The organism is Halomonas meridiana, from assembly GCF_009846525.1.
In the GTDB taxonomy this organism is placed as follows: Bacteria; Pseudomonadota; Gammaproteobacteria; order Pseudomonadales; family Halomonadaceae; genus Vreelandella.
In genome coordinates, this window is the sequence record NZ_CP024621.1 from 225665 (window position 1) to 282616 (window position 56952).

Here is a 56952-nt window from a genome sequence, read left to right on the forward strand (position 1 = left end):
CGCCCCTTGCGCGTTCAAAAACGCCGGATGCCGGTGGGCTGACGAATTCTCAGGCGGGGCGGGAACGTAGCTGGCAGGGCTGAGGGCGGCCGCAGCGGCGAACAGCTCCGGCCGTTCGAGGGCGAAGTTGACGGCTCCATACCCTCCGGCCGAGAGTCCGGCGACGCCGCGCTGCTGGCGTGTCGTGCCGACATGATAGGTTGCCTCGATATGCGGCATCAGGTCGTTGAAAAAGGCGCTGCGGGCGGCTTCGTTATATCCGTCGACCCACCAGCTGCGGCTGCCGGGCATCACGAATACGGCCGGGGGCACATGTCCCGCGTCGATCAACCGGTCGGCGGTTTTGGGAAGGTTCCCCTTGGTGGCCCAGTCGAGCTCGTTACCAAACGAGCCATGCAGTAGATACACCACCGGATAGGGCATCGAGGCGTGTGGATCATAATCGTCCGGTAAATAGACCGTGTACGGATAGTCGTACCCTAGGGTGGGCGAGAAGAACTGTTCACGGTACACGTCGCCAGCCAGGGTCGCGCCGCTGAGCATCAGCCCGCTCATCACGCCGATCGTCGTGCTCATCCAGCGGATAAAGCGAGCGAGGGAAAAGTGTCTGCGCACGAAGCCTCCAGGAATTTACCGTCGGTTAAAGGGTCGGACAGCGGTGTAACCCGGCCTGTTCATTGCCGTAAGCCCATACATCAGCTTAGCAGCGGTGGTTTGGTGGAGGTTCGATGCAAAAAATCGAGGAGATCTATTGGCTGCGCGCTTACGGCTGTGTCGCCGTCTTTCTATTCCATTGGCTTGATCATATCAACCAGCGTGTGGATAACGTCGCCACGGACCTGATGCGCATACCGCTGGTGCTGGGCACACCGGTCTTCCTGTTCATTTCGGTCTTCGTCTTTGCCGTTCGATACGATCAACAGGTGCCGCCAGGCTTTCTGCTGCAGCGGGTGAAGTACGTCATGTTGCCCTATGTGGTGTACGGAAGTATCTACTCCACGGCCCTGTGGTGGCAGCTGGCGGGAAGCGAGAACGCCGTGGGGTTTTGGGAAAATGCCAAAGTCTATTTTCTTTACGCCGAGTGGCATGGCTACTTTTTGATTATCGCCATGCAGTTCTATGCGGCGTACTGGGCGTACACGCGCTGGCGGCTATGGCGCTATCACCCGGTACCGTGGCTGGTGGCTGCCTGCTGGGTGAGCATGGCGTATTGGGGCTTGGCCTATGCCTTCGAGATCGAGCCGCCGGGCTACTTGCTCTGGGTGGCACCGCTGGGCTGGGTGTATCTGTTTTTTTTGGCCCTGGTTCTGGTGCGTTACTACCCGTTAACGCCCTCGGCTACGCTGGTCGAGCGGCCCGTATGGCTGCAACTCCTTTCCCAACCGCGTTGGCTTTTCCTGTTCGTCGGCGTAATCGTGCTGGCCACGTTCGAGCATTGGCTGGCGTTCTCGTCGAAGGAAGTCTGGGTCATTCCCTTCTTCGTGCTGTTCACCCTGGCGCTGATGCGTGGCTTGAAAGGACGCAGAGCGCCTGGCTGGGTGCGCTATATCAATGCTTACTCGTTTGGTATTTATCTGGCGCATCCGATGTTTTTCACGCTCACCGATACGTTCGTGGGCGTGACGACACTGCCGCTGGTGGTTTACGCGGTGCTGCTCATCGTCGTAGGCAGCGTTGGCTCTATTTTGCTCAACAAAGCGGCCAATACCACGACGATGGGGGCCATGCTGTTGGGTAAGCGGTTGAAGGTATGAGTGCAGGGTAGGGTAGGTGACAGGGCGGGCATCGATGCGCGGAACCAGAAAAGGCTAGGGCGAGGTGGATGACTGGCTGTTTGGTGAGCCACGGGCCAACCCCAACGATTCGCCGCTCAAGGTTTTAAGCCGGGTCGGGCAAGCGTAAAGGCGCTGTAAAAAATCGAGCAGGGCTGGCTCATCCAGCTCGGGATCGAAGCCACCAATGCGCTCCAACCAGGCGCGCCGAATGGCAATGTAGGGCGGTACGGACACGGCCGTACTGAGAAAGTGCAGCAGCAATCGCTCCGAAAACCGGGGCGTAGCCGCGTTGATGAGCAGTGCATCCATCGCCGTGTTGAGCTGCGGATAGAGCAGGTACCAAAGCTGTGCCGCCATGGGTTCTTTATGCAGCGCAATCAGCAGCCACTCTGCTTGACTGATATAAGCCGCTTGATTGAGGCGCGCGCCGAGCATTTGCGAGGGGGTTACCAGACAGTGGGCATGATAACGCTGTTCGAGGGCGGTGAGCCGCTCGTCCGCCTGCGCGCAGGTGACGATGATCGGCATCACATGGTCGGCCAGGCCGGACTGGCGAATGGAGCGCAAGTGGCGCGGTAGCAAAGCTCCTGTCACTGAAGCGTCTACGATAAAGCAAACCGTACCCATGCACGCGGCTTCCTTTTGTTATGAAGCGTCTCCGATTGTAATTTATTGTAGATGTGGGTTTCTTTGCGTAGCAAGAGAAACTTTTTTAACAACAGGGAGGTGCAAGTGCCTCTCCTCTAACCAATTTGGTGCGTTCTGTGGCTTGAATGCACTATTTTTGTGCATATGAGACACGAGATGCCCTTTCCGTACGAAGCGTGACGATGTGTTGCCACATTAAGACGCAGACGTTTAGTGATTTTTCGTATTTAAAAACAATGGCTTGTTATTTTTTATGGCCATTATGGTGCAGGGTTGGCATGCTCTGTGCTTATGAATCATAGATAGTTTCATCAGCGGCTATTGAAGCGTAGGCAGACGCCTCCAGGCGTGCTACAACGATAGCCGGTCTGAAATGATCGCTGGGCGGTTTGTTATCCATCGTCAGACAAACGTTAAGCGAACAAAAAAGACAAACGCGCCACATGCAATTGCGTGTTGAACGATTTGTTGAATAACACTTTTATCGATAGCTTACAGTTACACGCTTTAAGCCACGCTCATACCGGAGGACACTATGTCAGCCAAGACTCTCGCGCTAATCGAAGAACATGATGTTAAGTGGGTAGATCTGCGTTTCACCGACACGCGCGGTAAAGAGCAGCACGTCACCGTACCGGCACGTGACGTGAACGAAGAGTTTTTTGAAAATGGCCAGATGTTCGATGGCTCTTCCATCAACGGTTGGAAGGGCATCAACGAGTCTGACATGATCCTGCGTCCGGAAGACGGCACCGGTTTCTTGGACCCCTTCACCGAAGACGCTACCCTGATTCTGCGTTGCGACATCATCGAGCCGGCGACCATGCAGGGCTACGATCGCGACCCGCGCTCCATCGCTAAGCGTGCCGAAGCGTACCTGCAGTCTACCGGTCTGGGCGACACGGCCTTCTTCGGTCCGGAGCCGGAATTCTTCATCTTCGACGAAGTACACTGGAAAGCCGACATCCAAGGTGCCATGTACAAAATCACCTCTGATGAAGGTGCATGGGCGACCAGTAACCAAGTCGAAGGTGGCAATCTGGGCCACCGTCCCCGCGTGAAAGGCGGCTACTTCCCGGTTCCCCCGGTCGATAGCTTCCACGATATCCGTGGCGCGATGTGTAATACCCTGGAAGCGATCGGTCAGACCGTCGAAGTTCACCACCACGAAGTAGCTAACGCGGGTCAGAACGAAATCGGCGTTAAATTCAACACGCTGGTGAAGAAAGCTGACGAAGTTCAGGAAATGAAGTACGTGATCCACAACGTGGCACACGCTTACGGCAAAACCGCTACCTTCATGCCGAAGCCGCTGGTAGGCGACAACGGTTCAGGTATGCACGTACACCAGTCGTTCTGGAAAGATGGCCAAAACCAGTTCGCGGGTGACGAGTACGCGGGCCTGTCTGAAATGGCGCTGTACTACATCGGTGGTATCATCAAGCACGCTCGTGCCCTGAACGCCTTCACCAACGCTTCTACCAACTCGTACAAGCGTCTGGTGCCGGGCTTCGAAGCACCGGTCATGCTGGCCTACAGTGCCCGTAACCGTTCTGCTTCTATCCGTATTCCGTACACCGCTAGCCCGAAAGGCAAGCGTGTAGAGACTCGCTTCCCTGATCCGACTGCCAACCCCTACTTGGCGTTTGCAGCGATGCTGATGGCGGGTATCGACGGTATCAAGAACAAGATCCATCCTGGCGATGCCATGGATAAGAACCTGTACGACCTGCCGCCGGAAGAAGGCAAGTCCGTACCGACCGTTGCTAACAGCCTGGATCAAGCGCTGGAAGCACTCGATGCTGACCGTGCGTTCCTGACCGAAGGTGGCGTGTTCACCGACGACATGATCGATGCCTATATCGAACTGAAGATGGAAGACGTCGAGCGTATCCGCATGACGACTCACCCGATCGAGTTCGACATGTACTACTCTTGTTAAGAACGGTCTTTAATGACGGTGCTAAAATCACCCTTGCGGTGTGATTAGCCAGAAAACCCCGCCTCGGCGGGGTTTTTTTATGGAAGCGAATACGCAGGGGCTAGTAATGATGAGCAGACGACGTTTGCAACACAAAATAGGCTTATCCACAGCGGCAGTGCTTCTACTGTGCCTATGGGTAAGCGTGGCCCAGTCGCAAACGGTGTATCGCGTGGTGGATGAGCAGGGCAACGTGACGTTTACCGATAACCCTGAGCGGGGTGGGGATGCCATTACGCTGGCACCGCTGCCCAGCATGCCATCGGCGTCGCGCCCTTCTACAGCGGCACCGCGAAGCCTGGGTAGGCCGGGTCAGCCGTTTATGCCTTATGACCGTTTTACGATTGCTAATCCCGCTAGCGGTGCTTCCGTGCGAGGCGGTATGACGCCAGTGGAAGTGCAGGTGGTGCCACCGCTGCGAGACGACCATCAGATTCAACTGCTGGTGAATGGCGAACTCAGCCAGTCGGCCCTGCATAGTGACGCTTTCTGGTTGGCAGGCTTGCCTGCAGGGGCGCACCAAGTGTACGCCGAGCTGCTGGATAGCCAGGGCCGTGTGCAGCACCGCACCGATCCGGTGACTATTTTTATCGCTGAATAGTCTTGTGCACTATAATGGTGCATTAGGGCGGCGAGGGCGACAGCGCATTGCGCTATAAAGGCTCGCCATGCGCCCGTCATCTGCCCACAAGCCGTGCAAGCCGCGGTTTGCGCTGAATTGGCGCGCTTTTTGCAGCTCCTCCCCTAACACCCCTCTTTAATGGATCAGTGCCCATGAGTATTGGTCGGAGCGACGCTTCAGGACACGCCATGTATCAGCGTTTACTCGAACACCTCACCACCGCAGTTCTGCTGCTCGACGGTGAACTCCGCGTGCGCTGGATGAACCCGGCCGCGGAAGCGCTGCTGGCGGTGAGCTTCAGCCGCGTGCAGGGCATCAGTTTGGATACGTTGCTCGGCGGTGATGAAAGCATCGATGAAGTGCTGGCCAAAGCGCGCGATGCGTTCCATCCCTACACACAGCGCGAGGCGCGTATTACGCCGCTCAATAGCGACCCGCTGACCGTCGATTATACGGTCACGCCGCTCTCTGCCGATGAACTGCTGTTGGAGGTCGAGCCGCGGGATCGCTTGATGCAGATCTCCCGGGAAGAGGCGCTCACCACTCGCCAAGAGACCATCAAGGTGCTGGCGCGGGGCTTGGCTCACGAGGTGAAGAACCCATTAGGCGGCATTCGCGGTGCGGCGCAACTGCTGGAGCGTGATTTAGACGACCCGGCGCTGCGGGAATTTACCCATATCATCGTCGAAGAAGTAGACCGCTTACGAGATTTGGTTGATTCCATGCTGGGCCCGAACCGCATCATTAAACATGAGCCGGTCAATATCCATAAAGTGCTGGAGCGAGTGCGAGCGCTGCTGATTGCCGAGCATCCCCATGTCACCGTCAACCGCGATTACGACCCCAGCCTGCCGGATCTTTCCGGTGACGAATCGCAAATGATCCAAGCGGTGCTCAACGTAGCGCGCAACGCCGTTCAGGCCATGAGCGATGCGGGCACGTCCGCTCCCGAACTGACGCTTCGGACCCGTGCGCGCCGTCAGTTTACCCTGGGGGCCGAACGGCACCGCTTGGTGAGTGAAGTGGGCGTGATCGATAACGGCCCTGGTATTCCCGAGGCGCTGCGCGACACGCTTTTTTACCCGATGGTCTCTGGCCGCGCGGAAGGCAGCGGCCTAGGGCTATCGATTGCCCAGTCAATATTGCACCAACATCAAGGATTGATCGAATGCGACTCACGACCCGGACATACCGAATTTCGTTTACTGATTCCATTGGTTATTAATTGCACCGGAGAAGCGTCATGACTGAGGCGACACGTACCGATGTTGCACGAGTGGTTATTGTCGATGATGACCGCGCTATCCGCTGGGTGTTGGAGCGCGCGCTGGCGCAACCCGACTTGGAGGTCGAGTGTATCGAGCGAGCGGATACGGCGCTTGCGCGACTGTTGGACAATCCGCCGGATGTGCTGGTCACCGATATCCGTATGCCGGGCATCGACGGGCTGGATTTGATGTCGCGGGTGCGTGACGCCCATCCGGACCTGCCGGTCATCGTCATGACCGCACACTCCGACCTGGACAGCGCCGTGGCCTCTTATCAGGGTGGGGCGTTCGAGTACTTGCCCAAGCCGTTCGATGTGGACGAAGCGCTCGCGCTGGTGCGCCGTGCGGTCGCCCACGCCCGTGAACGCCAGCGGCCGGTGAGCGTGCCAGAGGGGTTGAGCGCCGAGATCATCGGTGAAGCGCCCGCCATGCAGGAAGTCTTTCGCGCCATTGGTCGGCTCTCCCATTCGCATATTACGGTACTGATCAACGGCGAGTCGGGCACGGGTAAAGAGCGAGTGGCTCAGGCGCTGCACCAGCACAGCCCCCGGTCTGGCAAGCCGTTTATTGCACTGAATATGGCGGCGATTCCGCGCGACTTGATCGAATCCGAGCTGTTTGGGCACGAAAAAGGGGCCTTTACCGGTGCGGCCCAGCAGCGCCAAGGCCGCTTCGAGCAGGCCAACGGCGGCACGCTGTTTCTGGATGAGATTGGCGATATGCCGGCTGAAACGCAAACGCGTCTGCTGCGCGTGCTGGCCGACGGCGAGTTTTACCGGGTGGGCGGTCATACGCCGGTGAAAGTCGATGTGCGGATCATCGCGGCAACGCATCAAAATCTCGAATCGCTCGTCGACGATGGGCGCTTCCGGGAGGATCTGTTCCACCGCCTGAACGTGATTCGCGTTCATCTTCCGCGTTTAGCCGAACGGCGCGAAGACATTCCTCGGCTCACCCGCCACTTCCTGGCCGAAGCCGCCAAAGAGTTGTCTACCGACATCAAAGTGTTGACCCCCGAAGCAGAAGCGCATTTAACGCGTCTGCCCTGGCCAGGGAACGTCCGTCAATTGGAAAATATCTGCCGCTGGCTGACGGTGATGGCTTCCGGTCGGGAAATCCTGGTCGAAGACCTGCCGCCCGAACTACGGACGGTAGGAGCCTCCGAGAGCAGCGTACACGGCGATTGGCGTACGGCATTTCGAGACTGGGCCGATCATGCGTTGGCCGAAGGGCATACGCATCTGCTGGAAGAAGCGGTGCCCGATTTCGAGCGTATTCTGATCGAAACGGCGCTCAAGCATACCGGTGGACGTAAGGGCGAAGCCGCCGAGCTGCTGGGCTGGGGGCGCAACACCTTGACCCGTAAGCTTAAAACGCTGCTGCCTGCGCTGGCGGATGACGCCTAATTCGTGGGCCCGCGGGTAAGGGATGGGGGGAGAACAAAGACGGCATCGGCAAGCGCTGGGTCTGTGACACGGCACTCCGCCTGTTCCCAGGGCAGCAGGCTGAGGGTGTGCTGGATCCCCATCCCTTCGAGCTGATGCTCTACGCCGTGGCCGTAGATGACGTGGCCAAGGCCCATTAAGCCAACGGCTAACGCGCCCTCTTTGACGGCTTCTGCCAGGCCGTGCGCCATGGCGGTGTCCCAGGCGAGCTGCGCTTGGGTGAAGCGGGACAACATCGCAGGGTTCTCTTGCCCCATGCCATGCTGCTCGAATACCTGGGTCAAACGCTGCTGATAGGCTGCATGGGCGGGTAGCGGGGCAGGAATTCCGTAGCGCTGGTCAGCGGGTACCTGATCAAAGCCCTCTTGGACGAGCCGTTGGCGCAGTTCTGGCGTGATGTTGAGGGCGACGAGCGGAATCGCTTGTAGTCGCGCGAAGTGAAAAATGGGCATGTAAAGCGCAGCATCGAACCCCCACGCCTCTTCCCAGCGGGTTTCGGCCAGCAGCGCTGTCTCGGTCAGCTCGCCCGCTACCCAGCGGTCCAACACTGGCTGAGCGCTTCTAGGCAGCATCTCCAAGCCAATCACCATGTCGGCACGGTGCGCGTAGAGTCCCGCTAAGGTGTGTAGCTGCCAGCGGTGGTGGTCTTCGGCGTCGTGCTGTTCACCCAGCAGTACGACTTGCTGCTTAGCGGCCTGGGCAAGCAGCGTTGGTGCGTCCACGGCACCGCCTGCCTGCCACCACTGTCCGGTTGACGGGCAGTCGCCATAGGCGTGACCCGTGGCAAGCGCTAGCGTCAGCAGAATCCACGGCCACCTTGGGCGCATCGTGTTAGCCCTTCTGCGCTTTGAGCCGGTTGATCTCGGCCAGAAGCTCTTCTGCTTCTTCGGTCAGCGTGGCATTGGCCCGCATATCGCCGTTACGGGAAGCCTCCATCGCTGCCTGGAGTTTGCGTTCATAGGCCTGCTGGAGCTTCTTTTGGGGATCGCGATTGAATAGTCCAAACATGAGCACTCTCCTTTTTCGTGTATATCCTTTGTATAGATATGAGGTGGCAATGTCGACTATTTGTCGTATTTTTTTATGTCGCCCCTCGCTGACCGTCAGAGCACTGCGCTAGAAAGCGTCTGAAATCCGCTAGAATCGTGTCCAGGCTGCTGTGCAAACGGTGGTCGTCATCGATCATTCGTAGCGAGAGTCGCTGTACACGGGCGCGTTCGATCACGGGCCCTGGGGGAACGACATTGTCCTGCCAGCCATGAATGATATGCGTGTACTGCGCTTGGATCGTGGGGGACGTTTCAGGATACTCGGGCAACCCCAGCGCAGGGGCGAGTAGAAAACAGCCCAATACGGGCGTTTGGGCACTGACCGCCGCACTCAACCAGCCTCCCAGGCTAGAGCCTGCCAAAACGCAGCGGGCGGGATCGTCGCCGCGCGACTGTAGCGTTCTGGTGAGGTGTGCCAGCCGGTCGGTTGGCTCGTCCATGCCGCGGTAATCCATGATGACCGGCTCACAGTCATCCAACTGTTCGGCGACCCCTTTGAGTGCCTGCATTTTCAGGGCGCCGGGGCCGCTTTCCAGCCCGTGTGAAAGGTAGACGGTCATCATCATGGTCAGTCCGCCGAGCGCTGAATGGCTTCGCCGCCCTGTTCGATATCTTGCCCCATACCGCGAACGGTATTGCAGCCACTCATTACCAATAGCGTTGCCAACAGTAGGATGCCTAGTGCGATGGTACGTTTCATCGGTCTTTCCTCATGCCTCAGTATGCCCATGCGAGCGTCTTGGTGTGATGAGTAACATAAGCGTTGTGGCATTCGGCCGCCACTCGGAAACGCGGGTTTTGGTCACGTTGTGCCAACGACGGGGGCAAGGAGGCGACGTGCCGTGCGGTTTTGTCGCATGTGCCAGTTTGCTACATGAAAATTAGCCATCGGTGGCATGGCGCGACCGCCTCGTGAGCTTGAGTTATTTTTTAAGTTTATGTTTTTAATAAATTTATTTTTTATTTTTCACGATTGGCCCAAAGCCTGCAGTACTCTAGATAGATATGAAGACCTGCAGTCGCCACGACGTCAGTATGACAGGAACGTTTAACAGCGTGAGCAGGCTGACAAGCAACTCAGGAAGGCAGGATGCCTAGTATGTAACAGGGAGGTGAAGGACGCTCAGCCTGCTCACTCTCATCGACATAGGACGTGTTGATCATCGATGCCAAGGAGTGGCCGCGATGCAAAACAGCCATCTCGCTTTTGTGAGGTGGTTTTTTTGCGTCGATATGTATACGTAAGTCCCTGATACAGATGGTTGTCATGTGCTCATGGCGTGACTTGCACAGCATTTGTACAGATGAAGGTTCGGTTTTGGTCTATCCTTTCGTTTACACCAAAATTGAGCGGTTAGAAGACGTCAACGTCGCAGCCGTGTACTTTCAGGGACAAACGCTATGGCGATGGTATTGATGTTGGGCATGTTCGTCCTGTTTTTGGGGTTTTCAGGGATCGGTGTGTACATGATGTTCAAGACATCATTGATGACTTTCGCCGATGATCGAGACGATAGGCCGCCCGATATGTAGTGCTGGCACGTGTCTGTCCGTGAAAAAAGCTACGCGCTTCATCGACAAATGGAGCGCGTAGCTTTTTACGTTCAAGAGCGCTGTGGTAGGAGAACAGCGGTTTAGAGGATGTGGGGCTTAGCTACCCCATCCAGTACAGGCTCAGTAACGCGAAGCCGTAACCCATCACACCGCCGACCAGTACATCGCTGACATAGTGCAGCCCAAGCCCCACACGAGAGATGGCAATCAGCAGGCTCAGTGGCAGAACGATGGGTAGCAGCCAGGGGGTATGTGCGGCTACCAGGACGCTAAACATGACGGCGTGCATGGTGTGTCCGCTGGGGAAGCTGTAACGGTCTCGTGCAGGTTCGCCACAGTGCACGCCGCCCAGATAGGTAATGAAGGGGCGCTCGCGACATAGCTTGGTTTTGACCAGTTTGTAAACCGTGACGGCCACGAGGGCAATCAGCGAGTATTGCAGCATGCGCCATACGCCGTCCGGTTGTAGCCAGGGCTGCGCCGCAATCAACAGCACCCACACCGGCCAATCACCCAGTTTGCTGGCGGTTTGTAAGGCCAAGCGCCAGGGGCGATAAAGCGAGAGATGCGTCACTCGCTGGCAAAACCGCCACTCCCAGAGATCAAGACGATCGAATACGACAAGCGGACGAGCTCGCATGATTAGCCTCCTGGGCGTAGTTGAGGTAGCGCAGAAATTGCTCCGCGATGCCCGACCAGCTCTGTTCCAGGGCGCGTAAACGGGCAATTCTTCCTATTCGTGCGTATTCGGCGGGATGTTGGCAAAGCGCAACGGCGGCTTGCTGAAACGCCATGGCGTCGTTGGGTTCGACCGTAATCCCGTTATGACCGCTCTGGATCAGTTCGGCGCTAGCAGCGTGGCGATACGCCACCACCGCGAGTCCGCTCGCCATGGCCTCGGTGACCACATTACCCCAGGTTTCCGACAGCGAGGGAAACACAAACATATCGGCGCTGGCGTAGTGTCGAGCCAGCGCCTGTTTATCGACGAATCCCGTAAAATGTGCGTCAGGGAGCGCTTTCTCTAATTGTGCTCGCCCGGGGCCGTCGCCGACGACCACGAGGGCCATGTCGGGACGTACGTCACGCATGGCCTGGAGGGTTTCTTGCAGCAACGCGAGATTCTTCTCTGGCGCTAGCCGACCCACGTAAAGCGCGACTGGCTGATGTTCGCTGACGCCCCACGCTTTTCTCAGCGCATCATCGCGGTGGGCGGGCGAAAATTTATCGCCGTCGATCCCCCGCGACAAAACTTGTACGTCGTGGATACCCTGCTGGCGCAGCAGCGCGGCCTGTTGCTGGGTAGGCACCAGAGTGAGCGCGCAACCGTTGTGGAAGTAGCGCAAGTAGCGGCGTGTGGCAGATGATAGCCAGGAGACACCGTAATCATGGCAATAGTGATCGAAATTGGTATGCCAACCCGCTACCAGTGGAAGTTCGAGCTGTGTGGCCGCCTGCCGAGCCGCCCAACCAAGCGGCCCTTGGGTCGCTAGATAAACCACGTCGGGCCGATGCTGCTGCCAAAAACGACGCAGCGTGGCGGGGCGAGCAAAGCCCACCTGTACATCACGGTAGCCTGGGATCGAGCAGCGATTGACCTGTAGTTCTTGCTCGACACCCTGGGCGGTGCCAGCCACTCTTGGCGTTGGACGAATCACATCCACTGTGACTCCCAGACGCTGTAACTCACGGCACACCCGGTTAAGCGTGTGGGCGACGCCGTTGATTTCTGGTGACCATGTTTCGCTAACGATACAAAGTCGCATGAGCGATGCATCCCTTTATCACGTTTTCGAACATGATGCGCAGTCACAATGACACTGCCGAGTCAGGTAAGTGAACAAGCGATGACAGCAGAGGTGCGCGCATGCGATCAGGACAGATCCTTCAATTCTTGGCTTTAATAGTTGCCCAATCGCAATGAGTACAATGACATATTGTTCTCAATTAAGTATTGATGAAACGCAAAATGCAGCGTTAACAAAAATGAAATGTGATACGTCTATAGTGAATGACGAAGAGGTTTGTAGTGCCTCTATCGTGCCTTCGCAACGCTCAATTGTAGTGGCTTACAGCTTTATTCTAGCGTTAGAAGTGCTGCTCCAGGCAACGGCTGATTAAAGACGCCGACTATGTTTAAAGATTGACTTTTAAGACTCGAAAGTCATTTATCGCCGATGTGTCAATGACACATCGGCTTTTTTCGTTATGCTGTTTTATTATTTAATCGCGTGTTTAAGGAGAGAGGATGTCGTCCACCGTTGTAATTACAGGCGCAAATCGTGGCGTAGGATTAGCCCTTGCTGAGCATTATCAACAGGAGGGATGGAAAGTCATCGGCGTGTGTCGCCAAACGTCTGATGAATTAGCACGTGTCGCCGACAACGTGATAGAAGGCATTGATGTGACCCAGGACGACGATATCGCGCGCCTTTCTGCGGCGCTAGCCGGGCACACCATTGACCTGTTGATCAACAATGCGGGCCTGCTGCGCGATGATGTGTTGGGAGATATCGAGATCGACAGCCTACGCCAGCAGATGGAAATCAATGCCTATGCGCCGCTGCGAGTCTCCGAAGCGCTGCTGCCGCTGATGGAAAAGGGCAGTAAAATCGCCAATATTACCAGCCGGATGGGCTCCATTGCCGATAACGATTCGGGCGGTCGCTACGGCTATCGTGCGTCAAAAGCGGCGCTGAACGCCTTTGGTAAATCGTTAGCCATCGATCTCAAGCCTCGCGGCATCGCCGTGGCGCAGCTGCATCCGGGCTATGTGAAAACCCGCATGGTTAACTTTGGTGGCCACATCAGCCCGCAGGAATCCGCGACGGGCATTGCCGCCTGCATCAAAGCGCTCAACTTAGAGAATAGCGGCGGCTTCTGGCACTCCAATGGCGAACAGTTGCCTTGGTAGTAATCGGCCAGCTTGGCTGCCTACACCTCTCCAGTACGTTTACCAGTGGTGCTATTAAACGGGTGAAGTGCATCGCTGGTGACGTACACCTGCAGCGTTTCACCTTCGCTGACCGGCGGCTGGCCTGCGGTACGCACCACCGTGGGTTGGTCGCTGCCTGCCAAGTTCAGGTAGAGATGGCTCTCTGCCCCGGCGGCTTCAAACAACATCAAGGTAGCGTTCAGCGTTATATAAGACGCGGCTGGCGGGGCGAGCTGCATATCGTCCGGGCGGATGCCGACGGTATCAGTCTCTTTCGGCAACTGACTCAGCACGCCCTGGGTATCCTGCTGCGCAAGGTAATCCAGCGGCAGCATGTTCATGGCCGGGGAGCCAATAAACTCTGCTACAAACATGGTGGCTGGGCGGGCGTAGATCTCCATCGGGGTGCCCACCTGCTCAATCTGACCGGCGTTTAGTACTACCAAGCGATCGCCAAGTGTCATGGCTTCCAACTGGTCGTGGGTCACGTAGAGGCTGGTGGTTTTTAACCGCCGCTGAAGCTGCTTGATCTCGACGCGCATCTGCACGCGCAGCTTGGCATCTAGGTTAGAGAGCGGTTCGTCAAACAGAAACGCGGCGGGCTCGCGCACTAACGCACGGCCCATCGCCACCCGCTGGCGCTGGCCGCCGGAGAGCTTGCGCGGTTTGCGCTCCAAAAAGTCCTCAATCTCCAGCATCTTGGCCGCTGTGCGCACCCGCTGGTCGATGTCGTCTTTTTTGAAGCCGCGATTCTTCAGGCCATACGCCAGGTTGTTGTACACCGTCATATGCGGGTAGAGGGCGTAGTTTTGGAACACCATGGCGATATCCCGCTCGGCGGGCTCTAGCTGGTTCACTACACGCTCGCCGATTTTCAGGGTGCCCTCGGTGATGGTCTCCAGACCTGCCACCATGCGCAGCAGGGTGGATTTACCGCAGCCGGAAGGCCCGACTAGCACCACAAACTCGCCGTCCTGAATGTGTAAATCGACCCCTTTGACCGCCGCCACGTTGCCCGCGTAGGTTTTTTTCAGCCCTTCCAAGGTAATGCTGGCCATGGTTATTTCTCCGTCTCGGTCAGGCCTTTCACAAACAGGCGTTGCATAAACAGAATCACTAATACCGGTGGCAGAGCCGCCATCACCACGGCGGCCATAATGAGGTGCCACTGGGGGTTCTCTTCAGAGGTCATGCGCTGAATGCCCATCACAATGGTGTAGTAGTCCGGGTCGGTGGTGATCAACAGCGGCCACAGATACTGGTTCCAGCCGTAAATAAACATGATCACGAACAGCGCGGCGATATTGGTGATTGAGAGCGGCATCAAAATGTCTTTGAAGAATTTCAGCGGGCCTGCGCCATCCACCCGGGCCGCTTCCAGCATCTCTTCGGGGATGGTCATAAAAAACTGCCTAAACAGAAACGTCGCGGTGGCGGAAGCAATGAGCGGTATCGATAGCCCGGCAAAGCTATTGAGCATATTGAGATCCGCGACCACCTGGAAGGTAGGAATAATGCGTACCTCCACCGGCAGCATCAGGGTAAGAAAGATGAGCCAGAAGAAGAACATCCGAAAGCGGAAGCGGAAGTACACAATCGCAAAGGCGGAGAGCAGCGAGATCGACAGCTTACCCACGGTAATCGCCATGGCCATGATAAAGCTGTTCCATAGCATGGTGCCGGCAGGCGGTGCGCCTGCGTTAGACACGCCGGATTGCCACATGCGGGTAAAGTTTTCGATGCCGTGGGCACCGGGCAGCATCGGCAGCGTGCCGCGCAGCAGGTCGCCCGGCGCTTGGGTCGAGGCCACCAGCGCCACGTAGACGGGAAACACCACCACCGCGACGCCTACCATCAGCGTTAAGTGGGCAAAAAAGTTCGCCCAGGGACGATTTTCAACCATGTCAAGACTCCAACAGTCAGCCTGCGGCTAGTAGTTCACCCGGCGCTCGATAAAGCGGAATTGCACCACCGTGAGTGCGACCACAATCACCATCAAAATCACCGACTGCGCGGCGGATGACCCCAGGTTCAGGCCGACAAAGCCATCGGCGTACACTTTGTACACTAGCGTGTTGGTGGCCTGGGCAGGGCCGCCCTGGGTAGTGGCGTGAATAATGCCGAAGGTATCGAACATCGCGTACACCACGTTCACCACCATCAGGAAGAAGGTGGTGGGAGACAGTAGGGGGAACACAATGGTCCAGAAGCGCTTCATGGGGCTGGCGCCATCAATGGCGGCGGCCTCGATGAGCGATTGGGGAATCGACTGCAGCCCGGCCAGGAAGAACAGAAAGTTATAGGAGATCTGTTTCCAGGCGGCGGCAAAAATCACCAGCAGCATGGCGTCCGCCCCTGAGGTGCGGTGGTTCCACTGATAGCCCACCATATCCAGCATGTAAGGCACGATGCCGATGGAGGGGTTGAAGATAAACCACCACAGCACCCCGGCGATGGCGGGGGCAATGGCATAGGGCCACACCAGCAGTGTGGTGTAGGTGCTGCGCGAGCGAATCATGCGATTCACCGTGCAGGCCAGCAGCAGCGCCACTGCCATGGAGAGCAGCGTCGTGCCAATGGCGAAAACTGCCGTCACCGAGAGCGAGTTGAGATAGTTGCCGTCACGGAACAGGCGGGCAAAGTTATCCAACCCGACAAAGGTGGTGCGTAGGCCAAACGCGTCTTCACGGAGCAGCGATTGGTAGAGCGCTTGACCGGCAGGCCAGATAAAGAAAATCAGCGTGATAATGACCTGAGGGGCGATTAGCGCATAGGGCAGAAAGCGCCCTGGAAAGGTCATGCGTTTGGTTTGCATAAGCGACGAAACCTGCGATTAACAGACGGCACTAATAACGACATCGCCGCCTGCCTAAAAGGCAGACGGCGATGCCGGTGCTTACTTACTGGTTCGCGGATTCAAAATCGCGCAGTAGTTGGTTGCCGCGCTCTACCGCCGCATCGGCCGCTTCCTGGCCTGATTTGCCTCCGGTCATCACTGCTTCCATCTCCTCAGAGATGATGTCGCGGATTTGTACGAAGTTACCAAAGCGCAGGCCTTTGGAGTTCTCGGTGGGCTCGTTCAGCGTCATCTGCTTCAGCGAGGTATCCGCACCGGGGTTCTCATCGTAGTAGCCCTGCTCTTGGCTCAAGTCCCAAGCGGCTTGAGTAATCGGCAGGTAGCCGGTTTGCTGGTGCCATTCGGCCTGTACTTCCGGCTGAGAGAGGTACTCGAAAAACGCTGCGACGGCGGCGTATTCGTCATCAGTGTGGCCCTGCAAGGCCCAAAGTGTTGCCCCCCCAATGATGGAGTTCTGCGGCGCGCCTTCTACGTCAGCGTAGTAGGGCTGCATGCCAAAACCCACTTCAAAGTCGGCGTTGGCAGCCACATCGGCACGGGAGGCGGACGAACCGAAGAAGATCGCGCACTCTTGGGAGTAGAACAGCGGTTCTGCATCTGGGCCAGGGCCGGGGCCGCCCCATTTGAAGGCGCCGGCATCTTGCCAGGTTTTCAGGTTATCCCAGTGGCGGGCGACCAGCTCGTTGTTGAAGTTCAGCTCGGTCTCCAACCCACCAAAGCCGTTTTCCAGCGTGCCCAGCGGGGAGTTATGCATAGCGGAGAAGTTCTCCAGCATCACCCAGCTCGGCCACGAGGTGGTAAAGCCGCAGTTAGCAGCACCCGATTCGGTAATTTGGGTAGCGTATTCAGCCACCTCTTCCCAGGTTTGCGGCGGCTGTTCTGGGTCTAGGCCGGCTTCCTCAAACGCATCACGGTTGTAGTACATGATGGGGGTGGAGGAGTTAAACGGGAACGACAGCATGTTGCCGTTGGTATCGGTGTAGTAGCCGACCACCGCGGGCAGGAAGGCTTCGCGATCAAACGCGCGGCCATGGGCTTCCATCAGCTCATACACCGGATAAATCGCCCCTTCGGCGTTCATCATGGTGCCGGTGCCGACTTCAAACACCTGCAAGATGTGCGGCTGCTCGCCTGCGCGGAACGCTGCAATGGCGCCGGTCATGGTTTCGGTATAGTTGCCGCGGTAGCTGGGAGTAACGCGGTACTCATCTTGAGAAGCGTTGAACTCCTCGGTCATGCCTTCCAGGATTTCGCCCAGTTGGCCGCCCATCGCGTGCCACCAGGTGACTTCGGTAGCAGCAGTGGCGGAGACACTGAACGAGGCGGTGGCAACACCGAGGGCAAGCGCGTGCAACGTGAAACGAGACATAACGGCTCCTTGTAGGTCTTGCGCAGTACGTTTATTGAGTTGTTGGGTGCACTGAACAGTAGGAAGTGTAGATGACGCTTTCGTGAATGCACGGTGAACTTGCCGTGACGGCCAACGTTTAGTGAGACGCTTGCAGTGCCCAGTAGGCAAAGGACAGGCGGGGTGCTAGGGTGGCTGAAAAGCCTAACGAACGAGATCAACATGACCGATGCAACTGCGCTGCTGGCCCAATTGGTGGCGTTCGACACGACCTCCAGCGAATCGAATTTGGCACTTATCGAATTCGTCGAGGGCTATCTAGCCGATTACGGTGTGACCGCCGAACGGGTGATGAGCCCCTGCGGCACCAAAGCCAACCTGATTGCCCGCATTGGCCCGGATGCCCCCGGCGGCGTGATGCTGTCAGGCCATACCGATGTAGTGCCCGTGGCTGGCCAGCCCTGGAGCAGCGACCCGTTCACCCTGCGCGATGGCGGCGATGGCCGTTTATATGGGCGCGGCACTTGCGATATGAAAGGCTTTATTGCCTGTGCGCTCGCCATGGTGCCCACCTGGGCGAGCGCACCGCTGAAGCAGCCGATTTACTTCGGCTTCTCTTATGACGAAGAGATCGGCTGCGTGGGCGCCCCCAGCTTGATAAAGCGCTTTTGTGAGCACTACTCCACCACGGCTCATGTGATTGTCGGCGAGCCCACCAGCATGCAGCCGGTGGTGGCGCAAAAGGGCGCGACCAACCTGCGCACCACCGTGATTGGCCGTGAAGCGCACAGTAGCCAAGTGAATCAAGGCACCTCCGCGATCCACGTGGCCGCAAGGCTGGTGACGTTCATCGAGGACACCATGGCCGCACTGGTGGAAGAGGGACGCGTGGATGAGGCTTTTAACGTGCCGCATACCAGTTTGCATGTGGGTAAAATCAAAGGCGGCACGGCCATCAATATCATGGCGCGGGAGTGCCAGTTCGAGTGGGAGATTCGCCACCTACCCACAGAAACCTTTGAAGAGGTGTACGGGCGCTTTAGCGACTACTGCGCAACGCTCAGTGAGGCGTTAAGTGCTCAGGGCAAAACCGTGGAAATCATCACTGAGCCGTTGAATGTCACGGTGCCAGGGCTGGCCGACCGTGACAATCAGCAAGTATTGCGGCTGGCGCAAGATCACCTTCCTAACGGCTGCTGCCAGCATGCGGTTGCCTATGCGACCGAAGCGGGGCAGTTTCAGGGGCAAGGTCTCCAGGCGATTATTTTAGGGCCGGGCAGTATTGCCCAGGCGCATCAGCCGGATGAGTATATTGAAACGGCGCAGCTCGATGAGTGCAGTGCGTTTATGCAGCGCTTAGGCAGCGCTCTGGAAACGCCATATTCAGGCTAACGCGTTTATTTGCACCCAATAAAAAACACCCGCCAGTGTGATCGGGCGGGTGTTTTCTTGAGACGCTTACGGTCTGGCTGTTAGTGCTGATGCTGCTCTTCGTAAAGCTCGGCTTTCGCATGGCGCATCACATCTTCGCACGCCTGCTGCTGGGCCAGCTGGGTGAGAAGCCGTTGTGTGACCTCAAACCCTTTCCCCAAGCAGGTATCCACTTCGTCACGGCTCACCTGGGGCGAGACGCTGCAGTCGATTTTGATCGTGCGGCCGCCGCCTTCCAGCCGGTCGGCGAGTTCTCTAAGCCGCCACGCGATTCGCTCTTTCCAGTTTGCTGATTCTTCCGCGCCTTCGTTTACGCTAAACGTGCACTGCCATTCCGGTTTGTAAACCTTCATAGGAGAACCTCCACTGCGTTTGGAAAGAATGATCGATCGTGTTGTCGTACTCCGTCTGTCTAAGGATCTTGCTCTGTTACTATACCCAACTCGGGGCCAATACCGAAACAAAACATCTACAGCGCCCGCAAAATGCATAAGCCAGAGCCACAGCTATGACTCACTCACAGCCTGAAAGTTGCCCCTGCGGTAGCGGTCTTCCGTTTAATGGCTGCTGCCAGCCCTACCACCAAGGGGCACTGCCACCCACGCCAGAAGCGCTGATGCGTTCACGTTACGCGGCGTTCGCGTTGAATCAGCGTGACTATCTGCTGGCAACGTGGCACGCCACGACGCGTCCTCATCAGCTACCGCCCGACCCCGATACACAGTGGCTGTCGCTGGTGATTGTCGAGGCGCCTAGCGCACAAGATGACCAGGGAACGGTGCACTTTCGCGCCACGTTTCGCGAGCCCAGTGGCTGGCATGTGTTAGAGGAGGTCTCGCGGTTCGTGAAGGAAGCGGGGCGCTGGTGGTACGTCGACGGTACGCCCAGCGTGGCGCGTTTAAAGCCGGGTCGCAATGCGCCTTGCCCCTGTGGTAGCGGGCGTAAATTAAAGGTATGTTGCAAAGCATAAGCACATCACTGCTAAGTCGTGTGAGGCATGAAACGCCATGATCGTTGGGTCGACTAACGCACTGAAAACCGTACGGCGGCACATGGGCGTTCATCGCCACACGGTCACGTCGCTATTCCTCATGGGGACACTGCTGCTGGCCGCCCTTGTTGGAGTGCCTCAAGCCACCGCCGAGGAGGCGCCCCGCACGAACGCTTTCTCAACATCGGACATCAACTTGGTGGTGCCCTTTGGGCAGGGCGGCGCGACCGATATTCTATTTCGGGTCATTGCCGAGCAAGCGCAGACCTATTTGGGGACGTCGATCATCACGATGAATATGCCGGGCAACGGTGCCACGCTCGGCTCGCAGTTCGTGAAGCAAGCCGCCCCGAATGGCCTCACGCTGTTGGGCAGCCATCAAACCATCGACTTGGCCTATATCGCCGGACTGTCCGACTACTCCCACGATGCGTTTGCCCCCATTGCCCTGCTGACTCGCACCGTGAACATTCCCGCCACCGTGTCCGGCCATACGCTCACCACGGCCAGCGAGATCGCAGCGTTCGTCGAGCAGCATCCCGGTGAGCTGTTGGTGGGCATCATTCCCAACTCGACCGATCACTTCTTTTGGTTGCACTTTTTCGAGCAGACGGACATCTCGCCGGGCGACATCCAGTTCGTGCGCTACCCCGATACGGGGGCTCAGGTCGTGGCGCTACTGGGCGGCGAATTGGACGTGGCCATGCTGAACCTGCCCTCCGCCGGGGGGCTGTTCGCGAGTGGTGCGCTGGTGCCGCTGGGCGTGGCCAGTGACACGCGGCTCGCGGCGCTGCCGGAGGTGCCGACATTGATCGAGCAGGGTATCGCGCTGGTCAATACGACGGATCGCGGCCTTTTTGCGCCGCTGAATACGCCGCCGGAGCGTCTGGAGCGTTTGGCCCAGGCCTTCGAGGAAGCCCTTCAACAGCCTGCGCTGGTGGAATCGCTGCAGCATACCCACGGCTCCCACGTCGATTTCATGCCCCGCGACGCGTATGGCCGCTATCTCGATGCCCAGTACGACCAGCTGCAGCGATTGGCCGATACCATGGCGTTTGAGCGCTAGCCTTGAGGCCATAGAACGCAGAGGAGAGGCCGCGTGCCGCTAAATACTCGTGATCTTGCAGCCGAAACGCTGCTCTTAATCGTCTCGGCCACGCTGCTGCTGATGGGAAGTGCTGGCCTGCTAGTCGGGCTGGTGCTGCCTGAAACACTGCTCGGCCCCCTGCTGGTCCCCGATGCGTCGCTGGCCACGTTTCTGATAGGGGTGAGTTTGCTGGCAACGCTCTGTCAGTTGGCTTGGCTGCGACAACTGAGCGCCGCCGTGCTGGCTGTGCTGCTGCTCTATACGCTGCTACATAACGTGGTGGATGGTGGCGTCGCAACGTCACTGGTGAGTCAGGACGAGCGCATGACCACCCTAGCGGTGCTGATGCTCGGCTGGATGACTGCGTGTCTGTGGGTCGGCGTGGGCAGCCACTGGCGCCGAGTCTGCTGGCGAGCGTCTGGGGTCGGGCTACTGCTGTTCGGCGTTTGGGTGGTGGCGCGGCTATGGATGAGCGATGCAGAAGATCGGCCGCTGTTCAGCTCATCGCCCATTGCGGTGCTGGTCTTCATCGTGCTGCTGGGAGCCGCGCTGCTGGTCGCGGGCTGGCGACATCGCGCCGAGCGGCTGAGCCCTGGTAAGCTCACGGTCATGGTGGGGTTGGCGGGCGTGTTGGTGAGTAGTCTCGCGTGGTTACTGCTGAGCATGAACCAGCGTTCGACCATCGAGTTGCAAGCCAGTTATCTGCTGGATAACGTGCAGCTCAACGCGGAGCAGGCCATGTCAGAGCGTCTGCAGCTCATGCACCGTATGGCAGAGCGCCTGGGGAGTTTGCCTGACGAGCAGCGCACGACACTGCTCCAACAAGATGCCCAGAGCTATTTCCGCGATACCCTGAGTTTGAATGCCATCGCCCTGATCGATGCTCAAGGGGGGCTGATTTGGCGCCAGGGGCGTCAGCAGGGGCGCGATGGTTGGTTGGTAGGACAATTAGCCAAACCCAGCGTACAGGCGTGGCTGGCGGTGCCCTTTGATCGTCCGCGGCTGCTGATGCCCGATAGCGAGCAGCGCAGCATGATGCTGATGGCGCTTCCTGTGCCCAACCGAGCGCAGCAGCTGCTGGCGGCCATCGATTTGAGCGCGCTGCTCAACCATGAGTTAAGCCTGGCGCTGGGGCCGTTTCAGGTAGGCGTGAGCCGAGGCGAACAGCTGCTGATGATGTTGCACCCCTCGGGCTTCGCCGTGGAAGGCGTAGAATCCCCCGTGAACGCCTTGGCCAACCGGCTCACTGGCTTGCCTGGCGGCGTGAACTTAATGCTGACCGCGTATCCTGGGCAGCATCATAATTGGTACCTCTTGGGGGTGATGCCCATCAGTGTGGCCATGGGCGGCTTGGTGATGAGCTGGCTGCTGGCCTTTAGCGTGGGCGTCGTAGGGGCTACCATTGCCCGTACTCGGGAGCTGGCGGCGGCGCGTCACTCGTTGGAAGAGAACGAGCAGCGCTACCGCTCGCTGTTTGTGCACCACCCCGACGCCGTCTTTTCGCTGGATCAGCGCGGCTATTTCCAAACCGCCAATACCACCTGTGCCGATGTGACCGGCTACCCGTTGGACGAGGTCGTGGGGCGGCACTTCACCGATTTCATTGCTCCCCACGAGCGAGAGCGCATCAAAGCGCACTTCACGTATGTGCTTCAGGGAGGCATTAGCCGCTACGAAGTCACCATGACCGACCGGGAGGCCCAGCAACGCATTCTGGATCTGATCAGCCTGCCCGTCACGGTCAACGGGCACATCGAGGGGGTCTACTGTATCGCCCAGGACGTGACCGACAAGCGGCGTCAGCAGACGCGGCTTCGCACCCTGGAGCGCAGCGTGGAAGCGAGCGTCAACGGCGTACTGATCGCGGATGCCCGACAGCCTGACCTGCCCATCATCTACGCTAACCAAGCGTTTAGCACCATGACGGGGTACGCCCAGAGTGACGTGATTGGCCAAAACTGCCGTTTCTTGCAAGGGCCAGAGAGCGATCCCGCCATGGTCACCAAGCTACGGCGCGGGATTCAAGCGCAGCGCGAAACCCATGTCACGCTGTGCAATTACCGTAAGGATGGCACGCCATTCTGGAACGATCTTTATATTGCGCCCGTGCGAGACAGCGAAGGTCAGGTCACGCATTTCGTGGGCGTTCAGCACGATATTTCGCAGCACAAAGCCTATGAAGCGCGGCTGGCTTACCATGCCACCCATGACGACCTGACCCGTCTGCCCAACCGCATGATGTTCGAAGAGACCCTGCATAAGCAGTTTGCCGCCGCCCAAGGCAGCGGTGAGCGGATCAGCGTGCTGTTCGTCGATCTGGACGACTTCAAGCCCATCAATGATACCTTAGGGCATGCGGTAGGCGACCAAGTACTGATCGAAGTAGCCAAGCGGCTGCGGGCCGGGCTACGCCAGGAAGACACGGTCGCCCGCCTGGGGGGCGATGAATTCGTGCTGCTGATTACCAATACGGGCGACGAGCAGCAGGTCATCGAGGTGGTCGAGCGCTTGCTGCCCGCGCTCGCCAAACCCTACTGCCTGGAGGGCCATGAACTGTACCTGACCGCCAGCGTGGGGATTGCCATGAGCCAGCCCGACACGCCGCAGCCGCAAACGCTGATCCAGCAGGCGGACATGGCGATGTACAAGGCCAAGCAGCAGGGACGCAACGCGTACGCCTGGTTCAGTCACGACATCAATGCGCTGGCCAGCGAGCGAGTGAGCCTGCGCAATGACCTGCAAGAAGCGATCGACCACCAAGGCTTCGAGCTTCACTATCAGCCGCTGATGGATCGGCAAGGCAATATTGCCAGCGTGGAGGCGCTGCTGCGCTGGCCGCATCCCAGCAAAGGCTATGTCTCGCCGGCACGCTTCATTCCACTAGCGGAAGCCACCGGGCAGATCATGCCGATCAGCGAGTGGGTGCTGCAACGCGCTTGTCACGACATGCTGGCACTACAGCGCAGCGGCTTGGGCGCACTGCGCGTTGCGGTCAACCTGTCACCGCTACAGTTCCATCGTGACAGCTTCCTGGCCACGCTACGCCAAACCCTGGCCGATACCGGGCTGCCTGCCGAACAGCTCTCCCTGGAACTGACCGAAGGTATTTTGATGGATAACACCGCCTCCGCCATCGAGATTCTACATGCCCTTCGCGGTATGCAGGTCAGCGTCTCCATCGATGACTTTGGCACCGGCTACTCGAGCCTGAGTTATCTGAAGCATCTGCCCATCAGTACGGTGAAAATCGACCGCAGTTTCATTCACGAGCTGACCAACAGCAGCGATGATGCCGCCATCGTTCAAGGCATCATCTCCATGGCTCACCATTTGGGGCTGAGCGTTGTGGCCGAAGGGGTCGAGACCAGCGAGCAGCACCAGCGGCTGTTAAGCTATCACTGCGACGGCTTCCAAGGCTTCGGGTTGGCCAAGCCCATGCCCTTGGCGGAGCTCGAGCGCCTGCTGGCCGCTCAGCGAACGGCCACCACGCCCGTCAACCAATGAGTCATCATGGACAAGAGTTCGCCGCCCCAATGGTATCTCTACCTGCTAGAGTGTCAGCGGGGTACCTATGTGGGTATTACCAACAACCTCGCCAAGCGCTACCGCGCCCATGCGGCGGGTAAAGGCGCGCGTTATACCCGAGCGAATCCGCCGTTAGCCCTGCTCGGCGCGCAGCCGTTTGCCGACCGCGCTGAGGCCAGCCGAGCAGAGTATCGGCTAAAGCAGCAGTCACCCGATCAAAAACGCCGCTGGGCCGCCAAGTGGCCATATACGTATGAAGAGTAAGGAGCCTTGATGCTGACGTTTTTCTCCGAAGGCAGTCGCCGCCGCCAAGCACGCAGCGAGCTGCACGATGGTGCCTTGGTCACGCCCTTCGAGTGCCCGGAACGAATCGATTTGGTGCTGGCAGCCCTGCGCCAAGCGGCCTTGGAGGTGCGCGCGCCCAACGATTACGGCCTAGCGCCCGTGCTGGCGGTTCACGATGCCGAGTACGTCGCGTTCCTGGAAAACTGCTGGCAGGCATGGCAAGCGGCGGGGCATGCGGGGGAAGCAATTCCCAACATTTGGCCTGCACGAACGATGCGCGGCGACCGCATTCCCCAATCGGTGAGCGGCCAGTTGGGCTACTACGCCCTGGCTGCTGAAACCTCGATTACGGAAGGCACTTTTGCCGCTGCCTTGGCAAGTAAAGATACGGCGCTGGCGGCAATCGATCATACCCTCGCCACTGGCGAGCCGACCTTCGGCCTGTGCCGTCCGCCGGGCCACCACGCGGCGGTGGATCAATTCGGCGGCTACTGCTTCTTTAACAATGCCGCCATCGCCGCCCAGCGTGCGCTGGACGCTGGCAAGCGCCGTGTCGCGATTCTCGATGTGGATTTTCATCACGGCAACGGCACCCAGCAGATCTTCTATCGCCGTGACGACGTGCTGTTCGCCTCGCTCCACGGCGACCCTGACGTGACCTTCCCTTACTTTTCGGGCTACAGCGACGAAACCGGCGAAGGAGTAGGTGAAGGCTTCACGATCAATTACCCGCTGCCACCGGGCACCTCCGTTGCGACGTGGATGGCCGCGTTGGATGAGGCGCTGGCGCACATCCACAGAGCAGAGTGCGAGCTGCTGGTGGTATCGCTGGGTGTGGATATTTTTGAAGGTGACCCGATCAGCGCCTTTACCTTTCAACACGCCGACTTTATTGCGCTTGGGCAACGTCTTGCCGAGGCCGGGCTACCCTGCGTGTTTTTGATGGAAGGGGGCTATGCCGTTGAGGATATCGGGGTCAACGTGGTGAACGTCTTACAAGGGTTTGAAGAGGTCATGCAGGGCGCGAAATAAGGCATTAAGGTGACAGTTGCACGAAATTCGGGCAGTCTTATGCCTTTTTGGCCTATGCTATAGGTCGTTATCTCTTTTTTAATTTGATCGTTCAACGCGGGAGCGGCACGTGGCAGTTTACGGCGGTATTCAGGCACATGAAGTGGAGCGTTGGCTAAATGCCCTCACCAACGCGGCCTATGACCGACGCTGCCCGCTCACTAAAGTGCATGGGGGCAACGCCCGTGCCCGCACTGCCCGCCAGGATTTACTTCACCTGGCGACCGCGTTTCGAGGCGGCGAGCGCAGCCGCGACGCCGTTGCCGATGGCCTAAGCCGTTGGTGCCAGCACTATCTGACCGAAGCGGAGTGGTACGTGCTGGTAGGCGGGCGCAGGCCAGCTGCCCAAGCGAAGCCTGCCCCGCGTGTGAGCGAGCCATCCTCTGACACACCGAACGCCGACGAGCAAGCCGCTGACGATGCCTTGGAAGTGCTTTACCAACACCGCGTGGGTTAACCCACGACTGTTTGCACTGTTACAATGGATGCATGAACAGTGCCTCTGCCGCTCCGGCGACCGCCTCCCTCGATGATCCTTTCTACTACTTAGCGAATTTTCGCTTCGTGGTCGCGTGGGTGCAGGCGCGCCACGGTGATTTACTCAGTGCCGATGAGCATCACACGCTCCAGCAGTGGTCGCAGCTGCCCCGCGCTTCTCAAGCGCTGTTAGTGCGGATGGTGATGCGTAAAGGCGAGCTGTTCCGCGTGGATAAGCTCCGCTATCCCGAAATTGGCGATACTTATCAGGCGTTGGCGCCGCTAATGGCGCTTGGCTGGGTGGATGACGCGCCGCTGTTAAGCGTGGAGGAGCTGTTTCGGCTGCTGCGCTTAAGCGAGCTGCGCGACGCCCTGAAAGCCTCTATGAATTCCGTTGGGCTGCCGTCTAACGCCACCAAAACAGCGCTTCAGGCGGCGTTAACGCCGATGCTTACCGATGCACTGCCGCTGCGCCAGTGGTGGCCTGCCGCAACAACGCACATCGTGCGACTCAACGTCATGGCGCTGTGCGACCGCCTGCGGCTGATGTTCTTTGGCAACCTGCGTCAGGACTGGGCCGAGTTCGTGCTCACCGAGCTGGGTTTACAGCGTTTTGAACAAGTGCCGCTGACCGCCGATTCACGGGCGTTTCAGCATCGAGACAAGGTGGACACCTATCTGGCACTACACTACCTGCGCGAACGCCTAGAAAACGGTGAGCTGCCTGAACAGCTGGCTACAGAAGTGCCCGCGGCCTCCAACAACCGTTGGCTAGACGCACGCCGCTCGCGGCTGCTGCTTACCCTGGGGCAAACGGCGGAACGTAGCGGCAATACGGAGCTGGCGCTGTCGCTTTACGCCGAATCGACTAACAGCGAGGCGCGCATACGCAGGCTGCGAGTGTTGGAACGCCTGAAGCGCTATTCAGAGGCTTATGAACTCGCTCAGGCCGCGCGCGAGCAGGCGGGGGAGAGCGAAGCCCAAGCGCTGGGGCGCTTGTTGCCGCGCTTGGCGCGCAAGCTGAACCAGCCTGCCCCCCAGGCCGTGAAAGCCGCCGAGGCCCCGACCTACGTGCTGGAGCTTCCTGGCCCTCAATCGGTAGAGCGCGCCGTTGCCGAACACTTATCCACCGCCAGTGCTCCGGTGTTCTATGTGGAAAACGGCCTAATCACCGGGCTTTTTGGTCTGCTGCTCTGGCCAGCGATTTTCAAACCGCTGCCGGGGGCGTTTTTTCACCCGTTTCATAGTGGGCCTGCGGATTTGTACCGCGAGGACTTCGTTCGTCAGCGCCAAGCTGAGATCGACGCCTGCCTGGCGCAGCTAGACGACGGGCGCTACCGCGAGACGATGCGCGCGACTTGGCACGCGAAGCAGGGCATTACCTCGCCGTTTGTGCACTGGGGTGTCTTGAGCGAACCGCTGTTAACAGTCGCGCTTAGCTGCCTGCCCGCCGCGCATCTGCGCGCCTGCTTTATCCGCTTGCTGAGTGACCTAAAGCACAATCGGGCAGGCCTGCCGGATCTTATTCAGCTAATGCCCGATGCGCCCGCCGGGGAGCCTCGCTACCGTATGATCGAAGTGAAAGGCCCCGGTGACCGCCTGCAGGATAACCAGCGTCGCTGGATTGATTTCTTCTGCCGCCACGACATGCCGGTCGAGGTGTGTCACGTGCGCTGGCAGCCAACTTCATGAGCCGCTATCGGGTCGCAGTGCGTACGCTGTGCGACTTCACCGCACGCCAAGGCGACCTCGACCACCGTTTTACCCCCGCGCCCAGCGCCCAAGAGGGCATTGAAGGCCACGCGCTAGTGGCCAAACGTCGGGAAAACATAGCGGGCTACTTGGCCGAATTACCGCTCTCCGGCGAATATCAGGGGCTAAGCGTGGCGGGCCGCGCCGATGGCTTCGATGTGGCGGCGAATTGCGTTGAAGAGGTTAAAACCCATCGCGGTAGCCTGGCGCGTATGGCGGATAACCAGCGCGCACTGCACTGGGCCCAGGTGAAGGTATACGGCGCGCTGCTCTGCGCCGAGCGCGGCCTTTCGCACATCACGCTGGCGCTGGTGTACCTGGATATTGCCAGCGGTCAGGAAACGCGGCTGACCTTGGAGGCCAGTGCCACAGAGCTTGATGCGTTCTTTACCGACCAGTGCCAGCGCTTTTTAGCCTGGGCCGAGCAGGAGGCTGCCCACCGCGAACGCCGCGATGCGTGGCTCGCCACGCTGACCTTTCCCCACGTGGATTTTCGCCCAGGCCAGCGGGCGTTGGCGGAAGATGTGTTTAAAGCCGCCAGCACCGAACGCTGCCTGCTGGCCCAAGCGCCCACCGGCATTGGCAAAACCCTGGGCACGCTGTTTCCCATGCTCTCCGCGATGCCCCGCCAGCGGCTCGACCGCATCGCTTTTCTCACTATGAAAACCCCTGGCCGCCGCCTCGCGCTGAATGCCTTGGCGAGCCTAGATGCCCCCGCGCAGCCGTTGAGGGTGCTGGAACTCGTCGCCCGCGATAAAGCCTGTGAATACCCCGGCACCGCCTGCCAAGGTGATGCCTGCCCGTTAGCAAAAGGGTTTTACGACCGCTTGCCTGCCGCCCGCCAGGCAGCGGTGGAACAAAGTTGGCTAGCGCGCGATGCGCTGCGGCAGGTGGCGCTGGCGCATCAGGTTTGCCCCTACTACTTAGACCAGGAGCTGGCCCGCTGGGCGGATGTGGCGGTGGGGGATGTGAACCACTGGTTCGATAGCCACGCGCTGCTGCACGGGCTTGCCCAGGCCAACGACTGGCGAGTGGGGCTGCTGGTGGATGAGGCGCATAACCTGGTAGACCGTGCTCGCGGCATGTACAGCGCCGCGCTCTCCCAGCAGCGTTTGAGCTTCCTGCGCCGTCATTCCCCGCCCGCCTTAGCCAAGCCGCTGGCCCGCGTGGGCAGGCAGTGGCAGGCGCTCAATAAAGAGGCCGCCGAGCACTCAGAACGGCGTTACCACTTGCTAGAAGCGCTACCCACCAAGCTGGTGGGCGCACTGCATGCCCTGGCCGGGGCTATCTCGGATTATCTCGTGGAGCACCCCGACGGCGCGAATCAGGCACTCCAGGAACTGCTGTTCGAAGCGCTTGCATTCTGCCGCCTGGCGGAATCGTTCGGCGACCACTCGCTGTGCGATTTGGAGATTCAAGGCAAGGGAAGTGCGGTGCTTGGGTTACGCAATGTGATCCCGGCGGACTTTCTCGCCCCGCGCTTTAAGCGCGCTCACTGCACGGTGCTGTTTTCCGCCACGCTGTCGCCTTTCCATTACTACCGTAACCTGCTGGGCCTGCCCGAGCAGAGCGTATGGCGCGAGGTGGATTCGCCCTTTGTCGCCCGTCAGTTAGAGGTGCAGCTACGTACGGGCATTTCTACGCGCTATCATCATCGTGTTGCGTCGGTAATTCCCATCGTCGCTACGCTGGCAGAGCAGTACCGGCGCTCGCCGGGCCACTATTTAGCCTTTTTCAGCAGCTTTGCTTATCTAGAGCAGGTGATGCGTGTGTTTGAGCAGGCGCACCCTGAGATTCCGGTGTTTGCGCAAACTCGCAGCATGCAGGAGCCCGAGCGCGAGGCGTTTTTGGCGCGCTTTGCCCCCGGCGGTAAAGGCATCGGTTTTGCCGTGCTGGGCGGTGCCTTCGCGGAGGGAATCGACCTTCCCGGTGATCGGCTCATCGGCGCTTTCGTGGCGACACTGGGCCTGCCGCCCTTTAACGATTTCAACGAAGCGCTAAAAGCGCGCCTGCAAACACGTTTTGGCCAAGGTGATGACTACACTTATCGTATTCCAGGGATGATCAAAGTGGTGCAAGCCGCCGGGCGAGTGATCCGCAGCCCGGACGATGAAGGAGTGGTGGTATTGATGGATGACCGCTTTGCTCAAGCCAAGGTGCGCGCACTGCTGCCGCGCTGGTGGCACCTGGGCTGATCGCTCGGAAAATAGCAGCGCAAAAACAAAAACGGCCACTTGCTCTAGGAGCTAAGTGGCCGTTTTCACTAAATTCTTGGTCGGAATAGCAGGATTCGAACCTACGACCTCTGCCTCCCGAAGGCAGCGCTCTACCAAGCTGAGCTATATTCCGAAGGTTGCTAAGGCGTGCTCAACAACGGGACGAATCATACGCAGGCGAAGGGCTTTTTTCAAGCCCCTTTTGCGCTGTTTGTGCAGAGACGCCGTTCCCGGCGATTAGGCTTGGCGATCGACGGCCAAGCGGGCGAGTTGCGCCATGCTGTCGCGGTAGGTGCTGGCTGGCAGGGCGTCGAGTTCAGCCAGCGCTTTGTCCGCCATCTCTTCTGCCCGAGCACGGGTGTACTCGAGGGCGCCGGTGGCCTGGATGATCGCGAGTACGTCGTCTAGCTGCTCGAGACCGCCTTTACGAATCACCTGACGAATCAGCTTGGCTTGCTCGGGGGTGCCACGCTCCATGGCGTGGATCAGCGGCAGCGTGGGCTTGCCTTCGGCCAAGTCATCACCAACGTTTTTGCCCATGGCCGTGGCGTCGCCCTGGTAGTCCAGCAGGTCGTCGATCAGTTGGAAAGCCAGGCCCAGGTAGCGGCCGTAATGCTGCAGGGCGCGCTCCTGTTCGGGCGTGGCCCCGGCGAGCACTGCGCCGCTATGGGAGGCGGCTTCGAACAGCATCGCGGTTTTGCCCTGAATCGTTTCGAAGTAATCCGCCTCGGAAATGCTGGGGTTGCCAATGTTGGTCAACTGCAGCACTTCGCCTTCCGCAATCACGCAAGTCGCGCCGGAAAGGATCGCCATGATACGCATGGAGCCAACGTCGACCATCATCTGGAACGAGCGGGAGTAGAGAAAATCGCCCACAAGCACCGAAGGCGCATTGCCCCAGGCGTCGTTAGCGGTTTTCTTGCCACGGCGCATGTGCGACTCGTCCACCACGTCGTCGTGCAACAGCGTGGAGGTGTGCATGAACTCGATCAGCGTGGCGAGTGTGATGTGCTTGTCGCCCTCATAGCCCAACGAACGGGCCGCCAGCAGCACCAGAAGCGGGCGCAGACGCTTACCGCCGCTTTCGATGATGTACTGGCCAATGGTTTCCACCAGCGGCACTTTAGAGTTGAGCTGAGCGACGATCGTCTGGTTGACGGCGTCAAAGTCATCGGCCACCACGGCGTGCAGCGGTGAGGGCGAAGGGCTGGCAGGCGGGGTTGGAGAGACGTTGGCTGTCATGGGTTCCGTTCATCGCGGCGGGTAAGAAGAGTGAGGTCATGCTATGGGGCTGCCTGTAAGGCGTCAAGGCGTAGCGCCATGGGGGCGGCATGCCGGTGATTGACAAGTACCGGTGGCCTTGTGGTAAGGCGCGATAGTCGTTATAATCCGCGACCCACTCATCATGCTCCCTGTCAGATGGTTGCCAAAAGGGGCGCCACTCGCAGCAGGTCGATAAGAGCGGAAGGCGATGAGCGTTGGTTACGCGGGGCGTAACCGGCATTAACGACAAGTCCGGAGAGCGACATGTACGCAGTTATCAAAAGCGGTGGCAAACAGTACCGCGTTCAAGAAGGTCAGACCCTCAAGCTCGAGAAAATCGAAGTCGCTACCGGCGAAACGATTGAGTTTGATGAAGTGCTGCTGGTTGCAGACGGCGACGACGTCAACGTTGGTGCTCCGCTGGTAAGCGGTGCCAAGGTTTCCGCCGAAGTTGTTTCCCACGGCCGTGGCGACAAAGTCACCATCATCAAATTCCGCCGCCGGAAGCACCACATGAAGCGTCAGGGCCACCGTCAGTGGTTCACTGAAGTCAAAATTACCGGAATTTCTGCGTAAGCAGCCAATTCCCTTTAGGAGGATTTTGCAATGGCACATAAAAAGGCAGCCGGCTCCACGCGTAACGGTCGCGATTCCGAATCCAAACGCCTTGGTGTGAAACTGTACGGTGGCCAAGCGGCAACCGCTGGTAACATCATCGTTCGTCAGCGCGGCACGCGTTTCCACGCCGGCACTGGCGTGGGCGTTGGTCGTGACTACACGCTGTTCGCACTGAACGATGGCGTCGTGAAGTTCGAGACCAAAGGTCCGAAGAACCGTAAATTCGTCAGCATCGTATCTGCCTAAGCAGCCTAGGTTGCTTTGTGTAAGTGCTCTTGTGTCACTTACGCAGTGCGAAGATGACGAAAAAAAGCCCCGCCATGGCGGGGCTTTTTTGTCTTTTCGATCCCTTTTGCCCGCATGAGGCGGGTGGGGATAGTGCAGTGAGGGCGGCGGAAGCGGCCGGGAGAATCCAATGCAGTTCGTCGATGAAGCCTCGATCATTGTTGAGGCAGGTAAAGGCGGCAATGGCTGTCTGAGCTTTCGCCGCGAGAAATATGTGCCCAAAGGTGGCCCCGATGGTGGCGATGGCGGCCACGGTGGCAGCGTCTACCTGATTGGTGATGACGCGCTCAACACCTTGATCGATTTCAAATTTCAGCGCTTCTACAAAGCTGAAAACGGGCAGGGCGGTATGGGCCGCCAGATGAGCGGTAAAGCCGGGGAAGACTTGCACGTCAAAGTGCCGGTGGGCACCACGGTGATCGATGAAGACACCCTCGAGGTGATTGCCGACGTGACGGAAATCGGTCAGGTCGTGCTGGTGGCCGAAGGCGGTCGCCGTGGGTTGGGAAACATTCACTTCAAATCCTCCACCAACCGTGCACCGCGCCGTACCACGCCGGGCACCGAAGGCGACCGTCGTAACCTGCGCCTGGAAATGAAAGTGATGGCGGATGTGGGCCTGCTCGGCATGCCCAACGCCGGTAAGTCGACGCTGATTCGGTCGGTGTCGGCGGCCAAGCCCAAAGTGGCCAACTACCCGTTCACTACGCTGGTGCCGAACCTGGGCGTGGTGAAGCTGGGTATGCATGAGCACTTTGTAATGGCCGACGTACCGGGGCTGATTGAAGGTGCCTCCGACGGCGCTGGCCTAGGGCTGCGCTTCTTGAAGCACCTGACCCGCACGCGGCTGCTGTTCCACGTGGTCGATGTGGCGCCGTTCGATGAGTCTGACCCGGTGGAAGCGGCGCAGGCGATTATTCACGAGCTTGGTCAGTTCTCTCCAGCGCTCTCCGAGCGGCCCCGCTGGCTGGTGCTGAACAAGTTCGATCTGCTGCCGGAAGAGGAGCGCGAGGCGCGCGCCCAAGCGATTATTGATGCGCTGAACTGGGATGGCCCCGTCTTCCGCATTTCGGCGATCAGCAGTGAAGGCACCGATAAGCTGGTGCAGGCCGCTTACCGCTGGCTCACCGAGCAGCAGCGTTTGGAAAACGAAGACGAAGAGGCCCATGCCCGCGAGCAGGAGATGCGTCGCCGCATGGAAGAGGAGTCGGTGGCCCGTACCGAGGCCCGCCTTGGCCGTCGTCGTAAGCGCGATGATGAAGAAGACGATGACGATTTCGACGACGATGATTACGATGTCGAAGTGGAGTACGCCCCGTAAGCCAGCGGCGTACTAGCTAGGATGAAACGCGTGAGCGCAATGGCGTGGGAGAGTCGCGACGTGGAACACAACGAGCAGTTGCCAGGCCGTGAGGCGCTGAGTAGCGCCCGCCGGGTAGTGGTCAAAATTGGCAGCGCGCTGCTTACTAATGATGGTCGCGGGTTGGATGAAGCGGCCATCGGCGGCTGGGTGGATCAAATCGCCGCCCTGCATCAGCAGGGGAAAGAGGTGGTGCTGGTCTCCTCCGGTGCAGTGGCAGCCGGCATGGTACGCCTAGGCTGGCAGGCGCGCCCTAGCGCCGTGCACGAGCTTCAGGCGGCCGCCGCCGTGGGCCAAAATGGCCTGACCCAGTGCTACGAGCAGCACTTTGCCCGTCACGGCATGCTCACCGCGCAGATTCTGCTTACCCACGACGACCTCTCCAACCGCAAGCGCTACCTGAACGCGCTCTCGGCGCTGCGCACGCTGGTCGAGATGCGCGTGGTGCCGGTCATCAACGAAAACGATACCGTCGTCACCGACGAGATCCGCTTTGGCGATAACGACACCCTCGGCGCGTTGGTGGCGAATCTGCTGGAAGCCGATGCGCTGCTGCTGCTCACCGACCAGGAAGGCCTGTTCGATGCCGACCCCCGCCATAATCCTGACGCCACGCTGATTGCTGAGGGGCGTGCTGACGACCCCCGCTTGGCCGCCGTGGCGGGCGGCGGCGGGGCGCTGGGCCGGGGGGGGATGAGCACCAAGGTGCGTGCTGCCCAGCTCGCGGCGCGCTCCGGCGCGGTGACCGTGATTGCCAGCGGCCGCCAGCCGGAGGTGATCACTCGCGTCATGGGGGGCGAAGCGCTCGGCACGCTGCTGCGTCCGGATCAAGCGCCGATGGCGGCGCGCAAGCGCTGGCTGGCGGGACAGCTTCAGGTGCGCGGTACGCTGGTGCTGGATGCGGGTGCGGTCAACGTGCTGCGCGACAAAGGCTCCAGCCTGCTGGCGGTGGGCGTGCGTGACGTGCAGGGCAGTTTCAAGCGCGGCGACATGGTGCTGTGTGTGGACGAGCAGGGCGCTCGCGTGGCCAAGGGATTGGTCAACTACGGCGCTGACGAAGCCCGCCAGCTAGCGGGCCAGCCAAGCCATCAGATCGAAGCCATCCTTGGTTACGTGGAAGCCCACGAACTGATCCATCGCGACAATCTCGTGGTGGTTTAGACGGCGGGTTAGCCACGCCGCTTCGGCGGTAGCGGTACCTGGCGCGGCCAGTCGTCGGGTACCACCATCAGCCGCGTTAGCGGTCTCTCCTGGCCACTATTTTCTTGGCAACTCTCTTCCCGGCAGTTCTCTTCTTCCTGTGGGTCGTACAGCATTACTTGCTGCGGCCCGTAGCGGTTGATCTGCGCCATCACGTCCGCCATCTGCGCTTGGGCGGGGCCAAATGCGTCGAGCATTGGCGGCGCTAACCAGTGGGGCTTTTCCAGCCAGGCGATCTGAAGCGCCGTGCTGTAGCGTTCGGCCACGCTGGGCCAAGCGTGTTGATAGCACCACCACCCCCGCCGATGCTCGGCGGTTGCGCCGGTTGGTGGTGGCAGTGCGACATGCCAGGGGTAAAACAGTACGCCGGGCATGGCAAGCCGTTGGGTGAGCCGTGCGCTGAACGTCGCGGACTCCGAGATGTCTCTGGGCGTTAGCCAATGCGCCATGGCGGCCTTTGCAGGGGCCGTGCGGGAGAGCGGCAGCTGGTGGTGCAGAAGGTGACCGCACTTCAACGCCAAACTATCCAAGCCGCCGGGGCCAATCCAGCGGCTTTGGCTGGTGGGCTCTCCCGGCCCGTCCGGCAGGCCGAGATAAAATTTGATGGCCACTTCTAAATGAATGGGGGAGGGGAGATCCCGCGTGCGGTAGAGCAAGTCCAGCTCTCCCAAGGTGTTGCGGCGCTGGGTGATGCGTAGGTTGTTGGCCAGTAGGCGAGTATTAGGGGCGTTATCCAGTAACAGCTGCCAAAGCCGTTCATGGTAGTGGCCCATGCGCGTGGTCAGCTTGCCATCTAGGGCTTGCACCCTGGGTAGCAGGGTGTCGAGCCACTTATGCTGCTCCTCTGCTAAGCCCAGCGCGGAACGTGTGGGGCGGCCTGGGTAATCGCCAAGGGTCACCAAATCTGGTGTGACGATGAGCCACGCCATATCGCGCAGCACCGCATGGTGAATCCCATCGCTGACACCTTCGGCGGAGGTCGTCAAAAGTCTCTCCTATCAACCGGCCCGATATACGACTGAGTTAGCCGCTTGCTGCTACGCTAAACACATTACCTCGCGATGCCAATAAAATCCCCTAGATACACGCAAAGGAGTGTTGCATGGGCAGTGCCAAATTGAAAAAGCAAAAATCTAAAGCGAAGAAATCCTCGGCGAAAACGTCCACCACCAATGCGCCGCAGCGGCTAACCCCCGAGACGGGCGCCGCGCTGTTCGAAGATGCCCGCTCACGGCTTGAAGCGGTCTTCAACGCGCTGGCGATTCATCCCGATGCCCAGGCCCGGTTGATGCAGCCCAGCCTCTCGCTGCAAGTGAGTGTACCGGTGCGCATGGACGATGGCAGTTTGAAGGCGTTTCCCGCCTGGCGAGTGCAGTACGACACCAGCCTCGGCCCGGCCAAGGGGGGCGTGCGCTTTCACCCCGATGTGAATCAGCATGAAGTGACCACTTTGAGCTTTTGGATGGCGGTGAAGTGTGCCGTGGTGGGCCTGCCCTATGGCGGCGGCAAAGGCGGCGTGCAGGTGGATGCCAAGGCGCTTTCTTCGTTAGAGCGCGAGCGCTTGGCGAGGGGCTATATTCGCGCTATTGCCGACATCATGGGGCCAGACCGAGACATTCCCGCACCGGATGTGAATACCGATGCCACCGTCATGGGTTGGATGATCGATGAGTATGAGCAGATTCGGCGCGCCCAGGCGCCTGCTGCCATCACCGGGAAACCGCTATCGCTTGGCGGCTCGCCGGGGCGTGTCGAGGCCACGGGGCGCGGAGCGCTCACCGTATTGGATTTATGGGCCGAGCGCGAAGGGCGCAAGCCCGAGGAGACCACGCTGGCCGTGCAAGGGTTTGGCAATGCGGCCTTCCATTTTGCGCGCTTGGCAAGCCAGCGTGGCTACAAGGTGGTTGCGGTCTCCGACTCCAGCGGTGCGATCTACCATGCCGATGGGCTCGATGTCGCGGCGGCGAAGGAGGACAAGAAGCAGCATGGCAAGCTGTCAAAAAGCCAGCAGGGCAAGGCCATGTCTGGAGATGACTTGTTGACCCTGGAGGTCGATGTGCTGGTGCTCGCCGCGCTGGAAAATCAGCTGCATCGCGACAACGTGGGCGAGGTGAAGGCAGGCGCGGTGCTTGAAATTGCCAATGGGCCGCTCACTAGCGATGCGGATGCGGCGCTGGAAAAACGCGGCGTGCCGGTGCTGCCCGATGTGCTGGCGAATACCGGCGGCGTCATCGTGAGCTATTTCGAGTGGCTGCAAAACCGTGCGGGCGAAACCTGGCAGGAAGAGGAGGTCAATCAGCGTCTGGATCGCCGACTCGGCGATGAGGCCAAGCGGGTGCTGATGAGGGCGGAGGAGGAGCAGATCACCTATCGTCAGGCTGCTTACCGGCAAGGTATCGAGCGCATTGCAGCGGCGATCATGGCTCGAGGGAACTGCCAAGACTGCCGCTAATGAGCGACGCAACGCAAGCGGCGGGCCCGAGGGCCCGCCGCTGTGTCAGTGCTGGCACACTGCCATGCTAACTGACATGTGGATCGCTTGAGTGATCAGTCGCGATCCATTTGGGTGACGTCGAAGGAGCCCTGACGCAGGCTCAACTCCAGCTCGCGGCCGTTCTGCTCACGACCCTCGACCTCGATGATGCCGCTCTTATCGATATCGATGCTTTCGAATTCGGTCATGCCTTCCTGGCGGGCAGCATCAAGTGCTTGGCGGACGTCCTCTTCACTCATACCCCAGGCGCCGGTAATCAGACGCTTGCGCTCTTCTTGCAGGCTTTCGCCGTTATCGATGGAGAAATCCACGTCGGCGTACCATTCGTCATCCAGCCAACCTTCCACTTCCACGCGGCCACGGTCGTCCACGTTGATCTCTTCGATGTGGCTGAACCCATAGTCGTTGGCGTAGGTCAGAATGTCATCGATCCGGTCCAACGGCTGCGTGTCGGCTTGGGCGCTGCCCGCTGAGGCGGCCAGGAGAAGCGCAGAGGTCGGGATCAGCAGCATTTTTTTCATAGCGTTCATATCAAATTCCTTCTTTGCTTAGTGAATGCATTGCCGGATGATGCCTAACGAAGGTCAGTCAGCGAATGCGACAGGGTATTTATATCACCGGGGGTCTTTCCTAAACCTGACAAAGCCGTTCATCTAGCGTTCATGTTGCCTTTGGCATCCTAGTCTTATGAAAACGACGTCTCTCCTCTCACTCAAGCAGTTACCCTGGCAGCGGCTCCCTTTGACAGGGGGGCTGGCGCTACTGCTGGTGCTCGTATTGATGGGTAGTGCGACCGGTGACCAGCACTGGGAGGCGCTGCATGGCGAAGTGCGGCGAGGCGACGTGGTTCCCCTGGATACCATTCTCGACTGGCTCGACGCCCACTACATCGGCGACGTGTTGGAGGTCGAAATCGAGCGCGACGATGGGCTGGTCGAGTATGAAATCAAGCTGCTAGGCCCCCAAGGCCAGGTCGTCGAGTTCGAGTTCGATGGCCAGAACGGCCAGCTCATGCAAATCGAAGGCGTGCGCATCCGCGACATGCAGCGTTGATACGGTTACCTGCAATATCCCGTCTTTACTGAGTGTATTCATAAGGGTGTGTTGATGAAGTGTTTACTGGTAGAGGACGACCAGGCGCTTGCCCGCGAGCTGAGCCAAGCGCTGCAAGATGGCGATTGGATCGTCGAGCGTGCGGAGAACGGCCAGGAAGCGGACTTTTTGGTGCGCACCGAAGCGTACGATACGGTCATTTTGGATATCGGCCTGCCCGATGGTGACGGCACCCGTTGGCTCTCTTCCTGGCGGGAGGATGGCATCGACCTTCCCGTGCTGATTTTGACCGCCCGCGAACGGTGGGCCGATAAAGCCGCTGGCTTTACCGCCGGTGCCGATGACTACGTCACCAAACCTTTCGAACCCGCCGAAGTGCTGTTTCGCCTGCGGGCCTTGGTGCGCCGTACCCATGGCCATGCGCACCCGGTGCTCAAAGTGGGCGAGCTTAGCCTGGATACCCACACGCAGCATGTCACCTTGGTGGGCAGGCCGGTGAGCTTGACCGCTCAGGAAACCCGTCTCTTGAGCTACCTGATGCACGCCTCTCCTCGGGTCGTCAGCCGTAGCGAGCTGTCCGAGCACGTGTACGACCGTGACCACGAACCCGACTCCAATGTGATCGACGTTCAGGTTAGCCGTCTGCGTCGCAAGCTGGGCGCGTGGCGCATCGCAACGCTGCGTGGCCAGGGGTACCGCCTGCTAGCCGATGAGCCAAGCGATTCATGAGCGCCAACGTCGTTACTTGGAGCCAGCGCTGGGCTAACCGCTCCATCACCCTACGTCTGCTGCTGGCGGTGCTGCTCATGGTGCTGCTGGCACTCCCCGTGGCCGGCTGGCTGTTGTCCCATCACTACCGTGCCTCTGCGGTCAACGCGTTCGATGAACGGCTGGAAGCGACCCTCAACGTGGTCATTGCGGGGGTGACTTACGACCCGCTCACCGAGCAGCTCCACTACGAGCGCGCGCTGGGTGACCCGCGTTTCGACCACGTGTACTCAGGCTGGTATTGGCAGATTACCGACGATGCGAACCACTCGGTCACGTCGCGGTCGTTATGGGATCAGCGCTTGCCGGTACTGGAGAGCGAGCGAGTGACCGCCCGCACGCTGCCAGGCCCGCGTGGCCAGCAGCTACGCGTCGTAGAGCGCGATATCTATTTGGGCGCGCTGGAGACGCCGCTGCACGTGAGCGTCGCCGCACGTGACGACGACTTGCGCGAAGACGTTCGGGCTTTTCAGCAGATGCTGTGGCTGGGACTGTTAGGCCTGGGTGCGCTGCTGCTAGGCGTGCTGGCACTACAAGTGCGTTGGGGACTCGCGCCGCTGCGGCGCATGAACGCCAACTTACGTGATGTAGAGCAGGGGCGGGTAGAGCAGCTGGATACTCGTTTGCCTGACGAGCTGGCCACGCTGGCTACATCCATGAACGCCGTGCTGGCCCGCGATCAGCGGCTCATCGAACGGGGCCGCCACACGGCAGGCAACTTGGCCCACGCCCTCAAAACACCGATCAGCGTCATGCGGCTGTTGGCCAAACAGCTACCCAGCGAGAGCCGCAGTGCCTGGGAAGCCGAGCTGTCGCGTATCGATAGCGCCGTGCGTCACCACTTGGCGCGGGCTTCCGCTGCAGGCGAGGGCGTGCGCTTTGCCCCAGTAGCACTACAAGAGACGCTATCGCCGCTCATCAACGGGCTTGCCCGGCTCGCGCAGCGCCGTCATATTACGCTGCGTCAAACTGTAGATAGCGGCGTGCGGGTGCATATGGACGGTCAGGACCTGCAGGAGATGGTGGGTAACCTGCTGGACAACGCCCTGCGCTGGGCCAACAGCGATGTGCATATCCGCCTGCAGGCACAGGGGAACACGCTGCGGTTGGTGGTGGGCGATGACGGCCCCGGTATGACCCCGCAGGAGTGCCAGGCAGCGGTCCAGCGCGGCAAGCGGCTGGATGAACAGCGCTCTGGCAGCGGATTGGGATTAGCCATCGTGACGGACCTCGTCACGCTTTATCATGGCCAGATGCGCCTTCAGCGCGCCGAGTCTGGCGGTTTAGAGGTAGTCATTGAACTGCCTGTGGTCGCTACTTAACGAGCTTAAGAGCGATGCAACACACAGCACAGAGGGTGTGAAATGACACAAATCGCCACGACGTTACCCGACGTACTGGTCGGGCCTTTGCTGCGTCGGCTCTCGCCGTCGCGGCTCATTTTATGGCTGGTAGCGACCCGTCCGCTGACCATGCAGCTCGTGCTGAACCCCGAGCAAGAGGAGCAGCAGACCCACGCGTTAGACAACGCCCGCCAGTGCGTGGCGATTGGACGGCATGCTTACATTCACTGTATCGACCTTTCGCTGCCCGCTGCGCTGCCCACCGATACCCGTATTGCCTACGACCTGCAGGTACAAAGCACTGACGGAGCGTGGCAACCCCTGCCGGAGTGGGCACCGTGGCTATGCCACGATGGCTATGACTACCCAGGCTTTGTGTTGGCCTCTCGCCACCACCGTTTGATGCACGGCTCCTGCCGTAAACCCCATCACGACAGCGCCGATGGCCTAGTGCGGGCTGATCACTGGATAGCCGAGCGCCAGGAGTCTCCTACCGAGTGGCCCGCATGGCTGCTGATGACCGGCGACCAAGTGTACGTGGATGACGTGGCAGGCCCCATGCTGCGGGCGGTGCATGCGCTGATCGCCCGCCTGGGGCTGGTGGATGAGCTGCTTGAGGGCGCTACCGTCGATGACAGCCAAGCGCTGTATAACGCCCCGGAAAGCTACTATCACCGAGAGGCGCTGCTGCCGGATGTCACCAGCAATGCGGCGCTGCGTGAGCGCTTTTTTGGCGGCGTCAAAAAGCCGGTATTCACCTCGGCGAACGCCCAGAATCACCTGATGACGCTGGCCGAGATGCTCGCCATGTACTGCCTGGTGTGGTCGCCCACGCCGTGGCAGGTGATTGCCTATGACGCCCCGGTGTTAGGCGACAAAGAGGCCGAGGCTTATCGAGAAGAGCAGGCGATCATTGAAGCCTTTGTAGAGGGCCTGCCTCAGTGCGCGCGGCTGATGGCCCACGTGCCCAGCCTGATGATTTTTGATGACCACGATGTGACCGACGACTGGAACCTGACCGCCGACTGGGAGCGCTGCGCCTACGGCCACCCGTTCTCCAAACGCATCATCGGCAACGCGCTGGTGGCGTACCTGCTCTGCCAGGGCTGGGGCAATGCGCCCGATAAACTTAACCCGTTGCTCCACCAGGCGATCACCCTGTTTGACGATATCGGCCCGCTGAACCCTAGCGCCCAGGATGCTCTCATCGAGCGGCTGCTGCGCTTTCAGGGCTGGGAGTTTCAAGTGCCGGGCACGCCCGCGCTCATCGTGCTGGACACCCGCACGCGCCGCTGGCGCAGCGAGCGCAGCCCCAGTCGCCCATCGGGCTTGATGGATTGGGAAGCGCTGATGGAGATGCAGCAGGCGCTGCTGGGCACAAAGAGCGCCGTGATCGTCTCGCCTGCGCCCATGTTTGGCGTCAAGCTGATCGAAAGTATCCAAAAACTTTTCACCCTGGCGGGCAAGCCGCTGGTGGTCGACGCCGAGAACTGGATGGCGCACCGGGGCGCGGCCAACGTGCTGCTGCATATCTGGCGGCACTCCAAAACCCCCGGTAACTACGTGATCCTCTCAGGGGACGTTCACTACTCCTTTGCCTACGACATCGTCGTGCGCCGCCAGAAGCGGGCGCCACAGCTCTGGCAAATCACGTCGAGCGGGGTGAAGAACACCTTCCCCAAACAGCTGCTGAATACCTTTGACCGCCTGAACCGCTGGCTCTACGCGCCGCTGTCGCCGCTTAACTGGTTCACCAAGCGGCGCAAGCTCAGCATCTACCCCCGCGATCCAGACCAGGCCAGCGCCGGAGAGCGGTTGTGGAACGCCAGTGGCATCGGTTTGGTGAGCCTGGACGAGCAGGGCAAACCAACGGATGTTCGCCAGCTCGATGCCAGTGGGGGCGACGTGGTCTTTCCGCCACCGAAAGTGCCTATCGACCCGTAAAGAACCGCTGGCTGTCATACAATTGTCATCACAATAACGCAGGCTTGCTGCCCTAGAACCTTCCTCATGGAGCGTTACAAATCATAGGGATAGTAGACGTTTGATAGGGCAGCAGGCATATGACCGCACAAGAAGCGCAGTGGCTAAATCAAATTATTGCGGCAGAAGAGCTGCACGTGCTGTTCCAACCCATCGTGGACGCCAATCAGCAGGCCATTTACGGCTATGAAGCGCTGATTCGCGGGCCAAAAACGTCCCCGCTGCACTCTCCCCTGCGGTTATTCGATGTGGCGACCCAGGCGGGCCTGCTGGTCGAGCTGGATCTTCTGTGTCGGCGTCTCGCCATTCGTCGGTTTGCCGAGCTCGAACTGCCGGGACTGCTGTTTCTCAACGTGATGCCGTTGACCATCGTGGAGCGTGATTTCCGCGAAGGGCTGACGATGAGCTTCATCCAAGAGAGCGGCCTGCCCCCTGAGCGCGTGGTCATCGAGTTGACCGAACACGTGCCGATTCATGACTACGAACTGATGCGTCAAGCGGTGGACCACTACCGAGACATGGGCTTTCAGGTCGCGTTGGATGACTTGGGGGCCGGGCACTCCAGCCTGCGCCACTGGTCAGAGCTGCGGCCCGACTTCGTCAAGCTCGACCGCCACTTCATCTCAGGGATCGACAAAGAGCCTGCCAAACGGGAGTTTTTGCGCTCCATTTTGGACGTGGCGCGCAGTCTCGACTGCCAGCTCATCGCCGAAGGCGTTGAAACGGCCGCTGAACATCTCTGTTTATGGGAGCTAGACAGAGGCCTTGCGCTGCTGCAAGGTTTCTACTTCGCTCGGCCAAGCCTTCAGCCTCCCATGCAGCTCAATACGCTCCTGCCTGCCACGACCCAGCTCAAAAGCCCGGCGGGTCGCACCGCGCACTCCATTTTACGCCCGATCGAGAGCGTTTCGGCGAGCTGTTCGGTACCCACGCTGGCCGAGCGCTTTCGCGGGGACCCGCGGCTGCGCTGCGTGGCGGTGATCGAAGCGGGTGTTCCCGTGGCGGTGGTGCGCCGCAATGCCTTCCTCACGCTGTTCACCAACCAGTACAGCCACGCGCTGTATGCCAAGCGCTGCGTGCTGGAGATCGCCGATCCTAAAATGATCGTGGCGGATGCGGAACTCTCCCTAGAGGCGCTGAGCCAGCAGCTCACCGACAGCCGCGACATCGAACAGGAGGATTTCGTCATCGTCGATGGCGAGGGGCAGTACCTGGGGATGGGCAATATCGTCGATCTGCTGCGTGAGATTACCGCGATTCAAGTGCGCCAAGCGCGCCACGCCAATCCACTCACCGGGCTACCCGGCAATATTCTGATCAACGAAACCTTGGCTTCGTATTTATCCCAAGGCAGCGGCTTCGCGGCAGCCTACGTGGATTTGGATAACTTCAAGGCGTTTAACGACGCCTACGGCTATGCCCGCGGCGACCACGTGATCATCTCACTGTCCCGATTGCTGCAGGCGCAGGTGGAGAGTGCCGGCGGCTTTATCGGCCATATTGGCGGCGACGATTTCATGATGTTACTGCCGCTGGAACACTGGGAAAGCGTCTGCCAGCAGATTCTCCACTCTTTCGAAGTGATGGCGCCTGGCTTTTACGAGGAGAGTGACCGTCTTCAGGGGGGATCTCCATCGAAAGCCGCCAGGGCGGCGTGACATTCTTCCCCTTCGTCAGCGTCTCGATTGCCGTCAAGCCGATTACCGACCCCGCTCCCTGCAAGGCGCTGGATATCGCTGCGCAGCTCTCGGAGCTGAAGCATCAGGCCAAGAAAATCGCCGGCAACAGCCTGTTCGTGGAGCGGCGCGGCTGCTGCGTGGGCGGCGACTGTTAGTCGTCACGGATTCGTCACCTAGGCGTCATGAGAGTGTCCCGAGGCTGTCACATCGGCTCGCCACTATGGCGTTAACACTTTTTAACTCGCTTAGGTGATGCATGCATACTCTCTCTTTCTCTCGTACGCTGTTGAGCGCCGCCGTTGCGGGCGCGTTTGCACTGGCAGCGGTCACTGCCTCTGCTGATCTCTCTTCGCGCTACATGGACAACGACGGCGACATGATCGCCGACGTGCCCAGCGATGAGTCGCAGTGGGTCGATCCGGATACGCTGGTATTTGCTTACACGCCGGTTGAAGATCCGGCCGTGTATGCCGACGTTTGGGCCGATTTCCTGGATCACCTGAGCGAAGCCACTGGTAAAAACGTCCAGTTCTTCCCGGTGCAGTCCAACGCTGCCCAGCAGGAAGCGCTGCGCGCTGGTCGCCTCCACGTGGCGGGCTTCAACACGGGCGGTGTGCCGGTGGCAGTCAACTGCGGTGGCTTCCGCCCCTTCGCCATGATGGCGGCGGAAGACGGCAGTTTCGGCTACGAGATGGAAATCATCACCTACCCCGATAGCGGTATCGAGTCGGTGGAAGACTTAGCCGGTCGTCAGCTGGCGTTTACCTCCGAAACGTCCAACTCCGGTTTCCGCGCGCCTTCCGCGCTGCTGCGCTCCGAGTACGGTCTGGAAGCGGGCGAAGATTTCGAGACCGCCTTCTCTGGCTCTCACGACAACTCTATCCTGGGCGTAGTGAACAAAGATTACGACGCCGCTGCCATTGCCAACTCCGTGGCCAAGCGCATGCTGTCACGCGATGTGGTGAGCGAAGGCGATTACAACGTCATCTACACCTCGGAAACCTTCCCCACCACGGCCTATGGTCTGGCGCACAACCTGAGCCCGGAGCTTGCCGAGCAGATTCAGGATGCGTTCTTCAGCTACGACTGGGAAGGCACACCGCTGGAAGCCGAGTTTGCCAACTCCGGTGAAGCTCAGTTCATTCCGATCACCTACCAAGAGAACTGGTCAGTGATCCGTACCATCGCCGATGCTAACGGTGTGACGTACGACTGCGACTAATCCATCGGTCGTTCCATGATTTTCTCGGCCAGGAGGGCGACCTCCTGGCCGAGCCGCTATGTAGCCATTAGAGACGTGCTTGTGAACACAGGCACGGACGCATAAGAGATTGAGGCATCCTCCATGTTGACACTCACCGGCGTTGGCAAGCGTTACCCGACCGGCGACCGCGCGCTGACCGATATCCAGCTCTCGCTGCCGAAAGGGCAGGTTATGGCACTTATTGGCCCGTCTGGCGCGGGAAAGAGCACGTTGATCCGCTGCGTGAATCGCTTGGTAGAACCCACCCAAGGCAGCATTCGACTGGAAGACGTGGAGCTGACGAAACTCTCAGGCAGCCGCCTGCGCCATGCCCGCCGCTCCGTGGGGATGATTTTCCAAGAGTACGCCCTGGTGGACCGCCTGAGCGTAATGGAGAACGTGCTCTCTGGTCAGCTGGGCTATGTAGGGTTCTGGCGCAGTTTTTTACGCCGCTACCCGCAGGAAGCCGTGGCAGAAGCGTTTCGCTTGCTTGAGCGTGTAGGCCTGCCCCACGCGATTGATAAGCGCGCTGATGCGCTCTCGGGTGGCCAGCGCCAGCGGGTGGGCATTGCTCGAGCGCTGCTGCAAAGCCCCAAACTGCTGCTGGTGGATGAACCCACCGCGAGTCTGGACCCTAAAACCTCTCGCCAAATCATGCGCTTGATTCGCGAGCTGTGCGCCGAGCGCGAGCTGGCCGCCATCATTAATATTCACGATGTGGCGTTGGCCCAGCAGTTTGCCGATCGCATTGTCGGGCTGCGTGCAGGGGAGATCGTTTTCGACGGTAAGCCCAGCGATCTGACCAGCGAGATGTTGACGACTATTTACGGCGAAGAGGATTGGGACACCACCCCTGAGCCTGCCGATGACGACGAGGAGGAGAGGAGCGGCACGACGTCTCATGCCGCGTCGCCGCAGGCAGCCACAGCACCACATGCGCCGCGCCAGAACCGCTTAGCGAGTGGAGGCGCGCAATGAGCACGAGGGACGCTCAAGCTCGCCAGCAGGCCGCCCGCCAAGGCCAGTGGCGTCGGCTGCCGCTGATAGAGAGTCGCCGCCTGCGTTGGGCGCTGGCGCTGGGTTGCGTGGTGTACCTGATGCTGGCGCTGGCATCGGTGGAAGTGAACTGGGCGCGGGTGGCGGAAGGTGCCGGGCGTGCGCTGAACTTTCTCGGCGCGTTTTTGCAGCCGGACTTCGTCAGCCGTCAAAACGATATTCTGGCGGGATTGATGGAAAGCCTGACCATGACGCTGACCTCGACGGTGATCGGCGTTCTGCTGGCCATCCCGGTGGGGCTAGGGGCTGCGCGCAATATCGCCCCCTTACCCATCTACGCGGTATGTCGGGCCATCATCGCCGTCTCGCGCACCTTTCAAGAGGTGATCATTGCCATTCTGTTCGTGGTGATGTTCGGCTTTGGCCCCTTTGCGGGCATGCTCACATTGGCCTTCGCTACCATCGGCTTTATGGCCAAGTTGCTGGCAGAAGATATCGAAGACCTCGACTGGAAACAGGTGGAAGCCGTGCGCGCCACCGGGGCGAGCTGGTGGCAAACCATGAACCACGCCGTGCAGCCGCAGGTGATGCCGCGGTTGATCGGGCTTTCTATGTATCGGCTGGATATCAATTTCCGCGAGTCATCGGTGATCGGCATTGTCGGGGCGGGAGGGATTGGCGCGACGCTCAACACCTCGCTCAGCCGCTATGAGTACGGCACCTCGGCCGCCATTCTGCTGATCATCATCGCCATCGTGCTGATGAGTGAGTACGCCTCCAGCCATGTGCGTCGCTGGACGCAGTAGCGCGCCGTCACACGCTTGTTGCCAACCCTTTACGTAAAGCCTGAAGGCAAAAGGAATTCTCCATGCCGGTGTCAACTTCCTCAAACGGTGTGCCGCAATGGCAGCGGCGCACCACCCGCGCCCAGTGGTTGCAGTACCTCGCTTGGCTGGCGGGCGTTAGCCTGTTCTTACTCTGTTGGAAAGTGATCTCTGACAACACTATGTGGGTGTTTGTGGAAGACGCTGGCCGCCAGGGTAGCGACCTGATTAGCCGTATGATGCCGCCCCGCTGGGAGTACGCCAGCGAGCTTTGGAAACCCATGTGGGACACGCTCAATATCGCCACCTTGGGCACCGCGCTGGGCATTATGATTGCGTTTCCGGTGGCGTTTTTGGCCGCGCGTAACACCACGCCGCACCCGCTTGTGCGCAGCTTGGCGCTGACCATCATCGTCTCGTCGCGCTCAATCAACTCGCTGATTTGGGCCATGCTGCTGGTGACCATTCTTGGCCCTGGCGTGCTGGCGGGCATCATCGCCATCGCGCTGCGCTCGATTGGCTTTGTGGGCAAGCTGCTCTATGAAGCCATTGAGGAGATCCATCCCACGCCAGTGGAAGCCATCAGCGCCACGGGCGCCAGCCGCCTGCAGGTGATGAACTACGGCGTGCTGCCGCAAATCATGCCTGCCTTTGCGGGAATCAGCGTGTACCGCTGGGATATCAATATTCGCGAATCGACGGTGCTGGGGCTGGTGGGCGCAGGTGGCATAGGCCTGCAGCTGAACGCCTCCATCAACAGCCTAGCGTGGAATCAGGTCAGCGTTATCTTCGCGTTGATTTTCGCCACGGTACTGGTGTCGGAGTGGGTCTCGGCTCGCGTTCGTCACGCCATTATTTAATCTGTCCGTGAAGGGGAGAACCGCTATGCGCTTTGCCAATGCCGAGATCACAACGATTGACCTGATGCGCCACGGTGAACCGCAGGGTGGGCGAATGCTAAGGGGCAGTACCGACCATCCGCTCAGCGATTCGGGCTGGCAGCAGGTGACCGACGCAGTGATGCGCCATACGGTGGATGGACGGCCACCCTATGATGCCATCGTTAGCTCGCCGCTGGCCCGCTGCCGCGAGTTCGCGCTTTGGTTAGGGGAGGAGTTCGACCTGCCGGTGCAGGTGGACGACGACCTAGCCGAGCTGCACCTGGGCGAGTGGGAGGGGAAAACCTATGCGCAGGTATATGAGCAGGAAGGCACCGAGCAGATGAGCGCCTTCTGGTACGACCCCGCCCGCGCCGCGCCGCCCAGCGGTGAAACCCTCGCCGAGCTGGATGCCCGCGTCAGCGAAGTGTGGCGGCGGCTGTTGGTCAATCCTCCTGGCCGCCATGTGCTGGTGGTGGCTCATCTGTTCGTATGCAACGCACTGCTGCGCCAGGTGCTGGAACAGCCGCTCAGTAATGGCTTAGTAATGGATTTACCCTATGCGGCGATGAGCCGCCTGCGCCACGAGCGCCATGCACTAGGCGAAAGCACGTTTATCGAGTGGATAGGCCGTTAACGGCGAGTGATGGAGTAGCGGGTGAACGGCGCTTAGGCCATGATAAGAGGCACTATGCCTAGGTTGCCTTGGAGCTTTTTCATGCCGTTAACCCGCCTCTCTCCGCTGTTGACGCTCTTCGCTCTGCTGCTATTAGCAGGCTGTGCCAGTAAAGAGGTCGCCATGACCCCCGCGCCCAGCTCGCCATCGGGTATCTCGATGGAGCGCGCGTTAATTCTCTCCCATGCGCAGCAGGCGATTGGTACTCCTTACCGCTTTGGTGGCAACTCTCCGGACGGCCTGGACTGCTCAGGCTTAGTCGAAATGACCTACCGAGCGGCAGGTATCCGCGTCCCACGCACCGCCGATGGTCAGTTCCGTGCGCTTCCCCAAGTAGACGCTCCGCGCCCTGGAGATTTACTGTTTTTTGGCGACGGCAACAAAGCCACGCACGTTGGCATCTATGGCGGCAACCACCAGATGATTCACGCCCCCGGCAGCGGCCGAGCGGTGGTCAGCGTACCGCTGGACATCGACTACTGGCAGCAGCGCTTTTTAGGGGCGGCATCGGTGGCGCCTTGAGAGTCACCGATGCTGACCTGCGTCAATGCGCACGCTTGTCATCGCGTTACACTGATGCCGTTTTGCTGGCTAAGCATATTTAACTTGGCCGCAAAATGCGGCAAACTTAGCGAACAATGCGCTCTCAAGCGTGAACAATAAACGAGTACGCCGCTTACCTCCCCGAAAGACATGACATGAGGTTAAGCAACGCGATGAAAGAGCTGCTCCACCGCTTATCCATGCGGTATAAATTTGCCTTGGTACTGGTGTTTCCGTTGATGGCACTGGGCTGGTTCGCCACCAGCGGTGTGATAGAGCGAAAAGCCGCTGTGACGGAGCTGTCTCGTATGCAGGCGCTGACGGCGCTGGCGCAACAGGCAGGCCACTGGGTGCATCAAGTACAGCTAGAGCGAGGTATGACGGCTGGCTTTCTGGGCAGCCAGGGTAACGCCTTCGGTAACCGCTTGAGTCAGCAACGCCCCGCGACCGAGGCGGCTGCCGAGGCGTTCTTCCAGCAGCGCCAAGCGTTGGACGCAGGGCAACTCAGTACAGGGTTGAGCGCGCTGCTGACGGAGATCGACCAGCGCTGGCAAGGCGTTCCACCCCTGCGCCGCCAAGTTGACCAGCTCGGCGTGCCAGCCCCGGAGGCATTGGCCCACTATACGGGGCTGAACAGTGCGCTCATGACGCTGGTGGGCGAGCTGGCGCACTTAACGGGGCAGGGCACCATCACGCGTCAGCTGGCTGCGTACTACAACCTCCTCGAAGCGAAAGATCTGGCAGGTATCGAGCGAGCGCTACTCTCGAACGTGTTTGCGGCAGACGTGATGACCGACAGCACGCTTCAGCGGTTGCTTTCGCTGGTGGGGGCCGAACAAAGCTTCCTAGAATCGTACCGTGTACTGTCTGACGACACCCAGCGCGAAGCGCTCAGTCATGCGCTGAGTGGCCCTGAGATCGAGCGGGTGTTAGAGCGCCGAGCGCTGGCGATTCAGCAAAGCAGCGATTACGGCGTGAACCCCGAAGAGTGGTTCGATTGGCAAACCGTCAAGATTGGCCGTTTGAAAGCCCTGGAAGACAGCGCCGCAGCGGCCATCATCACGACCACCGAGGCACTGAAACAGCAGGCTCAGCAGGCGCTATGGGGGTACTTGAGCATCGCCGTCATGGCCACGATGGTGGCGATTGGGATCGCCATACTGATTGTGCGCACTATCACTCGACCGCTGCGGCAGGCCCTGGTGAGCATTGCCTCCCGGGGGGATGACCTGACCCAGCGTCTGCCCGTTATCGGCAGTGACGAACTCTCCAAGCTTTACCAAGCCGTCAACGATGCCTCTGCGCAAACGGAGCAGCTGGTGGCAGACATGAAGCGCAATGCGCATGCTGTTGCACTCGCCAGTAATGAGATCGCCCAGGGTAATCAGGACTTGGCGCAGCGCACCGAAGAGCAGTCCGCCTCGCTGGTGCAAACCGCGTCGAGCATGGAGCAGATGACCGCCACCGTGCGTCAAAATGCGGAAAATGCGCATCAAGCCCAGCAGATGACGGGCGATGTCGCCGCCCAAGCGCAAGAGGCCACGGACGTGGCGAGGCAGGCGCGTCAAGCCATGCAGCACATTCTTCAGGCAAACGAGCAGGTCACCTCGATCGTGGCCGCCATCGATAACATCGCCTTTCAAACCAACTTGTTGGCGCTAAATGCCTCTGTGGAGGCAGCGCGAGCCGGGGAGCATGGGCGAGGCTTTGCTGTCGTGGCCGACGAGGTGCGCAAACTGGCCAGCCGTAGCGCCGAAGAGGCCGATCAGATTCGTCGGTTGATCGACAACAACGTGGCGCGTATTAGCGAAGGGGAGTCGCTGGTCTCCACCACGAGCACCACGCTTGCGCACATTGCCGAGCGAGTGCAGCACGTGGCGGCGCTGGTCGATGAGATCGCCACGGCGAGCCATGAGCAGTCAGCCGGTGTCGAGCAAATTAGCCATGCGATGGCTCAGCTCGAAGACGTTACCCAGCAGAACGCGTCCCTGGTAGAGCACGTCGCCACGGCGAGTCGTTCGCTGGATGAGCAGGCGGACGAAATGTCGACGCTGGTGAGCCGATTCCAGGTGGGAGAGCCATCCACCCGCGAGCATCGCCAGGTCGCTTACGCTGAATGACATAGCGTCGATCACGCCCAGGGAGCCTTGCGCTCCCTGCGGTATGCTGTGCGGGTGACGGCGTGCCATACAGGAAAAAAGCGCGTTGATTCAGCGCTGTTGAATCTAAAACACGGGGAAGGAGACGGTGTTAATATGACCAAAAGACATTAAATCACCAACACTTATAAGAGGAGAGCAGAGACGCATGTGCCCGCCCTTGAATGACACACAAGAGCAGTCTTTGCCTCAGCCAGCCGCACGTTCAGCCTCCCTCCCCGTTGACGCTGTGGCGATGTCGGTCCTAGATGCCGGTACGCCGCTGGCACCCGCCGAGTCGGCGTTTCGCTACGCCAACGAAGCCATCATCATTACCAACGCCGATAACGCCGTCGTGGATGTGAATCCTGCGTTCAGCGAGCTGACGGGCTTGGCGCTGAGCGAGGTGCAGGGAAAAACCCCCGAGGCGTTCAGCATTCTCCCCTTGGACGATAGCCGCACCACGCGCTTGATGCGTGAAGAGCTGCAGCTTCGCGACCGTAGCAAAGGGCAGATCAGCTACCGTAGCCACGACGGTCAGTTCTATCCGGGCATGATGTCGATCAATCGGGTGCGCGATGAGCAGGGGCAGGTGGATCATCATGTGATCGTGCTGGCGGACCTGTCGGCCATTCCATCCCACGCACGCCATTTGAACCGTGAAGTCTATTTTGACGCATTGACCGGTCTGCCCAACTTACAGCTATTGACGCAACTGATTCAGGAGTCGATTCAGCACGCCGAAAACCGCCAGCTACCGCTGGCCGTCTGCGCCCTCGATATCGACCATTTTCAGCGCATCAATGACCGACTGGGCCCGCAGATTGGCGATGCGCTGCTGACCGCCTTTGCGCAGCGGATCAGTCACCTGCTGTTTGGTGATGACGTGCTGGCGCGCATCGGCGGCGATGAGTTCGTATTGCTGCTGCATCACGGTGTCGAGGAAGCCTTTTTCGAGAAGTTGCTTGCGTCGATTCGCCAGCCGCTGCTGATCGAAGGGCAAACGATTTACCTCACCGCCAGTCTTGGTATTACCTGCTATCCCGACGACCACGCTCAGGGTGACGTGCTGCTGCGCCACGCCAATCAGGCGATGTACCGAGCCAAGCAGCGTGGACGCGACACCTATCACTTTTTCGACTCCCATCAGGATCGCAGGCTTCAAGTGCGTCATGAGCAGCGACAGCGCTTTATGGATGCGATTCACCACGACGAGCTGCGCCTGTTCTATCAGCCACAGGTCGATATGCGCAGTGGCTGCGTCGTGGGCGTCGAGGCGCTGATCCGCTGGCAGCATCCTGAACTTGGGCTGCTGTCGCCGGGCGATTTCTTGCCGATCATCGATGGCACGCCGTTAGAGGTGGATCTGGGAGAGTGGGTATTGGAGCACGCGCTGCGTCAGCTCGCCCTGTGGCAAAGCGAAGGGATGGCGCTGCCCGTGAACGTCAATATCAGCCCGTCACACCTGTTGGTGAATACGTTCAGCCAGCGTCTGGCGGAGCTACTGGCGCGCTATCCCACCGTGTCGCCCTCGCTGTTAAAGCTTGAAGTGCTCGAAAGTGCCGCCATGCACGATGTGAAAGCCGCGCTGAAGAACATGGCCCGCTGCCAAGCGTTAGGCGTGGGGTTTGCCATCGATGATTTCGGTACGGGATTCTCATCGCTGACCCACTTACGTCAGCTGCCCGTCAACCTGATCAAGATCGACCAGAGTTTCGTACGCGATATGCTGAGCGATCAAAATGACATGGCGATCGTGGAGAGCGTGATTTACATGGCCAACCGGTTCCAACGATCCATGCTCGCGGAGGGCGTGGAAACGCTGGACCATGCGAAAGCGCTCATGGCATTGGGCTGCGAGCTGGCTCAGGGCTACGGAATTGCACGCCCGATGCCCGCGGAATCGGTGCCCGAGTGGATGGCTCACTGGCCCGAACGGCAAGATTGGAAAGGGTTGACGATGCTACAGTAGTGCGGAGAACAGGCCGTTAGGCGGCCTGCTCGGGAGGCTTCGGCTCATCATTGGCAGGCACGTCTCCCGGCTGCTCGGTGGCGCGGGCCTGGTTCATTTCGCTCTGTTCACGAGCCGCTTCCAGTTTGGCTTCTAGCAGGTACTGGCGCGCTTGAGCGGCCACCTGCAGATCTTTCGGTGACGGGTCCGCGGGAGCCAGGGCCGCTGCAATGACGGTCTGCATTTTCTCCACCGTGGCCTGCGGGTCGCCGGGAACGGGGCCGTAATCGATCGACACCTCTCCAGCCACTGCATAACGTTTACCGTCCGGGCCGACTTCGTACTCATAGGTAGCGCCTCCCGTGTAGGGGGCACCAACGGTTTGGTGGGCCATTTCGTGCTGGCGCACTTCGCGATCGGTTTGCTTGAGCTGTTCGAGCTGCTGAATCTCTTCCGGTGCCAGCGGCGTGCCGTCGGGCCGAGTAGGGCCGGTGGGCGTTTCGCTGGCACGGCTCTCGTCGCTTTCGCTGACGTCGTCGGAGGCTGGAGCGCTCAGCCCACGGTCAACACCGGCTTCCCGGCTCTCCACCTCATGACGCAATACCCGTGCAGTAGGCACGTTCGGTGAGGTCCAGCCAGCTGACGTGGCGGAAAACGAGGTGATAGAGGAAAGATCCATAAGCGGTTACCGATATTGGCGGCCATTTCAGTTAGCATAGAGTATCTGTGAGCCAGCCGAATTGCGCAACGTTATGCACTCCATCGACGTCATTCTTCATCTAAGTGTCACCGAATGTCTGGCCTACTACGAAGGCCGGTACGATAACGTGCGGGCGCGCAGTGTGGATGGTCGTTGGGTCGTGTTCCCCGCCCACGCCGTGCAGCGGGTGGTGGGCCATGAGGGAGTGCATGGTGTCTTTCGGATTACGTTTACCGATCAAGGCCGCTTTCACCATATTGTTCCATTAAACCGCTATTGAGTCTGTTTATGCACCCGCACGATGCCACGATGACGCTTTACGAACTGATCTATTCCGTGATTCCCAATTTAAATACCGCCGAGCGTTTAGTGTGCAATACCTTAGATAGCCTAATCGAGTCTGCCGAAAACCCTCTCGATATTTTTAAACGCACCGAACAGCGTCAGGCTTTTAATTTAGAGATTCACCGCGTTCGTATGAATATCGAACATCTTCTGTCGCGTTATCGCGCCGATGTGGATGAAATATTGCGCACGGAAGGGGGCGTTAAAGGGCCGGTGATTCAGCCTGACGCGTTAGAAGCCGATGCCATTCAAAGCGCGATCGATATCTATCAACACGTGCGTGCTTTTCAACGCGGCGAGCGCAGCCATCCTTTACCGCGACGATAGATCTACATGGCATTAATATTGCCTGTATAATGTGGCTCATGCATCAGGATTACCCGCCTGATTGCCTGCAGCTGGCCTACCCGGCCGTCGCTGCTTACACATTAGGAGATCACCCATGTCTGCCTTACCCGTCACACTGATGGTGGCCCGTCGCGTTGCGAATGGCCGTTACCAAGATTTTCATCGCTGGCTCAATGAAGGGCGCGAGCTGGCCGCTGACTTTCCCGGCTACCTAGGGTCTGGTGTGCTAGCCCCCCCTCAAGACGACGATGAGTTTCAGATTATCTTCCGTTTCGAGAACCAAGCATCGCTGGCCGCCTGGGAGCACTCGGCGTCTCGTCATGCGTGGTTGGAGCGCGGCAAAGGACTCTACGATGCGCCACACGAGCACCGAGCGACCGGGCTGGATGCATGGTTCAACGTGAGCCCCGGTGTGACGCCGCCGCGCTGGAAGCAAGCGGTGGCCGTTTGGCTGGCCTTTTTCCCGATTTCGCTGCTGTTTCAGTGGCTTTTCGGCGGTGTACTGGCCGACTGGGCGCTCGTGCCCCGTGTGCTCGTGAGCACATTAATGCTGACTCCGGTCATGGTGTTTGTATTCATACCGCTATCGACACGTTTATTGGCGCCCTGGTTACAAGGCAAGTGGTCGCCGATGGATCTTTTAGCCCGTTTAAAGACGCAGCATAGAGCGTGATACATCGCTCAGGAGCGGCCTTTTAACTCTTAAACATATAGTAAAACAACGGCTTAAACGTTTGAAAAAGCAAGGGGCGAACATCGGTGTTCGCCCCTTGTTGCATTTGCACACTCGCCATCGCTTTCTCCATGGGGTTCAACGCTGTAATAGTGCTAAGCTGAGAAAGCTTGCAGTCAATGGATAACTGACATCTGCGTGAAGCAGATGTATCAAGTCGCCTCATGGAGTAGTTATGATCCGCGTTCACCATCTTGAAAAGTCCCGCTCTCACCGTGTTTTATGGCTTTTAGAGTCTTTGAATCTCGATTATGAGATAGAAGTTTACCAGCGTGACAGCAAGACTCAGCAGGCGCCGGACGCGTTGAAAAAAGTGCACCCGCTGGGCAAATCGCCGGTCATCACCGATGGCGACTTAACGATTGCGGAGTCAGGGGCCATCATCGATTACCTGGTGAACCGTTACGGTAACGGGCGGCTTCAACCCGCCGCCGATGCCGGTGAGGAGTGGGTCAATTATCGCTATTGGCTGCACTATGCGGAAGGCTCGTTAATGCCGCTATTGGTCATGGGGCTCGTGTTTAACCAAGTGCCCAAACAGTCGCCCTGGTTCATCAAGCCGCTGGCCAAGGGCATTAGCGATACCGTACGTAAACGCTTCATTCAGCCTCAGTTAACGCAGCATATGGATATGATGGAGTCCCACTTGGCGACGCGCGGCCATTTTGCCGGCGAGTGGCCCAGCGGCGCCGACATTCAAATGAGTTTTCCGCTTCAGGCGTTAAAAGCGACCCAGTCACTGTCCGAATATCCGGCCATTGCGGCATTCGTGGAGCGGGTCGAGAACGACTCTGCTTGGCAGCGCGTGGTGGAGCGCGCAGGGCCGTTAACCATGCCGGGTGAGTAACGCCTACCATGCGGCGCAAGGGAGTGTTCGCGTTGAACCGGATGCCAAGCAACCGTTCTGCCAAGCGCTTGACGTGTTCTGCCATGGGGGCGGTGGCGCTCTGTTACGTGCTTGGGTGGAGCGCCCTGGCACAGGGCGACACCTCGCTTAGGGTCGGGGTCTATCATAATCCGCCGAAACTGTTTGCGGGCGAGCAGGGCCAACTGCGCGGCGTGCTGGGCGAATTGCTGGAAGCCATGGCACAGCAGGAGCAGTGGCAGTTAGAGAGCCGCCTGTGTGATTTCCAGCAGTGTCTCACGCTGCTGGAGCAAGGGGAGATCGACCTGCTGCCGGATGTCGCTTGGAGCGAAGAGCGTGCCGGGCGTTT

General features: G+C 59.5%; 54 protein-coding genes, 1 tRNA gene and 1 pseudogene (2 of these 56 only partly in view). 38 read left to right on the forward strand and 18 right to left on the reverse strand.

The window, feature by feature from the left end; all coding sequences use genetic code 11:
- Positions 1-576, reverse strand: partial view of an alpha/beta hydrolase gene (locus CTT34_RS01130; protein ID WP_159343674.1) — the 5' portion only. The gene continues 336 nt to the left of window position 1, outside the view; the window shows 576 of its 912 coding nt (coding positions 1-576); it begins with the start codon at positions 574-576; the stop codon falls past the left edge of the window.
- A 152-nt stretch (positions 577-728) separates the two neighbouring features.
- Here CTT34_RS01130 and CTT34_RS01135 point away from each other — a divergent pair, with 152 nt between their 5' ends.
- Positions 729-1754 (forward strand): acyltransferase family protein, encoded by a 1026-nt coding sequence (locus tag CTT34_RS01135; RefSeq protein WP_159340683.1) that lies wholly within the window; start codon positions 729-731, stop codon positions 1752-1754.
- Positions 1755-1808: 54 nt separating this feature from the next.
- Here CTT34_RS01135 and CTT34_RS01140 read toward each other — a convergent pair whose 3' ends face one another.
- The gene (locus CTT34_RS01140; RefSeq protein ID WP_159340684.1) at positions 1809-2402 is read right to left on the reverse strand and encodes a glycosyltransferase family protein; all 594 of its coding nucleotides are present in this window, start codon (positions 2400-2402) and stop codon (positions 1809-1811) included.
- A gap of 556 nt (positions 2403-2958) precedes the next feature.
- Here CTT34_RS01140 and glnA point away from each other — a divergent pair.
- From glnA to ntrC, 4 genes are all read left to right on the forward strand, one after another.
- Positions 2959-4365, forward strand: a complete 1407-nt coding sequence (glnA, locus tag CTT34_RS01145; protein WP_159340685.1) for a glutamate--ammonia ligase — start codon at positions 2959-2961, stop codon at positions 4363-4365.
- Between the two features lie 106 nt (positions 4366-4471).
- The gene (locus tag CTT34_RS01150) at positions 4472-5005 is read left to right on the forward strand and encodes a DUF4124 domain-containing protein (protein WP_159340686.1); all 534 of its coding nucleotides are present in this window, start codon (positions 4472-4474) and stop codon (positions 5003-5005) included.
- Between the two features lie 209 nt (positions 5006-5214).
- Complete coding sequence (gene glnL / locus CTT34_RS01155; protein WP_159343675.1) at positions 5215-6273, forward strand: nitrogen regulation protein NR(II); 1059 nt, start codon at positions 5215-5217, stop codon at positions 6271-6273.
- On the forward strand, positions 6270-7700 hold the full coding sequence (gene ntrC, locus CTT34_RS01160; protein WP_159340687.1) for a nitrogen regulation protein NR(I): 1431 nt from the start codon (positions 6270-6272) through the stop codon (positions 7698-7700). Before glnL ends, ntrC begins: the two co-directional genes overlap by 4 nt.
- Here ntrC and CTT34_RS01165 read toward each other — a convergent pair.
- The 6 genes from CTT34_RS01165 to CTT34_RS01190 form a co-directional block, all read right to left on the reverse strand.
- Positions 7697-8566 carry a ChaN family lipoprotein gene (locus tag CTT34_RS01165; protein ID WP_159340688.1) on the reverse strand — a complete coding sequence of 290 codons (870 nt, stop codon included), beginning with the start codon at positions 8564-8566 and terminating at the stop codon, positions 7697-7699. The two genes, ntrC and CTT34_RS01165, sit on opposite strands and share 4 nt — an antisense overlap.
- Before the next feature lie 4 nt (positions 8567-8570).
- Positions 8571-8747, reverse strand: a complete 177-nt coding sequence (locus CTT34_RS01170) for a DUF6435 family protein (protein WP_159340689.1) — start codon at positions 8745-8747, stop codon at positions 8571-8573.
- 73 nt (positions 8748-8820) lie between these two features.
- The gene (locus CTT34_RS01175; RefSeq protein WP_159343676.1) at positions 8821-9351 is read right to left on the reverse strand and encodes a YqiA/YcfP family alpha/beta fold hydrolase; all 531 of its coding nucleotides are present in this window, start codon (positions 9349-9351) and stop codon (positions 8821-8823) included.
- A gap of 5 nt (positions 9352-9356) precedes the next feature.
- Positions 9357-9488, reverse strand: coding sequence for an entericidin A/B family lipoprotein (locus CTT34_RS01180; protein WP_159340690.1), 132 nt, complete (start codon positions 9486-9488; stop codon positions 9357-9359).
- A gap of 954 nt (positions 9489-10442) precedes the next feature.
- On the reverse strand, positions 10443-10982 hold the full coding sequence (locus CTT34_RS01185) for a phosphatase PAP2 family protein (RefSeq protein WP_159340691.1): 540 nt from the start codon (positions 10980-10982) through the stop codon (positions 10443-10445).
- Positions 10945-12108: a glycosyltransferase family 4 protein gene (locus CTT34_RS01190; RefSeq protein ID WP_159340692.1), complete on the reverse strand. Its 1164-nt coding sequence runs from the start codon at positions 12106-12108 to the stop codon at positions 10945-10947. Before CTT34_RS01190 ends, CTT34_RS01185 begins: the two co-directional genes overlap by 38 nt.
- A gap of 482 nt (positions 12109-12590) precedes the next feature.
- Between CTT34_RS01190 and CTT34_RS01195 the strand changes: the two genes are divergently transcribed.
- Positions 12591-13256, forward strand: coding sequence for an SDR family oxidoreductase (locus tag CTT34_RS01195; RefSeq protein ID WP_159340693.1), 666 nt, complete (start codon positions 12591-12593; stop codon positions 13254-13256).
- Positions 13257-13276: 20 nt separating this feature from the next.
- On the opposite strand, the gene CTT34_RS01200 is transcribed toward CTT34_RS01195, so the two are convergent.
- The 4 genes from CTT34_RS01200 to ugpB form a co-directional block, all read right to left on the reverse strand.
- Complete coding sequence (locus CTT34_RS01200) at positions 13277-14335, reverse strand: sn-glycerol-3-phosphate import ATP-binding protein UgpC (RefSeq protein WP_159340694.1); 1059 nt, start codon at positions 14333-14335, stop codon at positions 13277-13279.
- A gap of 2 nt (positions 14336-14337) precedes the next feature.
- Complete coding sequence (gene ugpE, locus CTT34_RS01205; RefSeq protein ID WP_159340695.1) at positions 14338-15180, reverse strand: sn-glycerol-3-phosphate ABC transporter permease UgpE; 843 nt, start codon at positions 15178-15180, stop codon at positions 14338-14340.
- Positions 15181-15207: 27 nt separating this feature from the next.
- On the reverse strand, positions 15208-16092 hold the full coding sequence (gene ugpA / locus CTT34_RS01210; RefSeq protein WP_159340696.1) for a sn-glycerol-3-phosphate ABC transporter permease UgpA: 885 nt from the start codon (positions 16090-16092) through the stop codon (positions 15208-15210).
- An 85-nt stretch (positions 16093-16177) separates the two neighbouring features.
- A complete protein-coding gene (gene ugpB / locus CTT34_RS01215) occupies positions 16178-17503 on the reverse strand; it encodes a sn-glycerol-3-phosphate ABC transporter substrate-binding protein UgpB (RefSeq protein WP_159340697.1) in 1326 nt (441 codons plus the stop codon).
- A 201-nt stretch (positions 17504-17704) separates the two neighbouring features.
- Between ugpB and argE the strand changes: the two genes are divergently transcribed.
- Positions 17705-18874 carry an acetylornithine deacetylase gene (gene argE / locus CTT34_RS01220; protein WP_159340698.1) on the forward strand — a complete coding sequence of 390 codons (1170 nt, stop codon included), beginning with the start codon at positions 17705-17707 and terminating at the stop codon, positions 18872-18874.
- An 80-nt stretch (positions 18875-18954) separates the two neighbouring features.
- Here argE and CTT34_RS01225 read toward each other — a convergent pair whose 3' ends face one another.
- The gene (locus CTT34_RS01225) at positions 18955-19266 is read right to left on the reverse strand and encodes a hypothetical protein (protein ID WP_159340699.1); all 312 of its coding nucleotides are present in this window, start codon (positions 19264-19266) and stop codon (positions 18955-18957) included.
- Positions 19267-19421: 155 nt separating this feature from the next.
- Between CTT34_RS01225 and CTT34_RS01230 the strand changes: the two genes are divergently transcribed.
- The 8 genes from CTT34_RS01230 to CTT34_RS01265 all read left to right on the forward strand — a co-directional run bounded on the left by CTT34_RS01230 (position 19422) and on the right by CTT34_RS01265 (position 30296).
- On the forward strand, positions 19422-19883 hold the full coding sequence (locus CTT34_RS01230) for a YchJ family protein (RefSeq protein WP_159340700.1): 462 nt from the start codon (positions 19422-19424) through the stop codon (positions 19881-19883).
- A gap of 37 nt (positions 19884-19920) precedes the next feature.
- Positions 19921-20970, forward strand: a complete 1050-nt coding sequence (locus CTT34_RS01235; protein ID WP_254436433.1) for a Bug family tripartite tricarboxylate transporter substrate binding protein — start codon at positions 19921-19923, stop codon at positions 20968-20970.
- Positions 20971-21003: 33 nt separating this feature from the next.
- Entirely contained in the window at positions 21004-24495 is a 3492-nt protein-coding gene (locus CTT34_RS01240; protein WP_159340701.1) for a putative bifunctional diguanylate cyclase/phosphodiesterase, read from the forward strand.
- 6 nt (positions 24496-24501) lie between these two features.
- Positions 24502-24780, forward strand: a complete 279-nt coding sequence (locus tag CTT34_RS01245) for a GIY-YIG nuclease family protein (protein WP_159340702.1) — start codon at positions 24502-24504, stop codon at positions 24778-24780.
- Between the two features lie 9 nt (positions 24781-24789).
- Positions 24790-25833: a histone deacetylase family protein gene (locus CTT34_RS01250; RefSeq protein ID WP_159340703.1), complete on the forward strand. Its 1044-nt coding sequence runs from the start codon at positions 24790-24792 to the stop codon at positions 25831-25833.
- A gap of 109 nt (positions 25834-25942) precedes the next feature.
- Positions 25943-26329 (forward strand): hypothetical protein, encoded by a 387-nt coding sequence (locus CTT34_RS01255; protein WP_159340704.1) that lies wholly within the window; start codon positions 25943-25945, stop codon positions 26327-26329.
- Positions 26330-26361: 32 nt separating this feature from the next.
- Positions 26362-28041: a VRR-NUC domain-containing protein gene (locus tag CTT34_RS01260; protein WP_159340705.1), complete on the forward strand. Its 1680-nt coding sequence runs from the start codon at positions 26362-26364 to the stop codon at positions 28039-28041.
- Entirely contained in the window at positions 28038-30296 is a 2259-nt protein-coding gene (locus CTT34_RS01265) for an ATP-dependent DNA helicase (RefSeq protein ID WP_159343678.1), read from the forward strand. Before CTT34_RS01260 ends, CTT34_RS01265 begins: the two co-directional genes overlap by 4 nt.
- Before the next feature lie 77 nt (positions 30297-30373).
- Here CTT34_RS01265 and CTT34_RS01270 read toward each other — a convergent pair.
- Together CTT34_RS01270 and ispB are read right to left on the reverse strand one after the other, a co-directional pair.
- Positions 30374-30450, reverse strand: a tRNA-Pro gene (locus CTT34_RS01270).
- Positions 30451-30554: 104 nt separating this feature from the next.
- Positions 30555-31559, reverse strand: coding sequence for an octaprenyl diphosphate synthase (gene ispB, locus CTT34_RS01275; protein WP_159340706.1), 1005 nt, complete (start codon positions 31557-31559; stop codon positions 30555-30557).
- A gap of 285 nt (positions 31560-31844) precedes the next feature.
- On the opposite strand from ispB, the gene rplU reads away from it, so the two are divergent.
- The 4 genes from rplU to proB all read left to right on the forward strand — a co-directional run bounded on the left by rplU (position 31845) and on the right by proB (position 35004).
- A complete protein-coding gene (rplU, locus tag CTT34_RS01280) occupies positions 31845-32156 on the forward strand; it encodes a 50S ribosomal protein L21 (RefSeq protein WP_139527921.1) in 312 nt (103 codons plus the stop codon).
- Positions 32157-32186: 30 nt separating this feature from the next.
- A complete protein-coding gene (rpmA, locus tag CTT34_RS01285) occupies positions 32187-32444 on the forward strand; it encodes a 50S ribosomal protein L27 (RefSeq protein ID WP_139527922.1) in 258 nt (85 codons plus the stop codon).
- 169 nt (positions 32445-32613) lie between these two features.
- Positions 32614-33804: an Obg family GTPase CgtA gene (gene cgtA / locus CTT34_RS01290; RefSeq protein ID WP_159340707.1), complete on the forward strand. Its 1191-nt coding sequence runs from the start codon at positions 32614-32616 to the stop codon at positions 33802-33804.
- Between the two features lie 39 nt (positions 33805-33843).
- Complete coding sequence (proB, locus tag CTT34_RS01295) at positions 33844-35004, forward strand: glutamate 5-kinase (protein ID WP_254436476.1); 1161 nt, start codon at positions 33844-33846, stop codon at positions 35002-35004.
- A gap of 8 nt (positions 35005-35012) precedes the next feature.
- Here proB and CTT34_RS01300 read toward each other — a convergent pair whose 3' ends face one another.
- On the reverse strand, positions 35013-36029 hold the full coding sequence (locus CTT34_RS01300; RefSeq protein ID WP_368026991.1) for a DUF1853 family protein: 1017 nt from the start codon (positions 36027-36029) through the stop codon (positions 35013-35015).
- 116 nt (positions 36030-36145) lie between these two features.
- Here CTT34_RS01300 and CTT34_RS01305 point away from each other — a divergent pair, with 116 nt between their 5' ends.
- Positions 36146-37495, forward strand: coding sequence for a Glu/Leu/Phe/Val family dehydrogenase (locus CTT34_RS01305; RefSeq protein WP_159340708.1), 1350 nt, complete (start codon positions 36146-36148; stop codon positions 37493-37495).
- Between the two features lie 95 nt (positions 37496-37590).
- Here CTT34_RS01305 and CTT34_RS01310 read toward each other — a convergent pair whose 3' ends face one another.
- Positions 37591-38067 (reverse strand): PepSY domain-containing protein, encoded by a 477-nt coding sequence (locus tag CTT34_RS01310; protein ID WP_159340709.1) that lies wholly within the window; start codon positions 38065-38067, stop codon positions 37591-37593.
- A 157-nt stretch (positions 38068-38224) separates the two neighbouring features.
- Between CTT34_RS01310 and CTT34_RS01315 the strand changes: the two genes are divergently transcribed.
- The 13 genes and pseudogenes from CTT34_RS01315 to CTT34_RS01375 all read left to right on the forward strand — a co-directional run bounded on the left by CTT34_RS01315 (position 38225) and on the right by CTT34_RS01375 (position 53633).
- Complete coding sequence (locus CTT34_RS01315; protein WP_159340710.1) at positions 38225-38590, forward strand: PepSY domain-containing protein; 366 nt, start codon at positions 38225-38227, stop codon at positions 38588-38590.
- A gap of 54 nt (positions 38591-38644) precedes the next feature.
- Complete coding sequence (locus tag CTT34_RS01320; protein WP_159340711.1) at positions 38645-39319, forward strand: winged helix-turn-helix domain-containing protein; 675 nt, start codon at positions 38645-38647, stop codon at positions 39317-39319.
- Entirely contained in the window at positions 39316-40680 is a 1365-nt protein-coding gene (locus tag CTT34_RS01325; RefSeq protein ID WP_159340712.1) for a sensor histidine kinase, read from the forward strand. The genes CTT34_RS01320 and CTT34_RS01325 overlap by 4 nt, the downstream gene beginning before the upstream one ends.
- A gap of 42 nt (positions 40681-40722) precedes the next feature.
- Complete coding sequence (locus CTT34_RS01330; protein ID WP_159340713.1) at positions 40723-42645, forward strand: alkaline phosphatase D family protein; 1923 nt, start codon at positions 40723-40725, stop codon at positions 42643-42645.
- Positions 42646-42764: 119 nt separating this feature from the next.
- Positions 42765-44518 (forward strand): annotated as a pseudogene (locus CTT34_RS01335) (EAL domain-containing protein).
- Positions 44519-44619: 101 nt separating this feature from the next.
- Positions 44620-45585, forward strand: a complete 966-nt coding sequence (gene phnD / locus CTT34_RS01340) for a phosphate/phosphite/phosphonate ABC transporter substrate-binding protein (RefSeq protein ID WP_159340714.1) — start codon at positions 44620-44622, stop codon at positions 45583-45585.
- Between the two features lie 123 nt (positions 45586-45708).
- Entirely contained in the window at positions 45709-46584 is an 876-nt protein-coding gene (gene phnC, locus CTT34_RS01345; RefSeq protein ID WP_159340715.1) for a phosphonate ABC transporter ATP-binding protein, read from the forward strand.
- Positions 46581-47408 (forward strand): phosphonate ABC transporter, permease protein PhnE, encoded by an 828-nt coding sequence (gene phnE, locus CTT34_RS01350; RefSeq protein ID WP_159340716.1) that lies wholly within the window; start codon positions 46581-46583, stop codon positions 47406-47408. Before phnC ends, phnE (CTT34_RS01350) begins: the two co-directional genes overlap by 4 nt.
- Before the next feature lie 62 nt (positions 47409-47470).
- Positions 47471-48286: a phosphonate ABC transporter, permease protein PhnE gene (phnE, locus tag CTT34_RS01355; protein ID WP_159340717.1), complete on the forward strand. Its 816-nt coding sequence runs from the start codon at positions 47471-47473 to the stop codon at positions 48284-48286.
- 25 nt (positions 48287-48311) lie between these two features.
- Positions 48312-48941 carry a histidine phosphatase family protein gene (locus CTT34_RS01360; RefSeq protein WP_159340718.1) on the forward strand — a complete coding sequence of 210 codons (630 nt, stop codon included), beginning with the start codon at positions 48312-48314 and terminating at the stop codon, positions 48939-48941.
- An 81-nt stretch (positions 48942-49022) separates the two neighbouring features.
- The gene (locus CTT34_RS01365; protein WP_159340719.1) at positions 49023-49502 is read left to right on the forward strand and encodes a C40 family peptidase; all 480 of its coding nucleotides are present in this window, start codon (positions 49023-49025) and stop codon (positions 49500-49502) included.
- 176 nt (positions 49503-49678) lie between these two features.
- Positions 49679-51643 carry a methyl-accepting chemotaxis protein gene (locus tag CTT34_RS01370; protein WP_254436434.1) on the forward strand — a complete coding sequence of 655 codons (1965 nt, stop codon included), beginning with the start codon at positions 49679-49681 and terminating at the stop codon, positions 51641-51643.
- Positions 51644-51917: 274 nt separating this feature from the next.
- On the forward strand, positions 51918-53633 hold the full coding sequence (locus tag CTT34_RS01375; protein WP_254436435.1) for a putative bifunctional diguanylate cyclase/phosphodiesterase: 1716 nt from the start codon (positions 51918-51920) through the stop codon (positions 53631-53633).
- Between the two features lie 16 nt (positions 53634-53649).
- Here CTT34_RS01375 and CTT34_RS01380 read toward each other — a convergent pair whose 3' ends face one another.
- Positions 53650-54291 carry a putative metalloprotease CJM1_0395 family protein gene (locus CTT34_RS01380; RefSeq protein ID WP_159340721.1) on the reverse strand — a complete coding sequence of 214 codons (642 nt, stop codon included), beginning with the start codon at positions 54289-54291 and terminating at the stop codon, positions 53650-53652.
- 73 nt (positions 54292-54364) lie between these two features.
- On the opposite strand from CTT34_RS01380, the gene CTT34_RS01385 reads away from it, so the two are divergent.
- From CTT34_RS01385 to CTT34_RS01405, 5 genes are all read left to right on the forward strand, one after another.
- Positions 54365-54592 carry a DUF2835 family protein gene (locus CTT34_RS01385; protein WP_159340722.1) on the forward strand — a complete coding sequence of 76 codons (228 nt, stop codon included), beginning with the start codon at positions 54365-54367 and terminating at the stop codon, positions 54590-54592.
- A gap of 8 nt (positions 54593-54600) precedes the next feature.
- Complete coding sequence (locus CTT34_RS01390; protein ID WP_159340723.1) at positions 54601-54984, forward strand: hypothetical protein; 384 nt, start codon at positions 54601-54603, stop codon at positions 54982-54984.
- Positions 54985-55099: 115 nt separating this feature from the next.
- Entirely contained in the window at positions 55100-55678 is a 579-nt protein-coding gene (locus CTT34_RS01395; RefSeq protein WP_159340724.1) for an antibiotic biosynthesis monooxygenase, read from the forward strand.
- A 235-nt stretch (positions 55679-55913) separates the two neighbouring features.
- On the forward strand, positions 55914-56585 hold the full coding sequence (locus CTT34_RS01400; RefSeq protein WP_159340725.1) for a glutathione S-transferase: 672 nt from the start codon (positions 55914-55916) through the stop codon (positions 56583-56585).
- 41 nt (positions 56586-56626) lie between these two features.
- Positions 56627-56952, forward strand: partial view of an EAL domain-containing protein gene (locus tag CTT34_RS01405; protein WP_390620276.1) — the 5' portion only. The gene runs 2245 nt beyond the window's last position; 326 of the gene's 2571 nt are visible here — the first part of the coding sequence; the start codon lies at positions 56627-56629; its stop codon lies off the right edge, out of view.

Bases quoted from the DNA above. Each gene is read 5' to 3' on its own strand.
- CTT34_RS01135 (WP_159340683.1), top strand. From the start codon at position 729: ATGCAAAAAATCGAGGAGATCTATTGGCTGCGCGCTTACGGCTGTGTC.
- CTT34_RS01140 (WP_159340684.1), bottom strand. From the start codon at position 2,402: ATGGGTACGGTTTGCTTTATCGTAGACGCTTCAGTGACAGGAGCTTTG.
- glnA (WP_159340685.1), top strand. From the start codon at position 2,959: ATGTCAGCCAAGACTCTCGCGCTAATCGAAGAACATGATGTTAAGTGG.
- CTT34_RS01150 (WP_159340686.1), top strand. From the start codon at position 4,472: ATGATGAGCAGACGACGTTTGCAACACAAAATAGGCTTATCCACAGCG.
- glnL (WP_159343675.1), top strand. From the start codon at position 5,215: ATGTATCAGCGTTTACTCGAACACCTCACCACCGCAGTTCTGCTGCTC.
- ntrC (WP_159340687.1), top strand. From the start codon at position 6,270: ATGACTGAGGCGACACGTACCGATGTTGCACGAGTGGTTATTGTCGAT.
- CTT34_RS01165 (WP_159340688.1), bottom strand. From the start codon at position 8,566: ATGCGCCCAAGGTGGCCGTGGATTCTGCTGACGCTAGCGCTTGCCACG.
- CTT34_RS01170 (WP_159340689.1), bottom strand. From the start codon at position 8,747: ATGTTTGGACTATTCAATCGCGATCCCCAAAAGAAGCTCCAGCAGGCC.
- CTT34_RS01175 (WP_159343676.1), bottom strand. From the start codon at position 9,351: ATGATGACCGTCTACCTTTCACACGGGCTGGAAAGCGGCCCCGGCGCC.
- CTT34_RS01180 (WP_159340690.1), bottom strand. From the start codon at position 9,488: ATGAAACGTACCATCGCACTAGGCATCCTACTGTTGGCAACGCTATTG.
- CTT34_RS01185 (WP_159340691.1), bottom strand. From the start codon at position 10,982: ATGCGAGCTCGTCCGCTTGTCGTATTCGATCGTCTTGATCTCTGGGAG.
- CTT34_RS01190 (WP_159340692.1), bottom strand. From the start codon at position 12,108: ATGCGACTTTGTATCGTTAGCGAAACATGGTCACCAGAAATCAACGGC.
- CTT34_RS01195 (WP_159340693.1), top strand. From the start codon at position 12,591: ATGTCGTCCACCGTTGTAATTACAGGCGCAAATCGTGGCGTAGGATTA.
- CTT34_RS01200 (WP_159340694.1), bottom strand. From the start codon at position 14,335: ATGGCCAGCATTACCTTGGAAGGGCTGAAAAAAACCTACGCGGGCAAC.
- ugpE (WP_159340695.1), bottom strand. From the start codon at position 15,180: ATGGTTGAAAATCGTCCCTGGGCGAACTTTTTTGCCCACTTAACGCTG.
- ugpA (WP_159340696.1), bottom strand. From the start codon at position 16,092: ATGCAAACCAAACGCATGACCTTTCCAGGGCGCTTTCTGCCCTATGCG.
- ugpB (WP_159340697.1), bottom strand. From the start codon at position 17,503: ATGTCTCGTTTCACGTTGCACGCGCTTGCCCTCGGTGTTGCCACCGCC.
- argE (WP_159340698.1), top strand. From the start codon at position 17,705: ATGACCGATGCAACTGCGCTGCTGGCCCAATTGGTGGCGTTCGACACG.
- CTT34_RS01225 (WP_159340699.1), bottom strand. From the start codon at position 19,266: ATGAAGGTTTACAAACCGGAATGGCAGTGCACGTTTAGCGTAAACGAA.
- CTT34_RS01230 (WP_159340700.1), top strand. From the start codon at position 19,422: ATGACTCACTCACAGCCTGAAAGTTGCCCCTGCGGTAGCGGTCTTCCG.
- CTT34_RS01235 (WP_254436433.1), top strand. From the start codon at position 19,921: ATGATCGTTGGGTCGACTAACGCACTGAAAACCGTACGGCGGCACATG.
- CTT34_RS01245 (WP_159340702.1), top strand. From the start codon at position 24,502: ATGGACAAGAGTTCGCCGCCCCAATGGTATCTCTACCTGCTAGAGTGT.
- CTT34_RS01250 (WP_159340703.1), top strand. From the start codon at position 24,790: ATGCTGACGTTTTTCTCCGAAGGCAGTCGCCGCCGCCAAGCACGCAGC.
- CTT34_RS01260 (WP_159340705.1), top strand. From the start codon at position 26,362: ATGAACAGTGCCTCTGCCGCTCCGGCGACCGCCTCCCTCGATGATCCT.
- CTT34_RS01265 (WP_159343678.1), top strand. From the start codon at position 28,038: ATGAGCCGCTATCGGGTCGCAGTGCGTACGCTGTGCGACTTCACCGCA.
- ispB (WP_159340706.1), bottom strand. From the start codon at position 31,559: ATGACAGCCAACGTCTCTCCAACCCCGCCTGCCAGCCCTTCGCCCTCA.
- rplU (WP_139527921.1), top strand. From the start codon at position 31,845: ATGTACGCAGTTATCAAAAGCGGTGGCAAACAGTACCGCGTTCAAGAA.
- rpmA (WP_139527922.1), top strand. From the start codon at position 32,187: ATGGCACATAAAAAGGCAGCCGGCTCCACGCGTAACGGTCGCGATTCC.
- cgtA (WP_159340707.1), top strand. From the start codon at position 32,614: ATGCAGTTCGTCGATGAAGCCTCGATCATTGTTGAGGCAGGTAAAGGC.
- proB (WP_254436476.1), top strand. From the start codon at position 33,844: ATGGCGTGGGAGAGTCGCGACGTGGAACACAACGAGCAGTTGCCAGGC.
- CTT34_RS01305 (WP_159340708.1), top strand. From the start codon at position 36,146: ATGGGCAGTGCCAAATTGAAAAAGCAAAAATCTAAAGCGAAGAAATCC.
- CTT34_RS01310 (WP_159340709.1), bottom strand. From the start codon at position 38,067: ATGAACGCTATGAAAAAAATGCTGCTGATCCCGACCTCTGCGCTTCTC.
- CTT34_RS01315 (WP_159340710.1), top strand. From the start codon at position 38,225: ATGAAAACGACGTCTCTCCTCTCACTCAAGCAGTTACCCTGGCAGCGG.
- CTT34_RS01320 (WP_159340711.1), top strand. From the start codon at position 38,645: ATGAAGTGTTTACTGGTAGAGGACGACCAGGCGCTTGCCCGCGAGCTG.
- CTT34_RS01325 (WP_159340712.1), top strand. From the start codon at position 39,316: ATGAGCGCCAACGTCGTTACTTGGAGCCAGCGCTGGGCTAACCGCTCC.
- CTT34_RS01330 (WP_159340713.1), top strand. From the start codon at position 40,723: ATGACACAAATCGCCACGACGTTACCCGACGTACTGGTCGGGCCTTTG.
- phnD (WP_159340714.1), top strand. From the start codon at position 44,620: ATGCATACTCTCTCTTTCTCTCGTACGCTGTTGAGCGCCGCCGTTGCG.
- phnC (WP_159340715.1), top strand. From the start codon at position 45,709: ATGTTGACACTCACCGGCGTTGGCAAGCGTTACCCGACCGGCGACCGC.
- phnE (WP_159340716.1), top strand. From the start codon at position 46,581: ATGAGCACGAGGGACGCTCAAGCTCGCCAGCAGGCCGCCCGCCAAGGC.
- phnE (WP_159340717.1), top strand. From the start codon at position 47,471: ATGCCGGTGTCAACTTCCTCAAACGGTGTGCCGCAATGGCAGCGGCGC.
- CTT34_RS01360 (WP_159340718.1), top strand. From the start codon at position 48,312: ATGCGCTTTGCCAATGCCGAGATCACAACGATTGACCTGATGCGCCAC.
- CTT34_RS01365 (WP_159340719.1), top strand. From the start codon at position 49,023: ATGCCGTTAACCCGCCTCTCTCCGCTGTTGACGCTCTTCGCTCTGCTG.
- CTT34_RS01370 (WP_254436434.1), top strand. From the start codon at position 49,679: ATGAGGTTAAGCAACGCGATGAAAGAGCTGCTCCACCGCTTATCCATG.
- CTT34_RS01375 (WP_254436435.1), top strand. From the start codon at position 51,918: ATGTCGGTCCTAGATGCCGGTACGCCGCTGGCACCCGCCGAGTCGGCG.
- CTT34_RS01380 (WP_159340721.1), bottom strand. From the start codon at position 54,291: ATGGATCTTTCCTCTATCACCTCGTTTTCCGCCACGTCAGCTGGCTGG.
- CTT34_RS01385 (WP_159340722.1), top strand. From the start codon at position 54,365: ATGCACTCCATCGACGTCATTCTTCATCTAAGTGTCACCGAATGTCTG.
- CTT34_RS01390 (WP_159340723.1), top strand. From the start codon at position 54,601: ATGCACCCGCACGATGCCACGATGACGCTTTACGAACTGATCTATTCC.
- CTT34_RS01395 (WP_159340724.1), top strand. From the start codon at position 55,100: ATGTCTGCCTTACCCGTCACACTGATGGTGGCCCGTCGCGTTGCGAAT.
- CTT34_RS01400 (WP_159340725.1), top strand. From the start codon at position 55,914: ATGATCCGCGTTCACCATCTTGAAAAGTCCCGCTCTCACCGTGTTTTA.